The organism is Nocardia aurantiaca (assembly GCF_009708175.1).
Taxonomy (GTDB): domain Bacteria; phylum Actinomycetota; class Actinomycetes; order Mycobacteriales; family Mycobacteriaceae; genus Nocardia; species Nocardia aurantiaca.
Map to the genome: position 1 here is coordinate 111,788 of NZ_WMBB01000014.1, position 57,671 is coordinate 169,458.

Here is a 57,671-nt window from a genome sequence, read left to right on the forward strand (position 1 = left end):
CGGACGTGATCAGCTTCGGCAAGACCATGCAGGCACACCCGACCGCGCTCACCGCCTCCCTCACCCCAGGTCTAACCGCCACCGATATCGCCGACCTCGCCCTGATCGCGGGATCGGCCACGCCCGAACGCATTTCGCAGGGCATCGCCATCGACGCGGGCGGCCTGGTGCCCGATCTGGCGCACACCAACAGCTGGGTGCAGACAGTCGGCGAAGTCGACCCCACCGAACTCCTCGAAGTGCAGCTGTGCAACTCCGTCGCGCCATTCATCCTCATCTCGCGCCTGCGCCCCGCCATGGCCGCCGCACCGGCCCGGCGCAAGTACGTCGTGAACGTCTCGGCCATGGAAGGCGTCTTCGCACGCGGCTACAAGGGCGCGGGCCATCCGCACACCAATATGGCCAAGGCCGCGCTGAACATGCTGACCCGCACCAGCTCCCGCGAGATGTTCGAAGCCGACCAGATCCTCATGACCGCCGTCGATACCGGATGGATCACCGACGAGCGCCCGCACTACACCAAGGTCCGCTTGGCCGAGGAAGGCTTCCACGCACCCCTCGACCTGGTCGACGGCGCGGCCCGGGTGTACGACCCGATCGTCCGCGGCGAAGCCGGCGACGACCTCTTCGGCTGCTTCCTCAAGGACTACGAGCCCTCCAACTGGTGAACCGGCTCACCCCGACGAGCCCTGGCCCCTTCGCCTCTTGGCAGGTTTCGAGGTGATGGGGCTGGTTCAGGACCTTTTCGGACGATCGAAGACACATGTTTAGATGCGCATATTTCCGTATAGGTATTATTTGTTAGGTCGTGGATCAGGTTGCGGATCGCCTACCCGACTCAGTGATGAGAAACGCCGGCCGCTCACTCAACCCGACGCCCCTCCACACCGACATCCCTTGCTACCCACCTGCGGTGCCAACGGATGCCTGGCCCCTCCCCCACGATCGAAGGCGGCGCCGCGCAAGGAGTATCCGGTCGAGCTCAGCGCGGGCCGTGCGAATGCAGTCGCGCAGAAACGCCCCGAACTCCGCGCGTCATCCGACCGGTTCCAGTTTCCATGCCAATCAAAGCTCGAAACGCATTTCACATATTGATAACTGGACGATTCTTGCTGAACCGCTCCCAGACAGAGCACCAATTCAATGTGATGAATAGATTAATTCCATGCGAATGATGTGGCCGCGGCCACCAGGCGATCAGCCTGCCACCGCTCGCACCAACGGGACTTCGGAATAATCTCGATCCTTGGGAACATCGACACGGCAGGTGTCGACGAGTTGCCGCACGGCGGGCGACAACTCGCGCACGACCAGCGACGTCTGCACCACTACTTCCGGATCGGTGAGCCGGCGGAAGGCGACGCGCCGGGTGGGCAGGGCGGTGGCGGCCTCCTCGTAGAGCACCGTCCACGACGGCTGTCCGGATCCCAACAGCGCCAACGTGTTCTGCACGGTGGTGAACGCGCCCCCGATCTGCGGGGTGAACCCCGCCGAGCCGCACGCCCGCAACACCGTGTCCACGAAGGTGCGATTGGATTCGCGCTTGGACAGCCGCAGTGGAATCGCCGAGAGCCGCCGGAAGGGCAGCGTCGACTCACCGGCCAGGGGATGCTCAGCCGGCAGCGCCGCGACCAGGCGATCCGACCACAGCGGTATGGCCCGCAGCCCGGAAATCGGTCGCAGCATCCGGATGAACGCGGCGTCGAGCTGCCCGTCGGCTACCCGCGCCAGCCGCTCGGAGGCGGGCAGGCTCTCCAGCACGATCTGGGTCGTCGGCGCTTGGTCGTGCAGCGCGGCCAGAATGTGCTCGAGCCGAGTGGTCATCCCGTCGGCGGTGCCGATACGCAATTGCGCCTGCATGTTCTCGCGACGGGCGAGGTCCTCGGCGAGGCCGGCGAACTGGTCGGCGGCGCCCAGGACGACCCGCGCCTGCTCGAGCAGGCGATGCCCGGCCGCAGTGAGGCCCACCCCGCCCGCGGTGCGATCGAACAGCCGCAGACCGAATTCGTTTTCCAGCGCCTTGATGCGTTGACTGACGGCCGGCTGAACAATGTGCAGTCGCCGGGCGGCACGCCCGAAGTGCAATTCCTCGGCGACCGTGACAAAGCTCGCGAGATGCCTGAGTTCCATACACGCCCCCCGTTTGTGCGCAACTGGTTTCGCGGCAAATCCTACCACCGGCGAATGAGAGCGGCTGGTTTGTAGGTTCAAGAAAGATACCTGCCGGTCTCTCAATTGCCGTCGGAGTCCCGCTATTCCCCATCGGTTTGGTGATCTCGATCACATCGACAGGGCGATAATTTTCCGTGATTGCCCGATTAAAAGCCGTTCCTTCTCAGTTTCGACGACCGATGGAAGTATTCGAAGTGATCACCTGAGCGCGGAAGAGAGGCAACGAATGCGAGCTGTAATCAATAATCCGAACGGTGATTCGCCGGTCTCTTTCGGAGACGTCGGGGAACCGGTCCCCGCGCCGAACGAGGCGCTGATCGCGGTCCGTGCGTTCTCGGTCAACCGTGGCGAATTGGCGCTGCTGGGCATCCGCCCCGAAGGCTGGCGACCAGGACAGGATGTGGCCGGCGTCGTGATCGAGAGCGCGGCCGACGGATCCGGACCTCAGCCGGGAAGCCGCGTGGTGGGCATGGTCGAGCAGGCCGGCTGGTCCGAGCGCGCGGCGGTGTCCACCTCGCGCCTGACCGTGCTGAGCGACGAGCTCACCATGGAACAGGCCGCCGCATTGCCCATGGCGGGCCTGACCGCCCTGCGCACCCTGCGCATCGGCGGCAATGTCCTGGGCCGGAGGGTCCTGATCACCGGCGCGAACGGCGGTGTCGGCCGATTCCAGGTGCAGCTCGCCGCGCTGTCGGGCGCGATCGTCACCGCGGTCACCACGCAGGCGGACCAGGTCGCCGAGGAGTTGACCGGGCTGGGCGCCGCCGAGGTGGTGGCCGATGTCGATAGTGCCACCGGGCCTTTCGATCTGGTGCTGGAGTCAGTGGGCGGCGCGGCCCTCACCGGCGCACTCGCCAAGCTCGTCCCAGGCGGCACCGTCGTCGTGCTGGGCAGCAGCTCCGGCGAGAAGGCGCCGATCGACGTGTACAACTTCATCGGCCATGAGGGCGCCCGGCTGCAGAACTACATCTCTTACGCCGCAACCGATCCCGACGATGTCGACCTGGCGATCCTGGTGTCGCTGGTCGCGGCGGGACGACTGGTGGCGACGCCGGGCCACGTATCCGGCTGGGGCGACCTGGGCAAGGTCGTCGAGCGCATGCGGCAACGGGAGTTGCCCGGCGGCAAGGTCGTCCTCGCCGTCGACTGAGGTTTCACGGCCGGGCGGGCGTCACCGGCGTCGCCCGCCCGGCCCCTGTCATAACCGTTGCCCGGGGAGGGGCGCAGAATTGAATACACGGGAAAATCCAGTTGACGCCGGCCTCGATTCCACCGCGGTGGACGAGCGCATGATCGCAATTATCGGAATGGCGTGTCACGTACCGGGGGCACATGGCATCGACGAATTCTGGCAGCTGCTGCTGGATGGGATAGATGCGATCACCGAAATTCCAATCACGCGATTTCCGATCGACCAGTTCTATCAGCCGGGCGGCCCCGCCGCCGGGAAAATCATCACCACCGCGGGCGGTTTTCTCGACAATATCGACGGCTTCGACGCCGACTTCTTCGGCGTGTCGCCGCGCGAGGCGGAGGCCATGGATCCCCAGCAGCGGTTGTTGCTGGAGTGCGCCTGGGAGGCGATCGAGGACGCGGGCCTGACCCGCGAGCAGCTGGCCGGAAGCCGGACCGGCGTGTTCGTCGGCACCGACAGCTCGAACTACTGGGAACTGCAGAATCGCGGGAAGCCCACCATCTACGGGGTCATGGGCGGCGGCGCGCGCTCGGCTATCGCTGGTCGGCTGTCGTTCGCCTTCGATCTGAACGGGCCCGCGCTGGCCGTCGACGCCGCGTGCGCGTCCTCGCTGTCGGCACTGAACGTGGCAGTGCAGAGCCTGCGCAGCGGTGAGTCCTCGATGGCCATCGCCGCCGGGGCGCACCTGGTGCTGAGCCCGTGGGAGAGCGTTGCGTTCTCCTCGGCGGGCATGCTCTCGCCGGAGGGCCGGTGCAAATTCGGCGACCGGGACGCCGACGGTTTCGTCCGCAGCGAAGGTATCGCCGCGGTCATCCTCAAGCCCCTGCCCGCGGCGCTGGCGGACGGCGATCCGATTCACGCGGTGATCCGCGGCGTGGGCAGCAGCAATGACGGCATGGGCAGCGGACTGTTCATGGCCCCGGCCGTCTCCGGTCAGGTCGACATGCTGCGCAATGCCTACGCCGACGCCGGAATCGATCCCGCCACAGTGGATTTCGTGGAGGCACACGGCACCGGCACCCAGGCCGGGGATCCGGTCGAGCTCAAGGCGATCGGCACCGTGCTCGGCGCGGGCCGCACCCGGCGGCTGCTGGTCGGTTCGCACAAGACCAATATCGGGCACAGCGAGGCGGCGGCGGGCTTGATCGGGGTGATCAAAGCCGTGCTGTGCCTGCGGCATCGGACCGTGCCCGGCAATCTGCACCTGCGCACGCCCAATCCGGCCATCCCGTGGGAGGAGCTACCGCTGACGCTGCCGTCCATGGCGACGCCGCTGGACGATGACAAGCGCCTCGTGGCTGGGGTGAGCGGATTCGGTGTCTCCGGCACCAATGTGCACGTGGTGCTGACCGAGGTGGATCCGGCCGTCGCAACCCGGGTCCGGCACGCCGACGCGGCCCTGGCCGAGACCGGGGATGCCCAGCTGCTCACGCTGTCGGCCCAATCCCATGAGGCGCTGCGGGATCTGGTGCGCTTCCATCTGACGTATCTGGGTCCGCGCGGGGCGGGCCGCCACGAGGACATCCGCGATATCGCCTATACGGCCGCCGCCCGCCGCACCCATCACGACCGCCGGCTCGCGGTGGTCGGGGCGACCCACGACGAGCTCATCGAACAGCTGCGCGCGGTGCTGCACGGCGACACGGAATTCGTGGCCCACGACCGGCCCCGGGTGGCGTTCGTCTTCCCCGGGCAAGGTTCCCAGTGGCCGGGCATGTGCCGTGAGCTGCTGGAGGTTTCGCCCGCCTTCCGGCACGCCATGGTGCGCTGTGATGCCGCCATCCGGGCCGAGAGCGGATGGTCGGTGCTGGAGTTGCTGCGGGACGGCGCCGAACTCACCGGCATCGACGTGGTGCAGCCGACGCTGTGGGCGGTGGAGATCGCCCTGGCCGAGACCTGGCGGGCCTGGGGCGTGGAACCGGACCTCGTGATCGGGCACAGCATGGGCGAGGCCGCCGCGGCGCACATCGCCGGTGCGCTGAGCCTCGAGGATGCCGCCGCGGTCATCTGCCGGCGCAGTGCGCTCATGCGCCGCGTCGCCGGTCAGGGCGCGATGGCGGTGGTGGGCCTGTCCATCGACTCCGCCCGCGAGCTCATTGCCGAGGTGTCGACGAAGGTGTCGGTGGCGGTCAGCAACAGCCCGAAAACGACTGTGCTGTCCGGTGATCCGCAGGTGCTGGCCGAGTTGAAGACGACCCTGGAAGCCCGGGACGTGTTCTGCCAGATGGTGAAGGTCGATGTGGCCTCGCACAGCGTGCAGATGGATCCGGTACTCGACGAGCTGGTCGAGGCGCTCGGCGCGATCACACCGCTGGCCGGACGGATCCCCGTGCACTCCACGGTGCTCGGCCAACCCGTCGCGGGAATCGACCTCGACGCCGCCTACTGGGCCCGGAATCTCAGGGAGCCGGTGCAATTCAGCGCGGTGGTGCGTGCGGCCGCGGCCGAGCGACCCACCGTCTTCGTGGAGATCAGCCCGCATCCCATGCTGGTGCAGGCCATTCGCGAGAACATCGCCGATCTCGGGGTGACGGGCGAGGCCGTCGGCTCGCAGCGGCGCGGCCAGCCCGAGCGCGCCACCCTGCTGGCCGGGCTGGCCACCCTCTACGCGCGCAATGCGCCGATGTCCCTGTCCCGCTTGTACTCCGGCGGCCGGTGCGTCCCCCTGCCGCACTATCCGTGGCAGCGGGAGCGGTTTTGGCTGTCCGAGGCGGACACGACGGTCACCTCGACTGTGCTCGGCCGCGACATCACCCTCGACACCACGGCCGCGCCGTATCTGCTCGAACATGTGGTCAACGGCGTGCGGCTGGTGCCTGGCACGGTGTTCCTGGATCGGGTACGGCAATTCGGCCGGGAGGCAGCGGGTGGGCTGCCGGTCGCGCTCTCCGATGTCGAATTCGTCGCCGCGCTGGTCCTCACACCGGGCGAGATCCGTTCGCTGCGAGTCGAATTGATGCCCACGGAGTTCGGCGTCTGGCGGTTCACCGTCACCGCGCCCGAGAGCCCCGGCGGCCCCGTGGTCGAGCACTGCCGCGGGACGGTACGCACGGGTTCCATTCCGCCGCAGGCGCATCGGCCGCTGGACGAGATCCGGGCCCGGCTCGACGGGCAGTGCACCGGAGCCGGGTTCTATGCGCGGGCCGAGGAGGGCGGCACCGCCTGGGGGCCATCCTTCCTGGCGCTGACCGAGCTGTGGCACGGCCCGGGCGAGGCGCTGGCCCGCTTCGAACTGCCGACCGCGCTCGTCGCGGATCCCGAAGCGGCACAAGCTCATCCGGCGCTGTTGGAGGCGTGTGCCGCGCCGGTGCTGGCGCTGTTCGACGAGCCGGTGTGGATGATCGCCGATCAGCTCGAGCTGGCCCGGTTCGGCGAGGCGCCGATCCGGCAGGGGTGGACCCACGTCAAGGTCACCTCGTCCCCCACACCTTCCACGGTGATCGCCGATGTCACCGTCTTCGATGATCAGGAGTTGATCGTGGCCGAGCTGACCGGTCTGCGCGTCCGTCCTACCGTCACCCACCTACCCGAGATCCCCTCGCCAACAGAACTATCCGCGCAGCCTGCGACCGCGAGCCGGCCCGAGCCGGGTGCGGCGGCCGGCGGCGGCCTGTCCGTCGAGGTGCGCGGCGAACTGCGCATCCGCGACGCCGCCAGCCGGACCGTGCTGGAGCTGTCCGGTAGTCTGGCCTTCCACCCGGACGGCATGTCGTTCGGTACGGCACCGACGGAACTCACTGCGGCACTTCCGAATTCGCTCACTTCCGCACCCATCACAGCGGGCGCTCCGGCGGCCCGGGTCACCGTGCCGACGGCCCCCGCCCCGGCATCTGCGCCGGTGCCAGTGCGGCAATCGGCGAACGGCCGCCCCGTCGTCGGCGCGCCGGACGCCGGGTCCGCCACGAAGACCCTCACCACCCCGGCGGTAACGGCCCCCAACGACATCGCACCCATTGCGGCATCACGGCAGCCCGACAGCAGCCCTGAAGCCGTGCTCGAGAGCCTGATCGGCCAGATCGCGGCCGTCACCCGCCGGCCCGCGGCCAAGATCGACGCACGTAGGACCGCCACCGAGATCGGCATGGACTCGCTCATGTCCCTCGAAGTGAAGTCCCACCTCCAGCAGGCTTTCGGTGTCACCATCCCGGCCAAGCTGCTGCTGGAAGCGGATTCGCTGCGTGCGGCCGCCGAGCAGATCGCCGCGCTGGCCGCACCGGACGGATCGAACGCGCCGTGACCGCCACCCTCGCGCCGACCGGAGCCCGCCGGGCCCAGCTGGTCATGGCGGTCCTGATCGGCGCCCAGTTCATGATCTCGATGGACGCCACGATCGTGAATGTGGCGCTGCCCTCCATCCGGGAGCAGCTGGGTTTCAGCGATGTCACCCTGAGCTGGGTGGTCAACGGGTACGCGCTGCCCTTCGGCGGTCTGCTGCTGCTGGGCGCGCGGCTCGGTGACCGGCTCGGCGCACAGCGCGTCTTCCGCTCGGGCACCGTGCTTTTCGCGGCGGCTTCGCTGTGGTGCGGGCTGGCGGGCGGACCGATGGAGCTGGTCCTTGCGCGGGCCGCGCAGGGTGTCGGCGCGGCGGTGATGTCACCGGTGGCGATGACGCTGCTGGTCGCGCAGTTCGACGGCCCGGCCCGGCATCGGGCGCTGGGCTGGTGGGGCGCCATGTCGGGGCTGGCGGGCGGGATCGGCATGCTGCTGGGCGGCGCGCTGACCACGGCGTCCTGGCGCTGGAACTTCTTCATCAACGTGCCGATCGCCGTGGTCATCCTGCTGCTGTCGCGGCGGTACACCGGCGACCGCCGGATTCCCGCGGTCGGCCGTCCGGATGTGCTCGGCGCGCTGCTGAGCACCACCGGACTGCTGCTGGTGGCCTATGCCGTGATCAGCACCGAGCGGCTGGGGTGGACGACCTGGTCCACCTCCGGCCTGCTCGGGGCGGCCCTGCTCCTGCTGGCCTGCTTCACCCTATGGGAGGCGCGGGTGCGGGATCCGCTGGTTCCGTTGCGCGTCTTCACGTTTCGCAGCGTGTCGGCGGGCAATACCGTCATCGCGCTGGTCGGAGCGATCGGGCAGATCACCTATTTCACGGTGACGCTGTACCTGCAGCAAGTGCTGGGTTACACGCCGCTGCAATCGGGTGCGGTGTTCCTGCCGATCAGCGTGACGCTGTTCGTGGTCTCCACCGCCGTGCCCCGCCTCATCGACCGGCTCGGCCTGGCCGGTGCGCTGGGCGGCGGCCTGGTCATCGCGGCCGGTGGTCTGGTCTGGCTGGCCGCGCATCCGCCGCAGGGCTCGTATGCGCGAGATGTGCTGGGCCCCACCGTGATCTGGGCGGTGGGCTGGGGCATCGCACAGGCGGCGTCGTTCGTGGCGGGCGCGCACGGGGTGGAGTCGGATCTGGCGGGGGTCGCCTCCGGCCTCATCGCGACGACCTACCGGCTCGGCGGCGCGATCGGCCTGGCCGCCATGATCACCCTCGCCGCCGCGCGCACCGAGCATCTGGGGGCCGCCGAGTCCCAGACCCGGGCGCTGGCCGGTGGCATCACCTACGCGTGGTGGGCGGGGGCGGGTTGCGGGCTGGTCGCCGCCGCCGTGGCCGTCCTGCTGCGCCGCCCCGCGCCCGCGCCGGCGGAATCCACGTCCGCGCCCTGACCTTGCCACCCCATCGACTTTCCACCCCGATCTAGGCCGCCGCGGCCGCGATCAGCGCTCGACCGAGAAGGTATGAAAGACAATGGAATTCACGCTGACCGATGAGATGATCACCTGGCGCGCCAAGGCCCGCTCCTTCGCCGACACCGTCGTGCGGCCCGTCGCCGCGCAGCTCGACGCCCACACCGACCCCGAGCTGGCGTGGTCCTGGGAACTGGTCGAGGCCGCCAACGAGCACGGTCTGCGCCAGGCCCCGCTGCCGGTCGAATTCGGGGGCGCGGCCACCGACTATGTCACCAACTGCATGATCCTCGAGGAGATCGCGGCCGCCGATCTGGGCATCGCGGTCGTGCTGGCCCAGCACTGGAAGTTCGCGCAGATGCTCAACGAACTGGGCACCGAGTATCAGCGCAAGAACCATCTTGCCCGCAATGCCGACAACCCGCGCGGCCTGTTCGCCGCCTCGTTCACCGAGCCGTCCGCCGGATCGGACAACCTGTTGCCCTACACCGGCCGCGGCGGCGGCATGCAGACCTTCGCCGAGAAGGTCGAGGGCGGGTATCGGATCAACGGCATGAAGCACTACATCTCCAATGCCAACCGCGCCGACACCGTGCTGTGTTTCGCCCGCACCGACAAGGACGGCCCGCTGACCGAGAGCGTGACCGCGTTCGTCGTGCCCGCCGACGCCGAAGGCTTCCGCATCGGCCGCGTGCACGACAAGAATGGTGAACGCATCGCCAACAACGCGGAGATCTTCTATGAGAACGTCTTCGTGCCCGACGAGGACGTGCTCGGCGAGCCCGGCACCGCATTGCGCAGCGTCGGCCGGCTGCTGCGGGCCAGCAACTCCTATGCTGCGTCCTGCGCGCTGGGGGTGGGACGCGAATGCTTCGATCGGACCCTGCGGTGGTGCCGCGAGCGGGTGCAGGGCGGCGTGCCGATCATCGAGCACCAAGCGGTCGGCTCATACCTGGCCGACATGTATCTCAACGTGGATGTCAGCCGCACCTACATCTGGCGCGCGGCCTGGCAGGCGCGCACCCCCGAGACCTTCGACCCGGCGCTCGCGGTCGCACCCAAACTCATCACCTCCGAACGCGTCTTCGACTCCGCGCGGCGCGCCATGGAGCTGTGGGGTGGGCACGGGGTGATGAAGGAGAACGGCATCGAGAAGCTGCTGCGCGACGCCTCCATCTGGCTGCACTCCGACGGCACCAACATCATCCTGCGCCAGCGCATGGCGAACCTGCTGCGCGACGGCGACCCGGACGCGGTGATCTGGGACGCGGTCCCGGCTGGCGCGGCGATGGTCGGGATCATCTGATGCGGCTACGCGGGAAGGTCGTGATCGTCACCGGCGGCACCCGCGGGCTGGGCCGCTCGATCGCCGAATCCGCGCTCGCCGAGGGCGCGAAGGTGGTGTGTGCGGCCCGGTCCGCGGGCGAGCTGGCGCTGGTCCGCGAATTCGGCGGCGACCGTGTGCATTTCGAGCCGACCGACGTGCGGGATCTGGCGTCGGTCGAGAACCTGATGACGGCGACGGTGCGCCACTTCGGCCGGCTGGACGTGTTGGTGTGCAACGCGGGGATGAGCAATGACGGCATGATCGCCACCATCGATCCCGAGCGCTGGACCGAGGTCATCCAGACGAACCTCATCGGCACCTACTACTGCGTGCGCTCGGCCGTCCCGTACCTGCGGGGCAGCGGTGGCGGGCGGATCATCGCCATCTCGTCGGCGCTGTCCACCCGGGTCTCGCCCGGCGCGAGCGCGTACTGCGCGTCCAAGGCGGCGATCGAGATGTTCGTGCGGTCCTGCGCCGCCGAGCTGGCCGGTGACGGCATCACCGTCAACGCGGTCGCGCCCGGTTTCGTCGACACCGGGCTCGGGGCGCGACTGTCGGAGAACGACCTGGTGTGGGAGCAGGTCGCCGGGCGGCTGCTGTCCGGGCGCAGCGGCACCGGCGACGAGGTGGGCAGGTCGGTGGTGTTCCTCGCCAGCGACGATGCGTCGTACGTGAATTCGCACATTCTGGAAGTGAACGGGGGTCTGCTGTGGAGCTGATCGAGGGACAGACGCTCAATGACGCCATCGCGGCCGGCTCGTCCTGCTGGGCGTGCGGGCCGGTCCGCACCGACGGGCTGCTGCTGCGCTATCTGCCGGAGGGGCCGGGCGTCGGGGCGGCCTGGTTCGCCGATCCGCAGTATCACGGCGCGCCGGGGCGGCTGCACAACGGGCTGGTGGCGGCGCTGCTGGAGGAGGTGGCGGGCTGGGCGGCCTACCGGATGCTCACTGAGAAGGGAATCTCGTTGGCGGGCTTGGCCATTGCCGATCTCGCCGTGGAGTACCGGCGGCCGCTGCCGACCGAGGTGTGGGTGTCGTTGTACGGGGAGGCCGGGTCCGTCTCCGATGGTCTGGTGCGCACCCGCGCGGAACTGCGCGTGGACGATGCGGTGTTCGCGACCGCGACATGCACGCTGCGTACCGGGCAGGAGTAGGGATGCGCACGAGAGAGCCGGTCGCGGTGATGGCCGCGACCCGCTGGCTGCCCGCGCACCGGCAGCAGCCCGACGAGGTGGAGGAGGCACTGCGCCCGGCGGATCCGGGCTACGCGGCGCTGGCGGTGTCGGAGTCGCTGTCGGGGCCGGAATTGGCGGTGCTGGCCGGGCGGGACGCGCTGGCCGGGGCCGGGTGGGACGGCGCGGACCTCGGGCTGCTGTTCTACGCGTGGAGTCACTATCAGGGTCACGACTTCTGGTCCCCGGCCCACTATGTGGCCGACCGGCTCGGCGCGAATACCGCTCTGCCGCTGGGCATTCAGCAAATGTGCAACGGCGGCGCGGCCGCGGTGCAGACCGCGGCCGCCTATCTGCGCGGCGATCCCGGCTGCCGACGCGCCTTGATCGGCACCGGTGACCGCTTCGCCGAGCCCGGATTCCGGCGCTGGACCGGCGATTACGGTGTCGCCTACGGCGATGCCGGGACCGCGGTGCTGTTGTCCACCGAGGCCGAGGCCCGGCCGAGGCTGTGGCTGCACACCATCGCCACCGTCGCCACCCCCGAGTTGGAGGCCATGACCCGCGGCGACGATCCGGCCTCCCCCGCGCCGCGCTGGCTGCGCGGCACCATCGACATCCGCGCCACCAAGAAGGCATTTCTGCGCCGCCTCCCGCGCGATCACTACGCGACCATCGAGCGGCGCAAGGTGACCGAGGTGATCACCACGGCGCTGGCCGACGCGCACCTCACCGGCGACGAGCCGCGCCTGACCCGGATCGTGCTGCCGCGCTTCCATTCCGACACCCTCGAGTCCGCCTACCGGCCGCTGGTGGCCGAACTGACCACGGCCGCTCCGGTCGACTTCGGGCGCGACACCGGGCATCTGGGGGCGGGCGATCTGGCCGCCGGGCTGGCCGACCTGCTCGGCGAATCCCTGCTGGCGCCCGGGGAATTCGCGCTGGTGCTCAGCGCGGGCGTCGGCTTCACCTGGTCCTGCGCGGTGGTCTCGCGCCCCGAACGAACGGAGTGATCCGTGATCGACATGACCTGTGACTCGGCCGCGAGCGCGCGCCCCGGAACGGCCGATCTCGCCCCGGCCGAGGAGCTTCCGTCGCGCGCGGCGGCCGAGGCCTACATCGGAGGTGTGTGCTTCAAGCAGGGGCCGCCCACCCTCATCGGAGCCGAACTCGAATGGCTCACAGCCGAAATGCCGAAGTCCGCGCCCACCGGGGCCGCCGGGCCGCGGCCGGCGCCGACCGCGCTGGCCGCCGCCCTGGGGCCGTACGCTCCGCGCTCGATCGCACCGCACTCTCCCGCGCTGCCCCTTCCGGCCGGCAGCCGAGTCACGGTGGAGCCCGGCGGCCAGATCGAATTGTCCAGCGCCCCTTTCGAAGACGCCGACGACCTGTGTGAGCGGCTCGGCGCGGACGTGGACTTCCTGGATCGCCTGCTCGAATCGCGGTCCATCCGGCGGCTTTCCGGCGCCGCCGACCCCAAGCGGCGACCGCACCGGGTGCTGTGCTCGCCGCGCTACCGCGCCATGGAGCGTGTCTTCGACGGCATCGGGCCCTTCGGCAAGCTCATGATGTGCAGTACGGCCGCCACCCAGGTCAGCGTGGACGCCGGGGGCGACGCCCGTGAGGTGGCGGCCCGCTGGCGCGCCCTCTACACCATCGGACCCGCGCTGGTGGCGGCCTTCGCGTGCTCGCCGACGCTGCGCGGCGCACCGGCCGGGGACTGGGCGTCCCAGCGCATGCGCGCCTGGCTGCGCCTCGACCGCACCCGGACCCAGCCGCCGGTGTGCGACTGGACCGATCCGGTTTCCGGGTACTCGCGCTGGGCCCTCGACGTACCGCTGCTGTGTGTGCGCCGTCCCGGCGCCGACGCCGAGTGGACCGCGCCGTCCGGGGCCACATTCGGCGAATGGCTTTCCGGCGCATTGGATGAGGATCTGGGCCGCCGCCCCGGCATCGATGACCTCGACTATCACCTGACCACGCTGTTTCCGCCGGTTCGTCCGGTCGGTCACCTCGAGATCCGCTATCTGGACGCCCAGCCCGGCCCTGACTGGCGGGTGCCGGTGTGGACGATCGAGGCGCTGCTGTCCGCGCCCCGGGTGATCGAGGAGGCGACCGCGGTGGCGACTCCGGTGGCCGGTCGGTGGCGGGACGCCGCCCGCGATGGTCTGGCCGATCCCGGCCTCCGCGGCGCCGCCGTGGAACTGCTGGCGCTCGCCGAAGCGCATGCCCGGACGCCGGACGCCGCACGGGATCTCGCCCGCACGGTGCGGCGATGCCGCGACGCGCGCACACCGGATTGCGCCGTCGCGACCGCGCACCGGACCGCCGCCGTACGCGCGGCCCGATGACCATCGCCCGTCGGCCACCCGGGCCTGTCTGCCATGCCGGGCCGATCACCCGCACCACATCTCCCAGGTCTTCTTCGGCCGCGTTGACAAGGTAGTGCGCGGCCGCGGTTTCGGCGCCGATTCGGTGGCCCGCCGCGGCACTCGGCAACCGGGATCACCCGATCCGTCACCAGATCTTCGCCGGCATCCGGCCGGCCCTCGACCCGCACCCCGACGAATCCGAAAGGACGCTCCCATGACCGAGCCGAAGCTGGACATCCACCTGACCGACGCCGACCTCACCGCCGCGCTGCGCGCCGACGTCCTGCGCGGGCTCACCGCGGACTCGAAATGGCTGCCCCCCAAGTGGTTATACGATGCCCGCGGAAGCGAGTTGTTCGAGGAGATCACCAACCTGCCCGAGTACTTCCCCAACCGCACCGAGCGGACGCTGCTCGAGCGCGCCGTCGACGAGATCGCCGCGCTCGCGCAGGCCGAGGTGTTGGTGGAGTTGGGCGCGGGCTCCGCCGCCAAGACGCGGCTGCTGCTGTCGGCGCTGTCTGCCGGCGGTCCGCTGAAAGCGTATGTCCCCCAGGATGTCTCGTTGTCCGCGCTGCGCGGTGCGGCGGCGCAGGCGGCCGCCGAGTTCGCGGGCCTGTCCGTGCACGGGGTGGTCAGCGACTTCACCGACACGTTGCGCACGCTGCCCGGCGGTGGCCGTCGCCTGGTCGCCTTCCTGGGTGGCACGCTCGGCAACCTCGTTCCCACCGAACGCGCCGTCTTCCTGAGCGATCTGCGCGAGGTGCTGAACCCCGGTGAGCAGCTGCTGCTCGGCGCGGGTCTGGTGACCGACCCGGACGTTCTGATCCCGGCGTACGACGACGCCGCAGGGATCACGGCCGAGTTCAATCGAAACGTCCTGCGGGTCCTCAACTATCGTCTGCGCGCCGACTTCGTGCCCGACCGCTTCGCCCACGTCGCCATCTGGGACCCGGACGCCGAGTGGATCGAAATGCGCCTGCGGGCCACCCGCGACATGCGCGTCGACATCCGTGACCTCGACATGACCGTGCACTTCGCCCGTGGCGAGGATCTACGCACCGAGATCTCCGCCAAGTTTCGCCCCGAAACCCTCCGCGCCGAGCTCGCCACCGCCGGTTTCACCGTCACCCGCGCCTGGACCGACCCGCGCGCCCGCTATGCCCTGTTCCTCTCCGAACGCGACTGACCGCCTCTACCCGTCATGAGAGAGCAGGGCCATAATCGACCCGATCCCCCACGACCCCGATCCCCCACGACCCCGATCCCCTACGACGAGGACAAGGAATCCCATGGGTGGTAAGTCGTTGGCCGCGACTGTGCGCGATCGGCTGCCGTTCCTGCGCTGGTCGGTCATTCGCTTCGCGCTGGGCGGACGGACTTTTCTGCGGACCGGGCAGGTGGGTGACGGCCGGGAGCGGGCGGCGCGGGAGTTCGTGCTCGCCCATTCGGCCGCCGGGGATCCCGACGGCGTACTCGCGGCGTTCGACGACTTCGCCCGCAATCACAGCCTGCTGGTGAATATCGGCGACGAGAAGGGCCTCATCCTCGATGCCGCGTTGCGGAAAACCGCGCCGCGGTTACTGCTCGAGCTGGGCGGCTATTGCGGGTACAGCGCGATCCGCACGGCGCGGCTGCTCGGCGGCGACGCCCGGCTGGTATCCGTCGAGATGAATCCCGACAATGCGGATATCGCGAGGTCCCTGCTGGCCCACGCCGGACTCGCGGACCGGGTCAACGTGGTCGTCGGGACCATCGGGGACGGCGGGGCGACCGTGAAGCGGCTCGCCGACGAGCACGGATTGAGTTCCGGCGCACTCGATTTCGTGTTCATCGACCACGACAAGAGCGCCTACTTGCCGGATCTGAGGGCCATTCTGGACGCCGGCTGGTTGCACCCCGGCAGCGTGGTGGTGGCCGACAATGTCGGCATTCCCGGCGCTCCGGACTATCGCCGGTACATGCGCGAATCCGAGGGCGCGACCTGGCGCACCACCGAGCACCACACCCACACCGAATACCAGTCGCTGCTCGAGGATCTCGTCCTGGAATCGGAGTACCTGGGCTGATCGCTCCTATTCTGGTGTCATGGGCTACCGGCTCCTCGCCGATGCGACAGCGGTCGCGCATTTCGCGTTCGTCGTTTACGTCGTGGTGGGCGGGTTCATCGCCTGGCGCTGGCCGCGCACCATCTGGTTGCACATCCTGGCCTTCATCTGGGGCTTCTCCACGGTGCTGTTCAAGGTCGAATGCCCGCTGACGAATCTGGAGAACTGGGCGCGGCATCGGGCGGGCGAGGCGGGGCTGCCGCCGAGCGGGTTCATCGACCACTACATCACCGGGGTCCTCTATCCCCGCAGCGCGCTGGAGGAGGTGCGGGTGGTCGTGGTGATCTGTGTCGTCGTGTCCTGGGTCGGTCTGTACCTGCTGTCCCGCCGCCGCACCGTCAGGCACTGCCTCGACGGCGCGGATCGGCACGGTCAGGGCCGCCGCGACCACCGCGAACAACCACCGCGAGACTCCGCACCGCAAGGGAATCCACCGTTGTACCCGGCGGGTAGGACCCGAACAGCGCCCAGCACTCGTACAGGGCGACCGCCGCGCCGACCAGTGCCGCCGCGACCACGGTCGTCGCGACCGCGATGCGGGGCAGATCGGGACGACCCGCGGAAGCCTCCCGGCTGACCTCGAAGATCCCGTTCGGGTCGTTGTCGCGGATCGCCATGCCCACGCGGCGAGGATCATCGCCACCGCGGCGACCAGCGGGCCGGTGTTCTTCACACGCTGCTGCAACCCATCCCGCCAGTCGGACACTCCAGCAACCCAATCTCCGAGGGCTGAGCGACTTCTCAGCCCGGCGAGGGTTCACCGACGCCGCGGCGGCCAGATCGTGTTCGCGTCACGTCGAGCATCCCCTCCCGGTTCACACGTGCGGCGTTGGGCCTTCATCGGGGCAAATCAACGGCTCCATTCGAGCGGTCGGGCAGCGTTCCGGCCAGCGTGCTGGTGATCAAACCGGCTATCGCCGAGAGGTTTTCAGGGAGATCCAGGTAGAAGTGGCCGCCCTCGAAGGTGGCCAGGTCGAAGTCCGCGGCCGTGTAGTCGCGCCACTGCCCCGCCTGCGCAACCGATGTCGTCGGGTCGGCAGAGCTGATCAGTGCGGTGATCGGCGCGCGCAGGGGCGCGCCGGGAGCGTACCTGTAGGTCTCCACGGCGCGGTAGTCGTTGCGGACGGCCGGGAGTACCAGTTCGGCCAGCCCCGGCTCCTCGCGCAGTATGCGCACTGACGCCGGATCGTTCGACAGGCGTTCCAGGTCGGCGATGAGGCCCTCGTCAGGGCCGGCGTGCAGGCGCGCGGTCTCCTCGAAAGCCGGTGCGGGACGGCCGGAGACGAACAGGTGGCTCAGCTCGCGCCCGTCCGCCTCGATGCGGTGCGCGGCCTCGTAGGCGACGGTCGCGCCCATGCTGTGCCCGAAGATTGCCAGGCGCACGGCCTTCGGCCAGGCCAGCAAGTCCGCGGCGGCCAGTGCGGCGAGCTCGGTCAGGACCGGCACCGGCGCGTCGCCGAGGCGGTCCTGCCGTCCCGGGTACTGCACGCCGAACACCGCGGTGCCGGAGCCGAAGCGCTGAGCCAGCGCCCGATACGCGGTGGCCGAGCCGCCGCCGGGCGGGAAGCAGACCAGTACGGTCGCGGGGTCTGGGTCGGATTTCAGTTCGCGCAGCCAGGCGGTTCCGGAGAGTCGTTGGGCACTCATCCGACCGAGTATGCCGTGAGATGTGCCACCGTGGTCGGGCCCAGGCCCGGCTATAGGGTCGAATCGTGGCTACCTATGATGCGCTGGTTCGCGACTACGAGACCGGAATCGGCGTCACCGGCTCTCCATTGCCCGCGGTCGATCCGGGCGCGTATCTGGCTGCGACACTGCCGGTCTGGGCGCTGGCGGGCGGCGCGGTCGCGGCCTTCGCCGCCGCGGCGGATCGCTGGCGCGCGACCTGCGGGTTACCGCCGCTGCGCAGCGTCGTCCACCCGGCCCGGGTCGCGGCGGCGTTCTCGAGTGAGCGGCTGTTCCGTCTCGACGGCGAAAAACCGGACGTCTTCGCGGAGTTATCGGGATTCTTCAGGGCCGCGGACGCGCGGGTGCGCACGCACGCCAACTATCCGCATCATCGCGCGCGGCTGCTCGCGGCTGTGGAGTTGCCGGCCGAGGCCACCCGAGACGAGTTCGTGCGCCGCTTCTCCGAGCTGACCGCGGCCGACATCGAACAGCGGGCCGTGGCGCACGGCGCGATCGCGGTGCGGGTCCGCACCGAACAGGAGTGGAGCGACAGTCCGCAGGGCAAGGCGGCAGCGTCCGGTCCGCTCGTCGCCATCGAGGCGCGCGACGATCGTGGCGAGTTCGAGTTACCTTCTGCCGCAACACAACTACTGCCGCTGCGCGGTCTCCGTGTTCTCGATCTGACCCGGGTGATCGCCGGGCCGGTGGCTTCGCGGGCATTGGCCCTGCTCGGAGCCGATGTGCTGAGGATCGATCCGCCCGCATTGCCGGAAATCGGCTGGCAGTTCTCGGACACGTGCCAGGGGAAGCGATCAACTGTAGTCGATCTGCGTACTGACCTTCCCGTTCTCCGCGAATTGATCAGCAATGCGGACATAATCATCTCCGGTTACCGACCGGGCAGCTTGGAACGACTGGGAGTGCGGCCCGGGGAAATTCGACCGGGAATTGTGCACGGCCGAGTTTCGGCCTGGGGCGAACTCGGCCCATGGGGTGATCGACGCGGTTTCGACAGCATCGTGCAAGCCGCATCGGGAATTTCGCTTATCGAAGGCACACAAGATAATTCGCATGGCGAACCATCTGCGGGCGCACTCCCCGCGCAGGCGCTGGACCACGCCAGCGGATATCTGCTCGCGGCGGGCGTGCTCGACGCACTGCGTGCCCGCCGCGCCGAAGGTCGGGGTCACGATGTCCGGGTCGCCCTGGCGCGCACCGGGTCCTGGCTGCTCACGGCGCCGGGTCGGACACCCGTTCACGCCTCCGCCCAGGCTCCGGATCCGCGCTATGCGGTCACCCACGGCCCGGTGACCACCGCGATCCCGGCGCTGGGCGAGTATTCGGACCACCCGTGGCCCGCTCCGACCTACGGTTCGAGTGCTCCCGCCTGGAAAGCCCGACCGGACGGTTCGTGACCCTCGCAAATGTATACAACGGGCTGCACACACACCCGTAAGTGCATCAGCGAATTAGGCGATTTACGTTGCAATACAGGGCTTTCAACTCGCCTACTCATCTCTCGTTCGGCGGTAATAAATGGGATCCTGAAACCGACATCAAAATTGTCGACCCGTCTGTCGACATGCGGATGGAGGACGTCATCGTGGATACACCTGCTCCCTTGCTCACCGCCGCCGGCGCCACCTCGGTGGGGAGACGGGAATGGGCCGGATTGGCGGTACTCGCGCTGGCCTGCCTGGTGTACTCGATGGACCTCACCGTCCTGCACCTCGCGGTCCCCCAGATCAGCGAGGTTCTCCGCCCGACCAGCTCCCAATTGCTCTGGATCATCGACGTTTACGGATTCATGGTGGCGGGGTTGCTGCTCACCATGGGCACCATCGGCGACCGCATCGGCAGACGGCGCCTGCTGATGGTCGGCGCCGCCGCCTTCGCCGCGGTCTCGGTGATCGCGGCCTTCGCCCCCTCAGCGCCGATACTGATCGGATGCCGCGCCCTGCTGGGCGTGGCCGGGGCCACCCTAGCGCCCTCCACACTCTCGTTGATATTCACCATGTTTCACGACGCGAGCCAGCGATCCATCGCGGTCGGGGTCTGGGTGGGCTCCTACTCGGTCGGCGGATCCATCGGACCGCTGGCGGGCGGGATCATGCTCGAACACTTCTGGTGGGGTTCGGTATTCCTGCTCGCCGTGCCGGTCATGGTGTTGCTGATCGTTCTCGCGCCGCGCGTACTGCCCGAGTTCCGCGATCCCGATGCCGGACGCCTGGACCTCGTCAGCGCCGGACTGTGCACGACCGCGGTGCTGCTGGTGGTCTTCGGCATGAAGAAGGCGGCCCAGGACGGTCCCGGCGCGGCCGCGGTGTCGGCGCTGACTGCGGGGATCGCGATCGGCGCGCTTTTCGTTCGGCGCCAGCTCAATACGTCCGAGCCGATGCTGGATCTGCGTCTGTTCCGACTGGGCAGCTTCCGCACCGCGCTCACCATCAATATGGTCTCGATCTTCGTGGCCTTCGGTTACGCGCTGTTCGTCGGGCAGTATTTCCAACTGGTGCTGGGCATGTCGCCGTTACGAGCCGGCATCGCCACCATCCCGGCGGGCCTCGGGTTCATGATCGGCTCGCAGCTGGGCCCGCGCATCATGAAGGTGCTACGGCCCGCCTACATGATCAGTGGCGGTATGGCCATGGCGGCCTGCGGGCTGCTGCTGCTCACCCGGATCACCGCGACCGGCGGCGTGGAGCTCACCATCGCCGCTTCGCTACTGGTGTCCTTCGGTCTGGCACCGGTTTTCGGAATCACCACCGAACTCATCGTCGGCACCGCGCCGCCCGAGCAGGCGGGCGCTGCCTCCGGACTCTCGGAGACCGGCGCCGAATTCGGCGGCGCGCTGGGCATTTCCATTCTCGGCAGCATCAGCGTCGCCATCTACCGAAACCAGCTCGATACCGCCCTGCCCCTCGGCTTGCGGGAGCCCGATGCCCGCGCGGCCCGCGACACGCTCGGTGCGGCACTCGACGTCGCCCGCACCATGCCGGGCACGGTGGGCAGCGCGGTGGCCGACGCGGCCAAGCACGCCTTCCTCTCCGGTATGCACCTCACCGCCGCCATCGCGGCCGGCGCGGCGCTGCTGTTGGCCGTCCTCGCCATGACCCGGCTGCGGCATGTCCCGCCGGGCTAGCCGTATGAGGCCATGACGTTGGTGACACCTTGATGGAGCCGAGTCGCTGGCGGCTGATTTCTGGCCGCGCTGTGTGGCCGGTGATAGTTGTAGTGGATGTTCCACACGCCGAGGGCCTTTGACCGCTTTTGTTCAGAGCGCCATTCACGGGCGTAGAGGAACTCTTCGGCAAGGATCCGGTTGTAGCGCTCGACCCCTTTCCGTTGTGCCGTGGGGTGTATGGCATGATTCGCAGGTGCCGTGCTCCGAGGAGTGCTCTGGCGAAATCTTTGCCGCGGTAGCAGGCGCCGTTGTCGGTGACGATCCGCTGGATATGCGTGATTCCGTGCGCGTCGAAGAAGGCCCGCGCACGGTGCATGAACCCAATTGCTGTGACCGCCTTCTCGTCTGCGAGCGCCTCGGTGTAGGCGACGCGTGAGAATCCGTCGATTGCTGAGTGCAGGTAGACGTAGCCGCCGCGGGCACCGGCGGTCCTGGCCCGTTCGACTGCCTCGCTTGCGCTGATCCTTTGCCGTGGGAGCGGCAGCCCTCGGCAGCGACATGAGCAATGGGGCGATGCTGACAACGCGCGACGAGCCTCCGGCGCCCTTCGACGGACAGCGGTGAATTACGGTGGGTCACAGCACGGGTCTCTTACCGGTCTGCGCGACAAGCGGTGTCATCTCGGTGATCGTCAAGCAACATCATCGTGTGACCGTGTCCGTCGGCGAGTACGAGTGGGACTTGATCGAGTGAACCGACGAAGAGTGTGGTCGGAGCGAGTGGTTCGACGATCGTCCGTGCGGTCTCGACGATGCCGCGGCCTTCGAAGCTGATCCAGCGGGCACGCGTCCGTCTGATGGCTTCGACTGTCGCGGCGCGATCGTCGGGGCTCAGATAGCCGAGCGTGGCGGAGTGGACGATCACAGGAGTGGTATCGGGGGGCGCGTCGGCCACGAGTGCCTCGATCTGGGCTGAGTCTCTGACATCGCCCCGGGTGATGTGCACGGCCGATCGTGCTGCGAGGTGCAGGGCGGTCTCGAGGCGTTGGCGTCGCTGTTCGTGTTCGGGCCAGGTAAGGGCGGTCAGCCACGCACACGTGTCGGAGTCTGCCGGATCGAGCGGGTTGAGGTCGATGCCGGCCCTCCACTCGATCTGTGGTGGCGTGAGCTTCGGTGGCAGGTGTCCTGCCGTGATATCGCACTCGATCAGCAGGTCGCTACGTCCTGTCGGCGGGACGACCATCGTTCCGTCGGAGTAGTGGTAGTTGTATAGATCGGGAATCATGCACAGTCCGGCCGAGGCTCCGAGCTCGATCAACGCAATCGGCCCACCAATGCGGTGTAGCAGTGGCAGTAGAACGGCGCATCGCGCCGCTTCGTTCGTCTGGGTTGATCGCAGCAGGATGGTCTGCTCGACATCGCGCCAGATCTCGAGCAGTCCGTTGCGCAAGGAGGTTTCGTCGCCCGGTGTGGCACCGTGCCAGCGGAGGGCCGCGAACACCAGGTTCGGCTGTCGCTTGTGCGCAGGAAGAGTTGCCAACTGTCGCTGAAGGATCGGGTCATCGGCCACGAGGTGGGCCCATGCTTCCAACGTTGGCGAACTGCCGTGAGCCTGCTGTTCAGCGAACTGTCGATACCGTTGGCCAATCTGAGTGTGCTCGTCCATCTCGTCAGACTCGGCCAGTCCTGGTCAGGGCCGGGCATTGACTCGATCAACGTCTCCACCCCGTGGACGTCAGGGGTGGCTCGTGAGTGCTCGCATGCGTAGCCGCAGCCGGTGTGGATACTCCTCGATTGCGTGTGCTGCGAGGCCGATCGTTCGAGCGAGGGTGAACAGCACCTCGCCGCAGTTGGGATCCGCATCGGCTGCCACGGTCAGGGCCGCCAGCGCCAGGTCGACGTTGGGATACCGGCTCTGCCTCCTCACCACTTCGATACACAGTCCTTCCACACGCCGGACAAGTTCGGCATCGAGGTGGGCGACTTCGGTGATCAGCAGCTCGTATCGAGGGTCCGGCCCGACGTAGACGCGATGCCCGAACCCCGGCAGTGGGTTGTCCCAGTCCAGCACTGTTCCGTCCAGCCAACGGCGAAGCACGTCGCCCGCCAGCTGGATCGCCCCGGCTTGGCGCGGACCGCTCATGGCGCACTGGCCAGCGAGAATCGCCATCCAAGGGTCGGCCTGGACGCTGGCTGCCGTACGTGTGGCCAGGGTCGACGCGGTGAGTTCGTGGTCGATCAGCAGTGTCAGCGCCACGTCGAAACAGCGGACGAGGGCTGGTGTGGTCGCCGACCTTGCGAGCGCACTGCTCAGCCGAGCGGCGACCGATCCGGATTCCAAGGTGAGTCCGGTGATTGCGACGCAGCCAGCTTCGACGGCTGTCATGGCCACGGACACGCAATGGATGGCGCTGGTGTTGCCGCGGTCGGGATCGGTCGCTGCGGCCGTGAGCACAGCTGCGCGGATGGCATCACTGCGGCGACTTGCTGTTTCCACCGGCAGAGGGTCCGACGCTTCGGGGATCAGTGCAGGCTGTGGCTGGTACCTGTCGGTTTGAAGTACCAGTGCCGCCGCATCCTCGAATGATCCACGATCGACAAGGTCGGCAATGGAATGACCGCGAAAGGCCAGCCGTCCCTCGGGATCCAGTGCGGACACATCGGACTCGATCAGCACCGTGAGGACTCCGGCACGGGCACGCGACCGCTCGGCGGCGAGCGCGACAATGTGCGATCGGTCGAACCTTGATACCCGGCGCCCATCGTTGTCATGGGCCACGTCCCGAGGAACAAGTCCTCGTGAGACATATGCGTAGAGCGTCTGCTTCCGAACGCCAAGCGCAGCTGATGCTTCGTCTGCCGTCATCCAGTGACGATCGATGCTCATCCTGAGATCGTCCACCAGAAGGAACGAGTAGATCCATCTGCACCCGTGTACGCAAAGCGGTCGAGGTCCTCCATGCAGGCGTCTACAACGTCATGATCCGCAACAACTAGCCAGCACCGCGGTGAGTTCACTTGCCCCGGATAGCCTCCACGGCGGTGAGCAGCGAATCGCCGTCCAGCAGTTCGACGGTCGGCGCGATCACCTTCTGGATGGCGAGTCCTTGGAAGAGCAGGAACAGGAGCTTTCCGACCGCGGCGGCCTGATCCTTACTCAGGTCCGGATGTGCCGCATGGATGGCCTCGGCGATACCGCGGTGCGCGACCGCGCTCGCCTCGGCCATGTAGACCTGCTGTGCTGGATCCCGCGCGATCTGGATGCCGTTCTCGGTGCTCAACAGCAGACCGTCGCGGTTGCGCTGCGCGACGTCGATGAAGCCGTTCCAGATCGCGGCCAGGGACTCCCACAGCGAGCGCCCCTCTCCCGCGTCGCGAATGGCCGCCTCCATGCCGTCACCGATCTCGGTGCCGATACCCACGGTGATGGCCTCGGTGACCAATTGATCCTTGGAACCGAAGTGATAACCGATCGCGGCCAGGCTCACGCCGGCGGCCTTGGCGATATCCCGGGCGGTCACTTTGGCGAGGCCGCGTTCCAGGACGGCCTGGCGCGCGCCTGCCAAGAGATCTTCTCGATTTCCCATAACTCCACCCTACCAACGTCTAAGACAAGCGTTCTAGACGGCCGTTTCACGGCGTGCGCTGGTACCCGTCCATCGGTGTGAGCATCCCCACGGCGGTCGTCGCCAATGCGCATCCCGGCGACTGTGCCGGACACCGGCACCGTTCCGGTTACCCTCGAACCCGTGCGGCAGAAGATCCTCATGGACAACGACACCGGCATCGACGACTCCCTGGGCCTGCTCTACCTACTGGCCTCCCCCGAGGCGGAGATCGTCGGAATCGCCTCCACCGCGGGCAATGTGCCCGCGCCGCAGGTAGCCGCGAACAATCTCGCGCTCCTCGATCTGGTGCGGGCCCCCGAACTCGAGGTGGCCCAGGGCGCGCTGACGCCGCTCGCGATACCGCTGCGCACCACCGAGGACACCCACGGACCGCGGGGCGTGGGATACGCCGAGCTGCCGCCCACCACCCGGCCCCTGTCCGACCGGTCGGCCGCGCAGTTGTGGGTCGATCTGGCGCGTGAGCATCCGGGCGAGATCGTCGGGCTGTGCACCGGGCCGCTCACCAATCTCGCGCTCGCGCTGCGCATGGAACCGCGCCTGCCACAACTGCTCCGGCGCCTGGTCATCATGGGTGGCGCGTTCAACCACCCGGGCAACACCACCCCGACCAACGAGTGGAACGTGCACGTGGATCCGGAAGCGGCCAAGGAGGTCTTCGACGCCTTCTCCACCGCGCCCGCGGACCGGCGGCCCGTCGTATGCGCGCTCGACATCACCGAGACCATCGAGATGAAGCCCAAGCACCTGACGCTGCTGGCCGAACGGGCCGGGAGCACGCCGGTGGAGCACGTCAGCGAGAACGATCCGCCGCAGGCGCGGTCGGCGGCCAGCAATCCGCTGGTGCGGTACCTGACCGATGCGATCCGCTTCTACTTCGACTTCCACAAGCTCTACGACCAAGGCTATCTGGCGCACATGCACGACCCATTCGCGGCGGCCGTCGCACTGGACCCGAGTCTGGCCGTCACCAAGCCCGCGACCGTGGACGTCGAGCTGGCCGGAACCCTCACGCGCGCCGCCACGGTCGCCGACTGGGCGGGCATGTGGGGGCGAGAACCCAACGCCGACATCGTGATCGGGACCGATCCGGAGCTGTTCTTCGAGCGGCTCGTCGAACGCGTCGGGGAGTACGCGCGAACAGTGTTCGCGGAAGGAGATTCGAGCCGTTGACCGGCGAGCAGGACATCGAGTACGTCGCCGGGTTCCGCACGCGGCTGGGGCTGCCCGCCATCATCGACATCCACACTCATTTCATGCCCGAGCAGGTGCTGCGCAAGGTGTGGGGCTACTTCGACTCGGCGGGACCGCTGGTCGGCAACCGCCCCTGGCCGATCACCTATCGGGACGAGGAGCAGGTGCGGTTGAAGACGCTGCGCGGCTTCGGCGTTCGCGCCTTCACATCCATGGTCTACCCGCACAAGCCGGACATGGCGGCATGGCTCAACGACTGGTCGGCCGATTTCGCCGCCCGCACGCCGGACTGCCTGCACACGTCGACGTTCTATCCGGAGCCGCACGCGGCCGACTATGTGCGTGCCGCGATCGAGGCTGGGACGCGAATCTTCAAGCTGCACATCCAGGTCGGGCACTACCATCCGGCCGATCCGCTGCTGGACGAGGTGTGGGGCCTGATCCAGGACGCGGGCATCCCGGTGGTCATCCATTGCGGATCCGGGCCCGCCGCAGGGGAATTCACCGGTCCGGAGCCGATCGCCCGATTGCTGCGGCATTTCCCGCGACTACGCCCGATCATCGCCCACATGGGCGCGCCCGAATACAGTGAGTTCCTCGATATCGCGGAAGCCTACGACGGTGTCCTGCTCGACACCACCATGAACTTCACCGACTTCTTCGAGGCCGGCGACCCCTTTCCCACCACCGAACTCCCGCGTCTGCGCGACCTCGGCGATCGCATCCTGTTCGGCAGCGACTTCCCCAATATCCCGTACCCATACGGCCACGCCCTGTTCGCATTGGAACGACTGGATCTCGGCGACGACTGGCTGCGAGCGGTCTGCTACCACAACGCCGCACACGTCTTCGCGATCGAGTAGCTCATCGGCCGAGAGGCGGTCGGCTCGTCGCGGTGAGGTCCGATGGCCGCACCGCTCGTGCGCGCATCGCAGCGGCCGACGCCCACACCCCGCAAGCTCTGATCCCGCCGATCCGGCCGGGCGGGCCGCGAAGATCTTCTTCGCGGCCCGCGCCGTGATGGCCGGACGCTACAGCGCGGCCACCGCGCGTCGCCGGATTCTGTTCGCGCAGCTGCCCGGCGCCATCACGCCGGCCGCGGTCCTACCGGCCGGACAGCGCGGTGACACGGAGGGCGATCTTGGCGTTGCGACCGGGGCGTTCGCTGGCGGCCGCGGCCTGGGCGGCCTCGTTCAGCGGGTAGGTGGCCTCGACGGCCAGATCCAACTCGCCGCGGGCGGCCAGCGTCACCAGTTCGGTGATGAGGCGGCGACGTTCGCTCGCCCCGATCTCCTCGGCACGCTTGGAACCCCAGAAGCCCTTCACCACGGCCTGTTTGAAGATGATCGGGCCCGGGTTGAGGACCAGCGGCCGGCCTGACAGCGCGCCGAAGGTGATGAGCTCGCCACGCGGACCGAGCAGCGACAGCAGATCGTTGGCCGCCGGACCGCTGACCTGGTCCACCGCCCGGGCGATGGGCTCACCGCCGGTGACCTCCGCGACCTGCTGCTGCCATTCCCCCGACTCGGTCTCGAGCACCGGTTCGAAGCCCAGCTCCCGCAACGACTTCGCGGCCACTGCGCTGCGCACAAGATTCAGCACGTGGACGCCTCGGGCCCGGGCGAGCTGGTTCACCAGACGACCGACAGCGCCATTGGCGGCATTGATCGCGATCCATTGGCCGGGTTCGACATTCAGATCCTCGAGCAGCATGAGGGCGCTCAGAGGCATGGCCAGCAACTGGCTCGCGGTTTCGTCGGATACCGAATCCGGCACCGGCACCACCGCGCCCGCCATGGCGACGAAGTACTCCGCCCACGCGCCCCGCACACCTGAAACCGTCACGCGCTGACCGATTTCCAGGCCGGTGACATCCGGGCCCAGAGCATCGACACGGCCCACGGCCTCGGTGCCGGGGATGGCCGGCAGCTCCGGCCGGTACCCGTAGGTGCCGCGGATGATGGCCAGGTCGTGATTGTGGATCGGGGCGAGCGCGGTCGCGATGCGCACCTCACCCGGCCCGGGTTCGGGGACGGGCCGCTCTCCTGTGGTCAGGACATCCTCGGGTTCGCCGAACTGCTCGATGACTACCGCACGCATGTTCGTCCTCCCTCAGTCCTCGACCACGATGACGTGGACCTCGATATTGCCGCGCGTGGCATTGGAGTACGGGCACACCTGGTGTGCCTTGTCCGCCAGCGCGCGCGCCTCGTCCAGGGGCAGGTGCGGCAGCGACACCTCGAGCGTGACAGCCAGGCCGAAGCCGCCGGCGTCGTTCGGGCCGATGCCTACCTTCGCGCCCACGGCCGAGTCGTCCACATTCGCCTTCAGCGACCGCGCCACGGTACGCAGGGCCGAGTGGAAGCAGGCCGCGTAGCCCGCGGCGAACAGTTGCTCCGGGTTGGTGCCGATCCCGCTGCCGCCCATCTCCTTCGGAATAGACAGGGCGGCTTCGATCTTGCCGTCGTCGGTACGGACCTGACCGTTGCGGCCGTCGCCGGTGGCGAGGGCTTCGGCGGTGTAGAGCACGTTCATCAGTGGGTCTCCTTCGATCGGTTGTGGGCGGTGAGCGCCTCGGTGAGTCGGCGCAGGGTTTCCCGCAGGTGGACCAGTTCCTTACCGGGCAGGCCGGTGATCGCGGCCGATTGCGCCGGGATCTGGCATGCGGCCGAACGCAATTCACGTCCACGGTCGGTCAGCGTGATCTCCACGCGACGTTCGTCGGCGGTCGAGCGGCGGCGTTCCACGAAGCCCGCCGCCTCGAGCCGCTTCAGCAGTGGCGACAGGGTGCCCGAGTCCAGTTCCAGGGCCGAGCACAGGTCGCCGACGCCGCGTCCGTCGCGTTGCCAGAGCGCGAGCAGGACCAGGTATTGCGGATAGGTGATGCCGAGGACGTCCAGCTTGGGCCGGTACATGGCGGTCATGGCCCGGGACGCCGCGTAGAGCGCGAAACACAGCTGGTTCTCCAGCGCCAGCTCATCGGTCATGTCCAATACGGTAGCCAACAATTAGATTGTGCACAATTAATTCTACCGTCTCCTCGGTCACACCCGGCGGGCTCGATAGCACGGGGCGACCGAGACCCGCAGGGCAGGTTCCGATGAACGGGAATTTCACTCGCCGACAACCGGATTGCCGGACACCACCGCTAGAACGCGTTCTAATAGGGGCACACCGAATCAGTGGGGAGATGCGATGACGCACGAGGTAGTGAACCGAGTCGCGGAGTTGTCGGGGCAATTGGCGGCGACCGCCGAGGAGACAGAGCGGATCGGCAAGCTCTCCGATGAGAGCGTGAAACTGATCCGCCGCGCCGGGGTGATGCGGATGCTGCAGCCCACCGATTTCGGCGGGTACGCCGCGCATCCGCGCGATTTCGCCGAGGCGGTCATGGCGGTGGCCCGGCACTGCGGGTCCACCGGCTGGGTGTGCGGCGTCGGCGGCGTGCATCCGTGGGAGATGGCGCTCATGGACCGGCGGCTGCAGACCGAGGTGTGGGGCGCGAACCCGGACACCTGGATCGCGTCGCCCTACGCCGCGCAGGGCGTGGCGACGCCGGCCGACGGTGGATATACGTTACGGGGGCGGTGGAACTTCTCCTCCGGCACCGACCACTGCGAGTGGATCTTCCTGGGCGCGCTGCTCGGCGACGCCGAGGGCACACCGATCATGCCGCCGACGGTGCTGCACGTAGTGCTGCCGCGCAAGGACTACACCATCGTCGACGACTCCTGGGATGTCATCGGCCTGCAGGGCACCGGCAGCAAGGATGTCATCGTCGACGGCGCCTTCATTCCGGCCTACCGGACCATCGAAGCCGAGGCGGTCGCGGCCGGGGAGAACGCGGCCGAGCGGGCGGGCCGCACCGAAACCGTCTACAAGCTGCCGTTCTGGGCCATGTTCCCGCTGGGCATCACCTCGGCGGTCATCGGCATCGCCGAGGGCGCGCTCGCGGCACACCTGGACTATCAGCGGGACCGGGTGACGGCCATGGGCACCAGGATCAAGGATGACCCGTACGTGCTGTCGGCCATCTCCGAGGCGGCGGCCGATATCGCGGCCTCCCGCACGCAGTTGCTGGACGGTGTCAGCCGCCTGTACGACAAGGCGGAGGCGGGTGAGACCATCACCTTCGAGGACCGTTCCCTGGTGCGCCGCAATCAAGTTCGCTGCGCGTGGCGGGCGGTGTCGGCGGTGGACCAGATCTTCGCGCGGTCCGGCGGCAATGCGGTGCGGCGGCAGAACATCATGCAGCGGTTCTGGCGGGACGCACACGTGGGGTTGCAGCACGCGATCCACACACCCGGATCGCTGTATCACTCAACGGCATTGACCATCATGGGCCTCGAGCCGGAGGGCCCGCTGCGCGCCATGATCTGAGATACCGCCGCGTTGGCCCAGCACCGTTTCCGCGCCCAGCGGCCCTGCATCCGGGCCGCCGCATCAGGTGGTCTCGACCGTGCTCGAATCCACCGCGGCCCGGCCACGGGAGTTTCAGCAGGAGTCGGGAATCGTATTTCCGGAGCTCACCCTTGCGCCGTCGCCTGCTATCTGGCCGGAATGACCGGATCCGACGAGAGAGTGCTGTCACTGCCGGTACCCGCCCACCAGACGGCGATTCGGCGGTCCGGCTCGCATGGTGTGATGCCGGTCTGGCACAGCACATCATGGGATCGACCGGTTGCATGCGTTGACGTGATGCCCACGTGGGCGATGCGCCGGTCGGCCGTGGGCAGCGTGGCGACCGCTTCCGCGTCGGACTCGTTATCGGGTCGGATCCGGTTGTCCATGGGCTCAGGATCGTTCGTCGAAGGCCCGGAGGATCGCTTCGGCGGCGAGGGCCGGAGTGAGGGATCCGTCCCGGACCTGCTTCTCCACCTGGGTCCGCAGGGCCTTCACGTTCGGGTTCTCGGCGAGGCGGCGCAGCAGGTTGTCATGGACCATGGTCCAGGTCCAGTCGACCTGCTGGCGGCGGCGCTTCTCAGCGAACTCGCCGGCCTCGGTGAGCACGCGGCGGTGGGTCAGTACCGTGTCCCAGAACGTGTCCAGCCCGATGCCGTTCAAGCCGGACATGGTGAGAACCGGTGGACGCCAGAGGGATTCGCGCGGGTGGATGAGCCGCATGGCTCCCTGCAGCTCACGGGCGGCGGCCTTGGCTTCCAGCTCGTGCTTGCCGTCGGCCTTGTTCACGGCGACCAGGTCGGCGAGTTCGAGGACGCCCTTCTTGATGCCCTGCAGCTGGTCGCCGGTGCGGGCCAGCGTGAGGAAGCAGAAGACGTCGACCATATTGGCGACGGTGACCTCGGACTGGCCGACGCCGACGGTCTCCACGAGGATGACGTCGTAGCCCGCCGCCTCCAGCAGCACGATGGTCTCGCGGGTCGCTTTCGCCACGCCGCCAAGGGTTCCGGCCGTCGGCGACGGGCGGATGAAAGCGTCCCGTTCCACCGACAGCCGCGCCATGCGCGTCTTGTCGCCGAGGATCGAGCCGCCGGTGCGGGTCGAGGACGGGTCCACGGCGAGCACCGCCACCCGGTGGCCCTGGCCGATGAGGTACATGCCGAGCGCGTCGATGAACGTCGACTTGCCGACACCCGGAACACCGGTGATGCCAACGCGATTGGACACCACCTTGCCCGGCTCGGGAGTCAGCTTCAGCAGGAGCTGCTGAGCCAGTTCCCGATGGTCGGCGCGCGTCGATTCGACGAGGGTGATGGCGCGGGCCAGACCGGCCCGCTCCCCCGCCCGCACCTGCGCGGCCAGCTGGTCGACGTCGATCACTCGGCGCGTCACCGGAGAGGCGGGCTGGGCGCCGGGGCCGGCCGCATCGATTCCGGCGGGACCGGGTAGGCCGACTCCGGCGGTGGTGCCGAGCCGAGGGTGGATTCCGCCACCCTCGGTCCCGCGTGCGGCGTCGCTCATTCCGTTGCGCCGGTGCCGATCTCGTGGCCCAGCTGTGCGGCCAGTTTCTGGATCAACTCGATGGCGGCGTCGGCGATGATGGTGCCGGGGCCGAAGATACCGGCGGCACCGGCGGCGTACAGCTCGTCGTAGTCGCCGGGCGGGATGACGCCGCCGACAACGACCATGATGTCGGGGCGTCCGACATCGGCCAGTGCCTGCCGCAGGGCGGGCACCAGCGTGAGGTGACCGGCTGCCAGCGAGTTGACACCGACGACGTGCACGTCGTTGTCGGCCGCCTGCCGCGCCACCTCTTCGGGGGTCTGGAACAGCGGGCCCACGTCGACGTCCATGCCGAGATCGGCGAAGGCCGTGGCGATCACCTTCTGGCCGCGGTCGTGGCCGTCCTGGCCCATCTTCGCGACCAGGATGCGGGGGCGACGCCCCTCGGCCTCGGCAAACCGCTCGACCAGTTCGATGGCCTTGCTGATGTTGGTCACCTTGCCGGCCTCCTCGCGGTAAACGCCGGAGAGCGTGCGGATCTCGGCCTGGTGTCGGCCGTACACCTGCTCCAGCGCGTCGGAGATCTCGCCCACGGTGGCCTTGGCGCGCGCGGCGTTGATGGCCAGGGCGAGCAGGTTGTTGTCCATGCCGCCCTCGGACGAGGCCGCGGCACGGGTCAGTTCGGCCAGCGCCTTCTCGACCTCGGCCGAATCGCGCTCGGCGCGAAGCTTTTCCAGCTTGGCGTTCTGCTCGGCGCGCACCCGAGAGTTCTCGACCTTGAGCACCTCGATCGGGGTGTCTTCCTCGACCAGGTACTTGTTGACGCCGATCACCGGCTGCTGCCCGGTGTCGATGCGCGCCTGGGTGCGGGCCGCGGCCTCCTCGATGCGCAGCTTCGGGATGCCCTCCGAAATCGCCTGCGCCATACCGCCGTGCGCCTCGATCTCGGCGATATGGGCGCGGGCGCGCTCGGCCAGCTGGTGGGTCAGCCACTCCACGTAGTACGAGCCGCCCCACGGGTCGGCCGGACGAGTGGTGTTGGACTCCTGCTGGATCAGCAGCTGGGTATTGCGGGCGATGCGGGCCGAGAAGTCCGTCGGCAGCGCCAGCGCCTCGTCGAGAGCGTTGGTGTGCAGTGACTGGGTGTGGCCCTGGGTGGCGGCCATGGCCTCCACGCAGGTGCGCGCGACATTGTTGAACACGTCCTGCGCGGTCAGCGACCAGCCCGAGGTCTGCGAGTGCGTACGCAGCGCCAGCGACTTGGCGTTCTTGGGCTCGAACTTGGCGACCAGCTCGCTCCAGAGCAGGCGTCCCGCACGGAGTTTGGCGACCTCCATGAAGAAGTTCATGCCGATGGCCCAGAAGAACGACAGCCGCGGCGCGAACTTGTCGACCTCCATGCCCGCGTCCAGACCGGCCTTGATGTATTCCACGCCGTCGGCGAGGGTGTAGGCCAGCTCCAGGTCGGCGGTGGCTCCGGCCTCCTGGATGTGATAGCCGGAGATGGAGATCGAGTTGAACTTCGGCATCTTCGCGGAGGTGTAGGCGAAGATGTCGGAGATGATCCGCATCGAGGGCTTGGGCGGATAGATGTAGGTGTTGCGGACCATGAACTCCTTCAGAATGTCGTTCTGAATGGTTCCGGCCAGCTGCTCGGGCTTGACGCCCTGCTCCTCGGCGGCGACGACGTACAGCGCCAGGATCGGCAGCACCGCGCCGTTCATGGTCATCGATACCGAAACCTGGTCCAGCGGAATGTGATCGAACAACTCCCGCATATCCAGAATGGAGTCGATGGCGACACCGGCCATGCCGACATCACCGGTCACGCGCGGGTGATCGGAGTCGTAGCCGCGGTGCGTCGCCAGGTCGAAGGCGACCGAGAGGCCCTTCTGGCCCGCCTGCAGGTTGCGGCGATAGAAGGCATTCGAGTCGGCGGCGGTGGAGAAGCCCGCGTACTGGCGGATCGTCCACGGCTGATTCACGTACATGGTCGGGTACGGGCCACGCACGAACGGCGCCACACCCGGCACGCTGTCGAGCGGGTAGCCCTGCGCCACGATGGCGTCCCGGTCGGCCTTGGTGAACACCGGCGGCACGTCGATGCCCTCGGGGGTCGACCAGGTGAGATGTTCGGGCGCATAGTGATTGGCGGTCGCGGCCTGCTCGATGAAGGCGTCCACCTGCGCTCTGCTGACCTCGGCGGGCGCGGTGTCGCCCTCGGCCAGCGGTACTTCGGCGAAATTGCCGATCCGGTGCTTGATATCGCTCATTCTCTACGCTCCCAGCTTCTCCAGCAGGCCGGACAGAGCCGCCACCGCATCCATGCGCGCGGTCACGAAACCGTCGGGGCGCTGCGCACCGGTCAGGTCCGCGACCGCCTTCTCGGGTCCGGCCAACAGCACGGTGGTTACACCGGCAGCCCGCAATTCCTCCACGGCCGCGGCCGCGTCGGTGCCGTAGCGGGTGTCGGAGCCACACAGCACGGCGATCGACGGACCGGCCTCGGCGACCGCTTCGATGCCGCCGGAGGCCAGCAGGTTGGTGGTGAAGGTGACACGAACATTATTCTCGGCCACCGGGCCCAGCGGAACCAGGCGTACCCGCGGGCGGGCGCCGTTGGCGGCCAGGTAGGCGTCGGAGCGGTTGCGCAGCGCCTCGAAGGCTGCGCCGTAGCGGGCCGGGGTGGTCTTGGCCCGCGCGGCCTCCGACAGCGGTTTCTCGCCCAGGTTCGGGAACTCGTTGACGCCGGTGACGGCCGTCTTGCGGTGCGCCACATCGGAATCGCGCTCGGCCTTGGTCTCGGCGATGCGCTCGGCGAGCAGGCCCGCCTGCAGCGCGGCCAGGTAGCCGCCGACGGCCTCGATCTCCTGCATGAACTCCCACGCCTTGGCGGCGAGTTCATCGGTGAGCGACTCCACGTACCAGGAGCCCGCGCTCGGGTCCTGCACGTGGCCCAGGTGGGACTCCTCGAGCAGCAGCAACTGGGTGTTGCGGGCCATGCGCTCGGAGAACGCCTTGGAGACCTCGAGCTCCCCGGCGGGCAGGGCGTCGTCGAAGGGCAGAACCGTGACGATGTCCGCGCCACCCACGCCCGCGCCGAAGGCGGCGAGAGTGGTGCGCAGCATGTTCACCCACGGGTCGCGCTGGCTCATCATGGCCGCGGACGTGATCGCCTGCTGAGGCGCGTTGCCGAAGGCCGGCGCCCCGCACACGTGCGCCACGCGCGCCCAGAGTCGCCGGGCGGCACGGAATTTGGCGATGGTCTCGAACTGGTCATCGGTGGCCGCGAACCGGAATTCCAACTGGCCCAGCGCATCCACGATATCGGCACCGGCATCGGTGAGGGCGCGCAGGTACTCGATACCCGCAGCCACGGCCGCGCCGAGCTCCTGGGCGTCCGAGGCACCCGAGTTATGGAAGGCCACGCCACACACGGTGATCGCGCGGACGGTCTCGGACCGCGACACCGCCTGCTCGGCCAGCGCGACCGCGCCGTCCAGGTCGATGGCCTCCGAGCCCGCGAACAGGCTCGTCAGCGGAGTCGCACCCAGCGAGACGCGAATGTCCTTGCGGTTGTGGATCTCATAGCCGTCGAGCACCGAGAACAGCTGGGCGGCAGCCTCGTTGGCGGCCGGTCCGGCGTCCAGGGTGAGCGGCGCCAGCTCGAAGAGCAGGCCCCGCAGCGCGGTGGCCAGCCCGTCGACCGGCACGCCGCGCTCGGCGACGCCCAGCCATACGGCGCCGACGCCGTTCTCGAGCGCGAAGAGGATGTCCTCGTTGACGGCCTCGGCATCGGGGCCGCCGAAACGCTGGCCGACGAACCAGCCACGGTGCACGTCGCGGGTGGCGTCGCCGCCGCGCACGTAGGGGAACTGCCCGGGCAGCGGCTGCTCGGGCAGTTCGTCGCGGCGTGTGTAGAGCGGGTTGACGGTCAGTCCGTCGTAGGTCGTGACCGCGAGCAGCTTCTCCGGCTCATCCGGCAAGTCGCTCGCATCCACCCTGCGGGCCTTCGCCAGCACCCCGGCGACACCCTTGCGCCAGGCGGCATACTCGGGCACCGGATCGGTGTCCGGGTCGGAAGCAATCGGCATAGCTGCTGTTCCTTCTTCCACTCCCTGACCGGATGGCCGTTGCACCGGCATTCACCCAGTTCAACGGCCACTTTGGTTAACGAGCATTCATCGTCTTTCCCCTGATGCTAGCGGCAGCCTCGAGATAACGGTCTCCGGAGTCTCACTACCAGCGGGTAACCTGGCGCGGTGCCAACAACCGTGCGCGTACCGCTCGAGCGAGTATCCGCGCTGCTCAGCCTCCTCCGTCAGCCGCGAAACCTGGCCTTGCTGATCGGCTGCGCACTACTTTTCGCGCTGGCGGCTTTCGCACCGCATCCGGCGCCCCAGCAGATCCGGCAGTGGGCCGATTCGGTCGGGCCGCTGCTGCCGCTGGTGTTCTTCGCGGTCCACACGCTGGTCTGCATCGCGCCCTTCCCGCGCACCATCTTCACCCTCAGCGCGGGCCTGCTGTTCGGCTCGGCGGAGGGGCTGACGCTGGCCATCACCGCCACCACATTGAGTGCGGTGCTGGCGCTGTGGCTGGTGCGCGCACTCGATCACGAGCGGGTGCGGGCGCGACTCACGCATCCGACCGTGCAGGCTGTCGACACCCGGCTGGCCCGCCGGGGCTGGCTGGCGATCGGGTCGCTGCGGCTCATCGCCCTGGCGCCGTTCTCGATCGTGAACTATTGCGCGGCACTGTCTTCCATCCGGTTCACGCCGTATTTGATCGCGACGTTCCTCGGCATCATCCCGGGCACCGTCGGCACGGTGCTGCTCGGCGACGCCCTCACCGACCGCACCTCCCCCGCCCAGGTGATCGTCACGGCAGCCTGTCTGGCAGTGGGTGTGATCGGCTTGGTGGTGGATGCGCGGATGGCCGTGTCGAAACTGGCGGTTCAGCCCGAACCGGTCGCCTGATCGGGCGGCGACGGCGGCCACCGATCGAAGCCGGGTAGCGAATCCAGCGGCGTCGCGGGTTCGTTCAGCTCGTTCGATCGCGCGGGCACGTCATCCCGGTGCGTCTCGGCGTATCTCAGGGTGTTGTCGAGATCGTGTGCCTCGACCAGCCGGCCGATGGCTTGACGGACCACCTCGCGACGCGCAGGACCGGGCCGATCCGGCCACCGTACCGGGCCCCGGCGGCGGCACCGCGCTGCGCGGCTGCGGGCATCTGCCACCGCCGGATCGGACGGTGCCGCGGACGCTGGAATCGGTCCAGATGGACGGCTCCGCACCGCGTGTCGCGCACGATCCGGATGCGCTGCAGCTCACCGCCGGCTGACTTTCGTGCGGGCGCCGGTGTCCTGACATCGAATCCGATCGCCGTGACGGCAAATCTGTTCGCCGCGCGCGCCCGCTGTCATGCTGGATGTCCGCACTGGCGCACCGTGGCCGACCGGCTGCTCAGGGCATCCCGCACCGACATCCACCCGCGCTCAGCAACTCGGCCGGCTCCGTTCGCACTGCCCCGTTCGAGAGACCACGACGACGCCGACTACCTACGGCCGCGCCGCGAGATCGTCACCCTGCTCGGTGAGCCGGGCCGGGCTGTCGCATGAGAAAGGACAACCCATGACCGTCGCCGACCGGAAGCTCGGTGTGTTCGATTCAGTAGCCGACGCGATCGGCTATACGCCGCTGATCCGCCTGAACCGGGTGACGGAGGGCATCGCCGCCACCGTGTACCTGAAGGCGGAGTATCTGAATCCTTTGGGCAGCGTGAAGGATCGGGCCGCGCGCGCGATGATCGACGCCGCCGAGGCGGCGGGTGAGCTGCGCCCGGGCGGGACCGTCGTCGAGTCCACCTCGGGCAATACCGGAATAGCGCTGGCCGCCATCGCCGCATCGCGCGGCTACCGCACGATCGTGGTGGTGCCGGACAAATCCAGTGCCGAGAAACTGGCACTGTTGCGCGCCTACGGCGTCGAGGTCCATGTGACGGTCGGCGGCCTGCCACGCCAGCATCCGGAGTTCCTGAAGAATGTGGCGCTGCGGCTGGCCGCAGACATTCCGGGCGCCTGGTACTCCGGTCAGTACGACAATCCCGCCAATCCGGCCGCTCACCGGGAGACCACCGGACCCGAGATCTGGTCCCAAACCGCCGGTCGTGTAACGCATTTCGTCGCCGGAATCGGCACCGGCGGTACGATCACCGGCACGGGGGAATACCTCAAATCCGTCTCCGACGGGCAGGTGCGGGTGATCGGCGCCGATCCCGAGTCGTCGGTGTACAGCGGCGGCGACGGCCACGCCTGGTATGTGGAATCGATCGGGCACTATCTGCATCCGCGCACCGATTCCGACGAATGGCCGCAGTCCTATCATCCCGAGGTCGTCGACCGGATCGAACGGGTCCCCGATGCCGAGGCGTTCGGGGTACTGCGGCGGCTCGCCCGCGAGGAGGGGCTGCTGGTCGGCGGTTCCACCGGCACCGCCGTCGCCGCCGCCCTGCGAGTTGCGCGCACCCTGGGCCCCGGCGATGTGGTGGTGGCCATCGCACCGGACTCCGGGCGCAACTATCTGTCCAAGTACTTCGACCCGCAGTGGCTGGGGCGCTTGGGTTTCGACATCGCATCCGCTGAGCCTGGACCGCTCGTGGGCGACCGGGTCGCGGTCGCGACGGACGTGGACGCACCGGTGATCGTACCCTCGGATGTGACCGTGGAGCGGGCCCGTGAGCTGCTCGGCGCCCATACCGTGCTGCCGGTGCGCTTGGCGCGTGAGGGGGCCGAATACGTGGTGGTCGCGGAAATCCTGGGTGCGGTGTCGGCATCGCGGCTGGCCGGTGCGCCCGGCGCCGATCCGGTGACCGACCATCTGGATCCGCCTCTGCCGGTGATCGGGGTGCTCGAACCGGTTGCCGTGGCCGCACAGCGACTTTCCGGCGTTTCGGGCCCGGTTGTGCTGGCACGGGACGGATATGCGATTGCGCTGGTGGATGCCGCGGTCCTCGATGATGCCCGCCCGGCGAGCGAGGACGTGGTGGAGCCCGCACGATGAACCGCGCCACCGCGATCCGATCGCGCGTCCTGCGGTCGCGATGACCGCCGTACTGGCCGGAACCGCTCCCGCCCGCGACACCTATGATCCGCCTGCCACGCAGAATTCGCCCCGCGCCGGCCCGAGAACCGAAAGCCGTATCCGGCATCTCGTCATTCACAGAACCCCGTAGTAGAACGAGGCAAGTTTCGGACCGGCGCCGCCGTCGAATCGGACGGTGACTTTCCAATTTCCCGGCGCCGGAACGATGAGCTGATCGCTGCGCCACACCAGCGATCCGCGCTCCACCACGGGACGGCCCAATGACACCGGCAACCGGGCCACATTCGCCGATTCCGACGAGAGGTCGACACTCACCGTCGCGGAATCCGGTGCCGCGGCCGTGTTCGCCGGTGCGTAGTCGACCGTGAGCCGCTGCGGGCCGTGCCGGATCGAATCGATGCCGATATGCAGCACTTGCGCCGCCCCGAAGTCGAGCGTGGTCGCGATATCGGTGGTGTAGGTGTCCTTCGCCGGAGCCAGCGTCGTCAGCACCGAGGTCACCGCCAGCACCACCACCGCCATTGCCGTCTCCAGCACGAGGGTCCGAGGCCGGCCGACGATCGCACCGGTGCGGCGAAACCACCGCAGGCTCAGATAGCCGAGCATCACAACACCCAGTGCCACAACGACTTTGGCCACCAGTACCAGGCCGTAGGCGGTGTGAACGAGAGCGCCCAGCGGCTGCACCCGCAAGACCGCGAGCACGATCCCACCGGCCACGGCCGCCACCACGTGCCCGACCGCGACGGCATGCCATCGAGCCTGATCCGGCGCACCGCGCAGGACGAAGGCGACCACGACGACACCACCCAGCCACACGGTGATGCCGTAGACGTGCAGCAGAGTGCCGGCGAACGACCACGGCCACCCCTGCACCGAGCCACCGTGACCGTCCAGCGTCACCGCGAGAATCGCGGCAGCGGCCTGCGCTACGCCGACCGCCACGGCCGGTGGGCCGGCACGGGTGGCGACGGCGAAGGCGAGGATCGAGGTCAGCGCCGCGATCGCGGTCACCATTCCGTGCGGAGTGTCGAGGACAGCGCATGCGCTCGCGGCCGAGATTTCGGATAAACCGCCGGACTGCTGGGCGATCAGAACGAGGAAACGGGAGAGGAACCCGACGACGAGAATCCCGATTCCCACCCGATAGAGCACCCGGAAACGCCGCCTGCGGACCACCCACGGCCATACCCAGCGCGCCACGGCGTGCAACCCGGCCGACATTATCAGCCCGAGATAGGTGATGCCCCGCGTCGGATAATTCAGATATTGCTCGATGCCGGTCGACGAATGTTCGGCGAACCGTCCCTGCGCGGTCACCGCACCCACGGTGAACTCGATCGACAACGACACCACGTGGGTATCGGCCGAAACGACGCGCGCGGTGGCCAGATAGGCCCCGTCCGGAACGGCCTCGGCCGGTATCAGCACGACCCGGCGCTGCCCATCGTCGAGCCGCGTGTCCGACAGCGCGAATCTCTTTCCGCCGCTGTCGATCAGCTGTGCGGACCCCTCGACCAGCGTGACCGGCTCATCGAGTTGCAGACGCAGCTCAGCCGGCGACGTGTCGACATGGGTTCCGGATTCCGGTGCCGTCGACACCAGCACGGCATGGGCCGATGCGGCGCCGGCCGCCCACATCGGCGCCACGATCGCGACGAGCAGGGCGAACCAGCATCGCCGGGCGACCCTAGGACCGAGGCTCACGATCGCGCCGCAATGCCAGTGTCGCCGCCGCACCCGCCGCGACCGCGAATAGCAGCGCCACCACCGACAGCACCTGCCACCATCCGCTCGGTGATGATTCGCCTCCGCCGTGCAGAGCGGCGTCGTCGTGTTGATCCGGCGACGTGTTCGCCGCCGATTCGGCATGACCGCCGTCGTCGGAATGTCCGGCGGCGGTCTTGGTCACCGGGACGACCGGCGCCGGATGCTCGGGCTCGCTGGCCTTGTCGACAGCGATCTCGTTCCACGACACCACCGAACCGTCGGAATACCGTTGCTCGGACGGTAGCGCGACCGAATCAACATTCTTCGGCCACGGCCCGCCCGAGAACGAGAATTCGCGGTACTGCGTGTTGCCGAAGCCGTCGCCCGGAGTATTCGCGTTCCACACGATCTTCGTCGCCCGCCCGGCGGCCTGATCGAGTTCGACCGACGCCGTCCAGCCCGGGATAGGCTGTGTCCGTGCCGATTTCAGGTTGACACCGGCGGGGATGGTCACGGTGAGCCCCACCGTATTCGCCGTGGCGGACTCACCGGGCACGATCAGGTGGACGACTCCGTAACCGCCCTTGGTCACCGGTGTGCCGTCTGATTGGACGTGCGCCGCGGCCGGGGCCGCGAATACCGCCAGCGGCACTGCGGCCGTGATCGCCACCGCACTCCAACGCTGTACGAAGTGCGGCCGCACGGGCGCACGCCGCTCGCGAATGTCGCTGTCTGCCATTGTCTTCCTTCTCTGTATGGATTTCGGCCCGGCACTATCGGACGACGTCATTTGGCGCCCGCGGCGGCCACGGCGATATCCGCGCCCCGGTATTTCGTCGCCAGGAACTGGGCCAGCCGAGGGCTCTCCAGTGCGTGGGTCAATTCCAGCACCCGCTGGTCGCCCGCCAGTCGAGACGGCGCGACAAGAACGTGCGCATAAGGGTTTTCGGGCCCCGGCTCGGTCGCGAGTGCGTCCTTCGCCGGTTGCAGGCCCAGCGATGCCGCCTGCTCGGGACTGAGGACCACCGCGTCGTAGCTCTGGAAGATGGATTTCAGATCCTGGTCGAAACTCAACGGCAGCAGCGACAGATGCCGCGCGGAGTCGCGCACGTTCGCCTGGCCGATCGTCAGATCCGCCGCCGAGGTGCCGCCGAACGGACGATCCAGTGTCACCAGCCCCGCGCTCTGCAGCAGGTAGAGCCCACGCGCGAAACCTGTGGGCGTCGAGGGCAGGGCCACCTGGGCACCGTGCGGCAGACTCACCCCGGTGACCTGGTCCCGCACCAATCCGACATGCACCCAGTCGTTGGTGTCCTTCAGATCCCGCCACTTCGAGGAGTACAACCCGTATGGCACCACGTTCACCTTCGACACGATGCTCAGATTCTTGTAGGAGTTCTTCTGGTTGTCGGCCTCGAATGCCGGGATGTGCTGGAAGTAGGAAAGATCGCCCTTGCCGGCGGCGATGCGGGCATTGGCGTCGTCGGTGGCGTCGACCGGTTTCACCTTCACCGAATCCGACAGCAGGTTATGAATCGCGTAATCCAGGATTTCCCGATCGTCGCCGGGGTCGACGTACACGACCAAGGCATTCTTGTCGTCCGCGGCAGGTTCATAGCTGACCTTCGGTGCCGACCCACATCCGGCCGCCGCGGTCGAGACGAGAATAATCAACGCGACGAATGTCATGATTTTGCGCCGAACCGAAACCCGCATCGCTGCGGGCAGTCGGCGCCGATCTTTCCTGTGCATCCGAATACTTTCCGCGCTATTTGCTCGTCAATCCCCGCTGCCAGGAGCTAACTCGCCACTCGACGACGGCCAGAATTGCGTTGACAATGATTCCGACCAGACCGAGCGCGAAAATTCCGGCATACATCTGCGGGGTCTGATATCGCAAAGAGGCGGTGTTTATATAGATGCCGATACCCTGCGCACCGCCGACGAGTTCGGCCGCGACAAGGGCGGTGAACGCGTTGGCCGCGGCCAGCCGGATCCCGGGGAAGATCGCCGGGAACGCTGCCGGCAGCACGACTCGGGTGAAGATGTAGAACTGTCCGGCGCCGAGTGTCCGCGCCGCGTTCACCAGCAGCCGCTCGACACCGCTCACCGCACTCACCGCATTGACGAAGATCGGCCAGAAGCAGGCCCACACCACGATCGCGATCTTCGACTCCTCGCCGATGCCGAAGAACAGGACGAACACCGGGAGCAACGCCAGCAGCGACAGGTTGCGGAAGAACAGCAGTACCGGCTCGGCGAGCTTCTGGAAGATCCGGAACGATCCCACCAGGATGCCCAGGGCGACGCCCAGCACCAGCGCGATCACGAATCCGATCACCGCGCGCTGCACACTGGGCCAGATCTGGCTGCCCAGGGTGCCGTCGCTCAATCCGCCGACGAATGCCTTGAAGGTGTCCTGCGGTGTGGACAGGTACTGATCGCTGACCTCGCCGCTGGCGACCACCCACCACCACAGCAGCAGGAACACTCCGAGGCCGATCACGCCGTAGATGAGGCGGTCGAATTTCGCGAGCCACGGATTGCGGGCCTTGGGCGGGGTGAGGTCATGGTCATGCGGCGTATCCGCATCGTGCAGGGGCTCACTGATCGTCGTTGCCAATTCGCACCTCCTCCTCGAGGATCCGCGCGACGCGCGAGCGGATGTGCACGAAATCTTCGGAACTGCGGACCTCGGCGTCGCGCGGACGCGGCAGATCGACATCCAGCACCGCCTTCACGCGACCCGGCGCCCGAGTCATGACCGCGATCCGGTCGGAGAGGAAGATCGCCTCGTCGATCGAGTGGGTGACGAACAGGACCGTCTTCTTCGTCGCTCCGGCCTCCCAGATGCGCAGCAGTTCGCTCTGCAGGAATTCGCGGGTCTGCGCGTCCAGGGCCGCGAACGGCTCGTCGAAGACCAGCACCTCCGGTTCGTAGGCCAGCACGCGCGCGATCGCGACGCGCTGGCGCATACCGCCGGAAAGCTGATGAGGCAGCCGATGCGCGGCCGATTCCAGTCCCATCGTCCGCAGCAGATGCGCGGCCCGCTCCCGGCGCTCCGCCTTCGGGACACCGCGGACCGCGAGGCCGACCTCGACGTTCTTCTGCGCCGACAGCCAGGGGAACAGCGCATACCCCTGGAATACGACACCCACGTTCTTGTTGACGCCCTCGACCCGCCTACCGTCGACGAAAACCGCGCCGCCATTGTAGGTTTCGAGGCCCGCGAGGATGTTCAGGAAGGTCGACTTCCCGCATCCGCTGGGACCGAGCAGCGAGACGAACTCCCCACTCCGGATCCCCAGATCGAATCCGTCCAGGACGGCGGTCGCCTCCTTGGCGCGCCGGTCGGTGCGCGGGTAGAGCTTGCTGACGCGCTTGGCCTCGATCTTCCAGTCCATGGCCGCGGGCCGCGGCGGATCCTTTTCCACTTGCTCGACGAGCACTTGCTGACTCATGACATTCGACTTCCCTGTGGGACGAATAATGGGACTGAGCAACGTCGCCGGGCCTTCCTGGCTATGGCCGGGGCCCGGCGACGTTCACTGTTCGATGACACTCCGTGCGGCGCGTCCGATCACTTCTCGGCGCCGGCGATATGCACGAGGTCGGTTTCGAGGACCTTGCTGTTCTGCTCGGCCTCGAGAATCGTGGTGTTCTGATCCTGGGATTCGAGCAGATCAGCCGACTTCGCGTAGGGGTTGAAGGCGTTGGTCGCGATGTTCTCGGGCTTCAGCTTCTCCGAGCCCGGCAGCGGCTCGCCCACATCCCGGACGAGGTCCCACCACAACTGCAGGCTCGCCTTGTCGAGCAGGGCGTTGGGCGCGTAGTGCCAGTTGGTGGTCTGCTCCACCGGGTATCCGGTGGTCTTACCGGCGATCTCCGAGGACTCCCTGGGATGAGCGTTGGCCCAATTGGCGGTTTTGGCGATGATGCCGACGAACTCCCGGGCCGCGGCCGGATTCTTCTGCAGCCACGCGTTGCTCGCGACGTACGGCGCCTGGCCGCCCTGCGGACCCCAGTCGTCGAAGGAGGTGAACGCCTCGGTGAACTTGTCCGGCTTGCTCAGCAGGACACCGACCAGCGGCGGATGGAACACGCCGAGATCGACCTCACCCTTTTCGATGGCCGGCGGAATCAGTTCCTCCTTGAGCTGGAGGAATTTGACCTTGCTCAGATCCACGCCATTGTTCTTCAGATACTGCTTGATCACCAGATCGACACAGCTGTTGGTCGCCGAGATGCCGACCGTCCTGCCCTCGAGTGCCTTCAGGTTGTTCTTGGTGACATCCGAGCCGGCCTTGGTGAAATAGGCCATATGCGGTTCGTTCGGCAGGTCGAGCATGCTGGACGCGATGGCAGTGAACTTGAAGTCCTTCACCTTCCCGTCGATATCACCGTTGAACATGCCGGTCGCTATATCGATCTTGTTCTGATCGAGCAACTGCACCGCGGGCACGGCGGTGGCCGGCCCGACATATTTCGGCTTCACCCCGGCGTGCTCCCAGTAGCCCAGCTCGTCGGCGATCCTGACCAGCGACAAGGCGGTGGGCGAGTTGGCGAAGCGGAAATACACCACGCCGTTGTCTTTACCGAGACCGCACCCGGCCAGCAGCGCTGGAACGGCGATAAACGCCACCGACAGTACGGACAGTTGTTTGATCAGGCGCCTCGCGCCGATGTCCTTCACGATCGCACCTCGCGATGCGTTGTTCTGCCGCTCACGACATTTCCCTCTCCAGCAATGGTTCTGGCCACCGTCCTCATCCGGTTCGCCACTCCCGGGAATTGATGTGATTCAGAACGTATGTCTCCCCCAGGGTTCAATCTACGAAAAAACTCACCATGAGCGAAGCTATGGTGGCGAGAAGTATGAAGTATCCCTTAACGAAAAGTCAGGGAATCTCTCAGTTGAGATTGCGGAATCCGCGGACGCGCAATTCTCGAATCTCGCGGAATTTTGTCCGGCAGTATCGATCCGTTCCAGGTCGGCCCGGCCGACGGTCGCGGATCGGCTCGCGCGGGCGCACCACGACCATCGGCCGGGCCGACAATTTCGCTCTACGGATGCCGATCGCCGCCGCCCGGCGGCTGCGTCCTCGGGAGAGATAGGAACGGACGCAGTGACAGCCGCGAAGACAGACCCCGACCATCCGAGCTGGATATTCGACGTCACCATGTCATGGGTCAGCGGCTGGGGCCTCAATTCGGCGCTGACCGTCGCCGCGGTGGAGAAGGACACCGAAACCGTCGTCACGGGCCCTCGTCCCGGTGGACGAGCACCCGCACAGCGCCACCCCCGCTGGAACACGGCGCGGTCGCCGGGAGTCGCACAGCGGGGGTGGCGCTCGGCGACATCTTCGTGCGCTGCGCGCCGAAAACCCCGGCATTGAGGATGTTCACGTTCAGACGAACCTGGCCTCACGCCATGGCTACTCCTTCTCGCTTCGCGGCCCGGCGCCCGCGCCACCACCTCGATGCGAGACGAATTTCATTGCTCGGCAATCACATCCCTGACACCCGCGTCGACAGCTCTCAGTATCGGCAAGCCTGTGACGCCAACAAGGCAGCTGAACTGTCGGAACGTTTCAGTTCTCCTGAGAGTTCACGACGCCAGCCGCAGCGGCTGGGCGATCGAGCGCAGCGCACGGATGGCCGCGGCCACGGCCGGCCGCTCCAGCGAGGCTTGCCGATACGTCACACCGACGTGCCTGATGCCGTTGTCGATCGAGCACACGACCAGTCCCGTATGCCGGTCGGTGACCGAGATCTCGGGCACGATCGTCACTCCGAGCCCGTGCTCGACCATCTCGGCCATGCTCTCGAAGCTCCCACTGCGATGTTCGATCCGCGGCGCGAATCCCGCCTCCCGGCAGGCGAAATGCACGGACGCCACCGACGGCTCCCCGTCCGGGGCGGTGATCCAGTCGGCGTCGCGCAGACTGCCCAAACCGTGCTCGCGGACTCGCTCACGCCATTCCGGCGGGGCGAGCAGGACCAGCGGATCACTGAACAGATATTCCGAGGCCAAGCCCAGCGGCAGATCCCGGGACCGGAACGAATACGAATAGGTGATCGCCAAGTCCACATCCTGCTGGCGCACCGCCGGAACGGAATCCACCGGCCGCAGATCCACCAGCCGCACGCGCAGCCCGGGATGTTCCGCGCGCAACCGCACAGTAACCGGTAGCGCCAACCGCATCTGAGCGGTGCGGAAGGTGGCGACGGTCAGTACCCCGGTCACCGCTTCCAAGGTGGCGCTGACCGCGGATTCCGCCTCCTCCAGCGCTGCCAGGATCCGCGACGTGTGGTCCACCAGGACGCGCCCGGTCTGCGTCAGCCGAAGTACCCGGCCCTCGCGGCGGGTCAGCACGACGCCGACCTCGTCCTCGAGGATGCGCAGCTGCTGCGATACCGCCGAGGTGGTGATGCCGTGCAGTTCGGACACCGCGGTCATCGTCGTATGTTCGGCCAGATCCCGCAGGAGGATCAGCCGTCGAATGTCGTACATGGTCCCTCGCTTCGACTGCGGGACATCCGGTTTTCATCATTGCCAGCCGGCAACCGGGGAGGAAATCCTTACGATCAGAACGATTCTGTGCAGCTGTCGTTTCACGCCGGCACCGGCAGCCGTACCCGCCCACCCGGCACCGCGGCCGGCAGGGTGCGGGTGCACTCCTCCTCCGGTGCCTCGAATACTGAAGCCACCGAACCTTTTTCGACCAGCCGACCGTTCCGCATCACGGTCACGTCGTCGGCGATCAGCCGCACCACACCCAGATCGTGCGTGATGAACAGATGAGTCAGGCCGTGCTCGGCCTGCAGATCGGTCAGCAGCTGCAGAATCTGTGCCCAGCGGCGCGTCGAATCGATCACCGAAACATCCAGCAGGGCATCGAATTACGCGAATCCTGCGCTTCGCGATCGGATATCACCGCTACCTGCGCCCCGTCCAGGGCCGCGCCGACAATGTGGTGATGGGTGACGGCAACGGAACGTTCGTCGCCGCGGTCGTCGACAATGCCCCCGCCCGGGAAGAATACGGCCTTCCATTTCAGGAGCGCTCGCAGAATTTCCGCGACACCGTAATGGCCGAAACGGCATCGGCTGGTGAATTGGGTACTGCGGCTTCTATTGTCATCACACCGACCACCTGATCGGTGCGATGTTGGATGTCCGGCCCAGACTATGCCCGCCGCGTCGATCCGACCCGGTTTGCAATCGGAAAGATTATCTACACGGTTACTACAGTTGGCCTTCACCGCCGGCACCGGCAATGCGGATTCCCATAAACGTTCGGCCGCAGCAGATCACGCTTTAGATTTGCGCGGACCGTAACTCGTGTGCGCCCCGGTCCCCGGCTCTACATTGTCGAACGCGGTGGGCGGTGGTCCGTCGCCGCGACCGTGTGGCGCATCGGGTGTCACGTGAACCTCCCGGTGTGCCGACGGCCGCCGCATCGCGCGGCGGCACGAGTCGCGCGGCTATCCGCCGGGCCGAGTGAAATGGGTTGTCCTGTGGTCGAATCGAATACATCTGTCGATATTCACGCGACGCGTGTGCTGCGCCGTTTCGGTCCCGATCCGGCGAACTGGGTGCGATCCACAGCGGCCGATCACGATGTCGTAGTGGTGGGCGGAGGCCAAGCCGGTCTGGGAATCGGATTCGCCCTGCGCCGAGCGGGTATCGCCCGGGTATCGGTCATCGACGCCGCAGCGCCGGGCGAGACGGGAGTGTGGACCACCACCGCACGCATGGTCACTCTGCGCACCCCCAAGCAGTGGCCCGAGCCCGAATTCGGTATTTCCGAACTCGGTTTCCAGGCCTGGTACGAATCGGTGCACGGAGAGCACGCCTACGAGAGCCTGCAGCGTATTCCCCGGTTGACCTGGGCGCGCTATATCGAGTGGATCGGAACCCACCTCGGCGTCCCGGTGCGCCACCACACCCGTTTGACCGACATCGCACCGGGACCGGACGGCCTCACACTCACACTCACCCTGCGCCGGCCCGATGGCACCGAAACCACGATCCAGGAGACCACCCGAAAGCTGGTGCTGGCCAACGGTGTCGAGGGAACGGGCGGCCCCTACCTACCTCCCGAACTCGAAAAACTGCCGGCGAGTCTGCTCGCCCACACCGGCCACGACATCGATTTCACCCGGCTCACCGGGAAAACGGCCGGAGTGCTCGGCGCCGCGGCCTCGGCCTTCGACGCCGCGGCGACCGCACTCGAGGCAGGCGCCACCGAGGTGCACCTGTTCACCCGCAGGCCTGATCTGATCGTGCAGGACGCGGTCGGTCCGTCCGTCAATCTCGGCGCCCGCAACAACTATCACCGGCGCGGTGACGAGGCGCGCTGGCGGCAGCGCGTCCTCGCCGCCCGGGCAGGCCGCAGCGTGCCGCTCGAATCGGTCACGCGCGCCACGGCATTCGCCGGTTTCCGCATCCACCTGGACGCGCCCTGGCTGGCCGCAAAGCAGGTCGGCAACCAGGTGGTCGTCGACGCGGCCGACGGCAGGCACACCTTCGACTTCGTGATCGCCGGGACGGGATACCAGTACGATCCCCACACCCGCGCCGAACTCCGCGGCATCGCAGGAGAAATCGCGCTGTGGGGCGACCGGTGCCGCCCCGATCTCGCGGACTCGGCCCTGGCGCAGACCCCCTATCTGGGCAAGGGATTCCAGCTGATCGAGAAGCAGCCCGGCCGGGCGCCGTGGATCGGCCGGATCCACGTCTTCTCCGCGGCAGCGCATCTCAGTTTCGGATATCCCATCGGCGACACCCAGAGCCTGGCGCACCACATCCCACGGCTGGTCGACGCACTGGGACGTGATCTCTACTTCGAGGACCAGCAATCAGCCCCGGCGCCCACTCCCGCAGCGCCACCCGCATCGTTACGGCACCACTATCGCCACGCTATCTGGTCGCCACAACTCGCGCCGAGCAAGACCTCGGCGGCGCTCCCGTAGACGCGGCCGGCCGCCGCCGAAACCCTCACCCGACGGGCGGGCGTGCTGGACTCAACGGCCGTTCCAGACCGGGGCGCGCTTCTCGGTGAAGGCGCGCACACCTTCGGCCGCATCCTCGGAGAACAGTGCGGTGGACGCGATGTCGTACTGCTTGGCGAAGGCTTCGGCCGTGGTCCAGTCGGAGGTCTCCTCGACAATGCGTTTGCTGCCCTCCAGGCTGAGCGGCGCGTTGGCGGCGATGCGTTCGGCCAATTCGAGAGCCGCTGTGAGAGCCCGGCCCGGTTCAGCGAGGACATTGATCAGGCCGAGTTCGGCCAGTCGGGTCGCCTGCATGGGGTCGCCGGTGAGCGCCAGTTGCATGGCGATATTGCGAGGCAGGCGCTCCCGCAAACGCATGACGCCGCCGGCGGCGGCGATCAGGCCGCGTTTGGGCTCCGGTATGCCGAATTGCGAATCACTCGCCGCGACAATCAGATCCGCGGCCAAGGCCAGTTCACAGCCGCCCGCGAGGGCCGGGCCTTCGACGGCGGCGATCAATGGTTTGCGCGGCGGTCTACCGGCGAGCCCCAGGGCGCCGCGGTTCTCGGTGAGCGGGGCTTCTCCCCGGGCCATCGCCTTCAAATCCATGCCGGAGCTGAAGTAGCCGCCTGCACCGGTGAGGACGGCGACGCGGGCGTTCGGATCGGCTTCGAACGCGTCACATGCCCTTTCGAGTCCGACGGCCATGGCGTGATTGACCGCGTTGCGGACCTCGGGGCGGTTCATCGTGATGATCATGATGGGGCCGCGGCGCTCCACCAGCACGGGCGGCGGTGGGGGCGCGGGCAACTGGTGGCGTTGTGTGCCGTCGAACGTGATCTCGCCATCATGGACTGTTACGGACCGCCCCAGCCCGTCGCCGTCGCGCAGTTCGGCAACGAGGTCGGAACTGTTGCTGCGCAAGAGGACTCGCGCGCCATCCGGCATGATCAGACTGACGATGGCCGCCTCCGGCTCGCCGTCACGGCCGTAGGGCAGCGTATAGGCCTCGACCACCGCCGGACCCTGGTACTCGGTCCGGACCGGACGGGCGGGCGGATTGTCGACGATCGGCCGCAGATGGGCATAGGGCCGCTGCGGCGGTGTGGCGGAATAGATGCCCAGTGCGTGCTTGGTGACGTACCAGCCGAGCGACGTGCTCAGGCCGAAGGCATCGGGATCGTCGCGCAATTGCTGAACCATGGTGGCGATCGCGTGGGTGCCGTAATTGTTGCCCGGCCCGCCGCCGAAGGTCAGTCCGCCCGTGACCGAGAGCGAACGGCCGGGATCGTCTGGCGCGATACCGAGTTCACGGGCCGCGATCTGCACCGCCACCGGGAAGCAGGAGTACAGATCCACGGGACCGATCTGATCGATGGTCAAGCCGGCATGCTGCAGCGCTGCCGCGCCGACGGCCCGGATCGCCGGGGAGGCAGCCAGTTCCGCGCGTTCGGAGACGAACCATTCATCGTGCGCACTGGCTCCGGCGTGTACGAAAACCCACTTGTCCTGCGGGATTCCGGCCGCCTCGGCAGCGGCGGCGCTACACAGCACCAGTCCGGCGGCCATATCCACCTGCAGGTTGGCGCACAGCAGTTTGGTGTACGGGGCCGACACGGTCCTGTTCTCCGCGGTCGGTGTGGTCAACTCCGGCGCGCTGAACCGCTGCGGCAGCCAGGCATTCGGATTGTCCGCGCCCACCGCCGACAACCGCGACCACAGCTCACCGATCGCCTGTAGATGCTCCTTCGGATCGCGGCCGAGCCGATGCCGGTTGGCCGATTCCATGAGCGCGTACATATAGATGGGCGCACCCAGCCCGACAGCCGTTTCGGCGGCGTTGTTGGCCTCTTTGTCGATCCCGGCGATACGAGTCGGCTCCACCTCGGGCCCCTGTTCCGGCCACACCACCTCGGTCCCCGCGCGCTGCGCGGCGGCCATGGTGGCGCCCGCCTCCGCGCCGGTCACCAGCACGATCTCGTAGGTGCCGTCGGAGATGGCCTGCGCCGCTTCATTGACCAGCAACTGGCCACCATCGCCACCGTAGGTCGAGGACTGCACGGTGTCGGCCCCGGGCGCGCCGACAGACCGCGCCACCAGGGCGCCGAGGTCTCGATACTGCCAGGAGGCGCTGGCGACCGCGAATACCGCGTCGGCGGCCGACAGCAGCGACTGTCCCGCCCCGGTATCCTCCGCGGCCTGCCGTAGCGCCCGCACCGCCAGCGCCGCCGGGTCCTCAGCGGTATTCGGATGATGCTGTACGAGCTGTCCGACACCGACCAAAACCGGCGTATTGGGCGCAATCGTGCGACCGGATGCCGTGTGCAGCACCGGCTTCCGTACCGACTTCGCCCCGGCGAAGGGACCCGCCGCAGCGATACGGTCCGGCACTCCATCCAGTGATTGCCGCAATGCCTCCGACAGGCTTCGCACCAGCGACGCACCCAACGGCCCTTCGACGGGTTGTCCCGATAGTCCGGCGTCGAAGTAGGCGGTCGCTCCGTTCGCGTCGGCACGCACGGTCAACCAGAATCCGAGGGTCAGCCCCATCGGCCCGGTGCCGCGCAGCACCAGCGCGGTCTCGTCCACCGCGATCACGGTCCAGGCGACCTCGGCGGGGATACCCATGAACTTCACCTGCTGAGCGAACTCCGATCCGGGGTACGCACCGTTGGGCGCGTCACCGCGGAAGGCCGCGTGCATGGTCAGCCACTCGGCGAAGCGGCCCGGATCGGTCAGATAGGCCGCGACCTCGGCCACCGGATGGTCGAGATGCTTGCTCGCATGGGCTCTTTTGTCGAATTCCGCGATGCCGTCCGGCGGAGTGTAGTCCTCGGATACGGCCGGGCCGACGGCCGATGCGGCGGGCTTGCCCAGCACTCCCCCGACCACGTCGCGCAGAATCGCAGGATCACTTTTCACGGCATCGGCCAAGGCACGTACCGCACGCACTCGAGCACGCGCCTGCCGCAATACCCCGGGAAGTCGACCCACGTCAGCCACTACCTTGCCTTTCGATTGGCGGAACTATTATCGGCGAGATAGTTCCGTGGAACTATTAGACGGATAGTGGTCCCACATGTCAATATGGGCCGGTGACCAGACCCGGTGCGCCGCTGTCCAGCCTGCTAAGCCGCGCGATGACCCTTCTGCCTCAGTCGGCGCCCAGCGACGATGCGACGGACGCGCGGATCCTCGACGCCGCGTTGCGGGTCCTGGCGCGCCGCGGAACCCGCGAGGCGACCATGGACGACATCGCAGCCGAGGCGGGAGTCGGCCGTACGACTCTGTTCCGCCGCTACACCGGCAAGGACCAACTGTTCGAACGGGCGCTGGCGCGCGATATCGGCCGCATACTGGCCGGCCTCGCCGACCGCTTCACCGAAGTCACCGATCCCACCGAACAGGTGGTGCTCGGCTTCCTTACCGGGGTGGGGCTGGGCGACCACATCCTGTTCCGCGATGCCGACCCGCTCCGCCGAGCCGAGCTCATCCAGGCCCTCGGACAGGGCGACCCGTCACCGATCACATTGGCCTTCAACGCGATTCGTGCGAATATCGGCAAAGCGCAAGCCGACGGCAAGATTCCGGCCCGTGACCCCGATGCCCAAGCCGACGCCCTGGTTCACCTGATAATCGGCTACCTGGCCACACCCAGCCGTGCCATCGATCTGACCGACCCCGCGGCCGCCGAACGCGTCGCCCGCGCCGCCGTCGCGCCGATCCTGACCGGAACCATCGACTGATCGACGCCCGTCCGGGAGTCCCGCGACGACATCCGAATACCGCCCCGATCTTCGCCGCGCGGCGTATCCCGCGGTGGCGACAGGCGCTACCCCAGCGCGCGAATGCGCCACGCGCGTCCGATCCCGCACATCTCAGGAGTGATCATGACAGTCGCTTACACCGATCCCTACCGCACGCCCGAACGTGTCGCTCTACGGGAGGCGGTGGGCGAATTCGTCCGCCGCGAGATCGCGCCGAATCTCGACCGCTGGGAACGCGAGGGCGCCCTGCCACGCGAATTGCACCGCGCCGCGGCGAAATCCGGGCTGTACGGCATCGGCACGCCCGAGGCGTACGGCGGTGACGGCGGGGACCTCGTCGATATGACCATCGCCACCGAGGCCTTCATCGAGGCCGGCGGTTCGTCGGGCTGTCATTCGGCCCTGTTCACACACGGGATCGCGCTACCACACATCGTCTCCAGCGGCGACTCCGCCCTGATCGACCGGTACGTGCGCCCCACCCTCTCCGGGGACCTGATCGGCTCGCTCGGAGTGACCGAGCCGGAGGCGGGCTCCGACGTCGGAGCCCTGCGCACCACCGCGGTGCGCGACGGCGACCACTACGTCGTCAATGGTGCGAAGCTGTTCATCACCTCCGGCACCCGCGCGGATTTCGTGACCACCGCGGTGCGCACCGGAGGACCGGGTGCGAGTGGCATCAGCTTGCTCGTGATAGACACGGACACTCCGGGTTTCAGCGTGTCGCGGAAGCTGGAGAAGATGGGTTGGCTGTGCTCGGACACCGCCGAGCTGACCTTCACCGACTGCCGGGTACCGGCCGCCAATCTGGTCGGTGCGGAGAACAGTGGGTTCGCGCTCCTCGGCGCGGCTTTCGTCACGGAGCGGGTCAACATCGCGGTGCACGCGTATGCCATCGCACAGCGCTGCCTGGAGTTGACCCTCGAACACGTCCGGCTGCGTGAGAGCTTCGGCAAGCCACTGATCGCCCGGCAGGTGGTGCGGCACAAGCTGGTCGAAATGCGCCGGCACATCGAACTGGCCCGCACCTACACTCGCCAGGTCGCCTTGCGCGCCACGGCCGGCGAATTCGTCGTCGGGGAAGCCTGCCTGGCGAAGAACTCGGCCGTCGCGGCGGTCAAACACGTCGTCGACGAAGCGGTCCAGTTGCACGGCGGCATGGGTTACATGCGGGAGTCGGAGGTGGAGCGCCATTACCGCGACGCACGCATCCTCGGCATCGGCGGCGGCGCCAGCGAAGTGATGACGGATCTGGCCGCCAAGCTCTTCGGCTACGACAGCTGAGCCGGCGGTTCGATCAGCGCGGACACGTCACCGCGACCGGCCGACCCGGTCGCGGTGGCGTGACAGGGGTGACGCCCGCGGTCAGTCCATTTCCTGTAGCACCCGGCGCAGGACCTTGCCGGTGGCATTGCGTGGCAGTTCATCCAGGATGATCACATCGCGGGGAACCTTGTAGCGGGCCAGGTTCTCCTTCACGTACGCCTTGATGTCCGGGACGCTCACGGTGGCGCCGGGCGCGGGAACGATATAGGCGCGCAAGCGTTTTCCGAACTCCTCGTCGGCCACGCCGATGACCGACACCTCGTCGATGTCGGGCCGTGCCGCGAGCAGGTTCTCGATCTCCAGGGGGTAGACGTTCTCACCGCCGGACACGATCATGTCGTCGTCGCGGCCGTCGATGTGCAGCAGCCCGTGGTCGTCGATTCGGCCCATATCGCCGGTGGACATGTAACCGCCGATGAACTGCTTGTGGCGGCCGTCGGTGTAACCCTCGAACGGCGCACCACTGCGCACGAACACACGACCGGAGACGTTTCGGGCGGTCACCCTGCGGCCCTCCTCGTCGAACAACGCGATCTTGCTCGTCACCGGCGGGCGGCCGACCGTGCCCGGGGCAAGGCGCAATTCGTGCGGCTGCGCCACCGTCGCCACCGCGACCTCGGTCGAACCGTAGAGGTTGTAGAGCACGTCGCCGAAGGTATCCTGCACACGGGTCGCCAGCTCCGGGGACAACGCCGAGCCCGCCACGGCAATCGTTTTCAGCGTCGACAGGTCGTAACGCTCGATGATCTCCGGGCCCAGCGCCACCAGGCGATGCAGCATGGTCGGCACCGCGACCAGCATCTCGGCGCGGTGCTCGCTCACCGCGCGCAGCGTGGCCTCGGCATCGAAACGGCGCAACAGCACGGTCTTGTTGCCCAGGGCGGTGGCCACGGTCCACGTCCCGAACCCGGTCGAGTGGAAGATCGGCGACACGATCACCACGCAGCCCCTGCGCGGGAACGGAAGACGGTCCGCGATCATCGCACTCGCCAGCGGTGTCACCCTGGTGCGCGGTGCACCCTTGGGCAGGCCTGTGGTGCCGCTGGTGAGGATGATGAATCCACCCGGCCGCGCCGGTGCCGGTGGCATCCGGAGGTCGCCACCGTCGATCAGCTGATCCACCGTGTGCGCGCCCGCCGGTACCGCGTGCCCCTCGTCCACCCACGTGAGAATGCGCGGCAGCGTCGGCGGCAGCGCGTCGAGCAGGTCATTGAACTCGCTGTCGTGCAACATGGCTCGCACGTTCTCCCGGGCGGCCACCTCGGCGAACTGCGGTTTGGCGAATCCGGTGTTCATCATGGCCAGCCGCAGACCGGCACGCCCGGCCGCGCTGATCGCGAGCACCAGGCCGCGGTGGTCGCGCGCCAGGACACCGATTACCGAACCGGCCGTAAGGCCCTGCGCCAGTAGGGCATTGGCCAGGGCATTGGACTGCTCATCGAGTTCGCCGTAGGTCAGCACACCGCGCTCGTCGGCGATCGCGGGCCGGTGCTGATGGTGGCGGGCCCCCGCCATGATCAGCGCCGCCGGTGGACCGTAGATCCGGTTCTCCCGGGCCATTCGCGCCACGCGATCCGGGCGCGTCAGATCGATCACGCCGCGCTGGTGCAGCCGGACAACGGCTCGCAGCGTCTCGGCCGCGTCACCGAGCCCGGCCGCCAGGCTCTCGAGGTTCCGTGCCATGAATGAATTCCTCCTTGCGACAAGACGTTCCGGCGGGAACGACGGTGTGCTTCTCAGCTGCGCCCCGCACGTTCGAGATAGAGCGCTCGCTGCGACATATCGGCGTTGGACACGGTGTCGTGGCTGCCCAGCAGACGGCCGAAGCGATTGCGCAGCCCTTCCGGCATCGTGGTGAGCAGCGCGATGGCGATACCGCTGATGCGCGGGACGACTCGCAGCCCGCCCCGTCGGCGAGCCAATGCGTCGACCACCGCGGATGCGACGTCCTCGGGCTCGACGAAACCGATCACCCGGGTGAGCCGGTTCGGAGTGAGGCCGGCGATCAACTCCGTATTGACGAATGCCGGGCACAGGGTGCTCACCCGCACATCGAATTTCGCCAACTCCTGATGCAACGCCGCACCGAGGCCGACGACGCCGAACTTGGTCGCCGAATATGTCGCGATGTCGGGCGTCCCGACCAGGCCGAGCACGGAGGCCACGTTCACGATATGGCCGCGGCGGCGAGCGGCGAAACGCCGACCGGCGAGCTTCGATCCGATGATCACCCCGCGCAGATTGATATCCATCTGCCGGTCGGCCAGATCCATCGTCTCCTCGAGGAACGACCCGGTCGGCATGATGCCCGCGTTGTTGACCAGCCCGTCCAGACCTCCGAGCTCCGCTTCGGCGCGATCCAGGAATGTCTCGAACGACTTCGGATCACGCACGTCGAGCCGGACGCCGATCACCTCGGCGCCCGTAGCGGCGGTCAGTTCCGTGGCCGTCGCCGCCAGCGTGTCGTCGTCGATATCGCCGATCACGACCCGCGCTCCCGACGCGGCCAAAGCCGCCGCGGTGGCTCGCCCGATGCCCCTCGCACCGCCGGTGACCGCCACACGCATGCCTTGGAGACGCGTACCCATATCCACTCCTCATCTGTCTCGCGTATCACGAGGCTAAGAAGCGGACCCTCACCGATCCATGACCTAACCGGTCAAGACTTGTACTTTCCGGCCATTCTGTCCCAGGATGGGGGCCCATGGCGGTCCACATGAACATGCCGCGGTCCAGCACCAGTGCCGCGATCCTGGTTCAACTCGGTCTCACACATGGCCTGACCATCGCGCAATGCCTCGACGGCTCCGGCATCACCCTGTCCGTCCTGGACGACGCGAACGGCGAGGTCCGTGCCGCACAGGAATTGCGGGTCGTCCAGAACCTGGTCACGTGTCTGGGGCACATCCCCGGCCTCGGCCTGTCCGCGGGCCAGCGATATCACCTGGCCGCACACGGCATCTGGGCGTTCGCGGTGATGACGAGCCGAACCGTGCGCCAGGCGCTGCGTATCGGCATCGAGCACATGGACATCGCGTATTCCTTCGCCCGCTGGCGCATCCAGGAAACCGCCATTGGAGCTACGGTCACTCTGGACTACTCGGCGGCGCCGTCCGAGCTACGGCAATTCCTGCTCGAACGCGACCTGGCCGAACTCATCACCCTCGATCGCGAACTGCTCGGCGCGGCGGTGCCACCGACGACCGTCGAACTCGCCTGCCCAGCGCCGGCCT

Annotated in this window: 46 protein-coding genes and 2 pseudogenes (2 of these 48 running past the window's edge); 25 read left to right on the forward strand and 23 right to left on the reverse strand. The window is 67.8% G+C overall.

Going from position 1 to position 57,671, the window contains the following annotated elements; all coding sequences use genetic code 11:
* Window positions 1–668 carry the final stretch of an SDR family NAD(P)-dependent oxidoreductase gene (locus GLP40_RS26945; RefSeq protein WP_154790809.1) on the forward strand. It extends 793 nt beyond the left edge of the window, so 668 of the gene's 1,461 nt are visible here — the last part of the coding sequence; its start codon lies off the left edge, out of view; its stop codon occupies window positions 666–668.
* Window positions 669–1,197: 529 nt separating this feature from the next.
* Here the strand turns inward: GLP40_RS26945 and GLP40_RS26950 are convergent.
* Window positions 1,198–2,130: a LysR family transcriptional regulator gene (locus GLP40_RS26950; RefSeq protein ID WP_154790810.1), complete on the reverse strand. Its 933-nt coding sequence runs from the start codon at window positions 2,128–2,130 to the stop codon at window positions 1,198–1,200.
* A gap of 268 nt (window positions 2,131–2,398) precedes the next feature.
* Between GLP40_RS26950 and GLP40_RS26955 the strand changes: the two genes are divergently transcribed.
* The 11 genes and pseudogenes from GLP40_RS26955 to GLP40_RS34130 form a co-directional block, all read left to right on the forward strand.
* Window positions 2,399–3,322: a zinc-binding dehydrogenase gene (locus tag GLP40_RS26955; protein WP_154790811.1), complete on the forward strand. Its 924-nt coding sequence runs from the start codon at window positions 2,399–2,401 to the stop codon at window positions 3,320–3,322.
* 139 nt (window positions 3,323–3,461) lie between these two features.
* A complete protein-coding gene (locus GLP40_RS26960) occupies window positions 3,462–7,604 on the forward strand; it encodes a type I polyketide synthase (RefSeq protein WP_154790812.1) in 4,143 nt (1,380 codons plus the stop codon).
* Window positions 7,601–9,028 carry an MFS transporter gene (locus tag GLP40_RS26965; RefSeq protein WP_154790813.1) on the forward strand — a complete coding sequence of 476 codons (1,428 nt, stop codon included), beginning with the start codon at window positions 7,601–7,603 and terminating at the stop codon, window positions 9,026–9,028. Before GLP40_RS26960 ends, GLP40_RS26965 begins: the two co-directional genes overlap by 4 nt.
* 82 nt (window positions 9,029–9,110) lie before the next feature.
* Window positions 9,111–10,355: an acyl-CoA dehydrogenase family protein gene (locus GLP40_RS26970; protein WP_154790814.1), complete on the forward strand. Its 1,245-nt coding sequence runs from the start codon at window positions 9,111–9,113 to the stop codon at window positions 10,353–10,355.
* Window positions 10,355–11,095 carry an SDR family NAD(P)-dependent oxidoreductase gene (locus GLP40_RS26975; protein WP_154790815.1) on the forward strand — a complete coding sequence of 247 codons (741 nt, stop codon included), beginning with the start codon at window positions 10,355–10,357 and terminating at the stop codon, window positions 11,093–11,095. Before GLP40_RS26970 ends, GLP40_RS26975 begins: the two co-directional genes overlap by 1 nt.
* Window positions 11,086–11,529, forward strand: coding sequence for a PaaI family thioesterase (locus GLP40_RS26980; protein ID WP_154790816.1), 444 nt, complete (start codon window positions 11,086–11,088; stop codon window positions 11,527–11,529). The genes GLP40_RS26975 and GLP40_RS26980 overlap by 10 nt, the downstream gene beginning before the upstream one ends.
* 2 nt (window positions 11,530–11,531) lie before the next feature.
* The gene (locus tag GLP40_RS26985; RefSeq protein WP_154790817.1) at window positions 11,532–12,560 is read left to right on the forward strand and encodes a ketoacyl-ACP synthase III family protein; all 1,029 of its coding nucleotides are present in this window, start codon (window positions 11,532–11,534) and stop codon (window positions 12,558–12,560) included.
* A 12-nt stretch (window positions 12,561–12,572) separates the two neighbouring features.
* The gene (egtA, locus tag GLP40_RS26990) at window positions 12,573–13,898 is read left to right on the forward strand and encodes an ergothioneine biosynthesis glutamate--cysteine ligase EgtA (protein ID WP_154790895.1); all 1,326 of its coding nucleotides are present in this window, start codon (window positions 12,573–12,575) and stop codon (window positions 13,896–13,898) included.
* Window positions 13,899–14,133: 235 nt separating this feature from the next.
* Entirely contained in the window at window positions 14,134–15,105 is a 972-nt protein-coding gene (gene egtD / locus GLP40_RS26995) for an L-histidine N(alpha)-methyltransferase (protein ID WP_154790818.1), read from the forward strand.
* A gap of 103 nt (window positions 15,106–15,208) precedes the next feature.
* Window positions 15,209–15,985, forward strand: a complete 777-nt coding sequence (locus tag GLP40_RS27000; RefSeq protein ID WP_154790819.1) for an O-methyltransferase — start codon at window positions 15,209–15,211, stop codon at window positions 15,983–15,985.
* A 19-nt stretch (window positions 15,986–16,004) separates the two neighbouring features.
* Window positions 16,005–16,355: pseudogene (locus GLP40_RS34130) on the forward strand (DUF2784 domain-containing protein); the annotation flags it as partial.
* Between the two features lie 506 nt (window positions 16,356–16,861).
* Here GLP40_RS34130 and GLP40_RS27010 read toward each other — a convergent pair.
* The gene (locus GLP40_RS27010) at window positions 16,862–17,671 is read right to left on the reverse strand and encodes a thioesterase II family protein (RefSeq protein WP_154790821.1); all 810 of its coding nucleotides are present in this window, start codon (window positions 17,669–17,671) and stop codon (window positions 16,862–16,864) included.
* A gap of 65 nt (window positions 17,672–17,736) precedes the next feature.
* On the opposite strand from GLP40_RS27010, the gene GLP40_RS27015 reads away from it, so the two are divergent.
* Both GLP40_RS27015 and GLP40_RS27020 read left to right on the forward strand, forming a co-directional pair.
* Window positions 17,737–19,107, forward strand: a complete 1,371-nt coding sequence (locus GLP40_RS27015; protein WP_328290710.1) for a CoA transferase — start codon at window positions 17,737–17,739, stop codon at window positions 19,105–19,107.
* 188 nt (window positions 19,108–19,295) lie between these two features.
* Window positions 19,296–20,834 carry an MFS transporter gene (locus GLP40_RS27020; RefSeq protein ID WP_328290711.1) on the forward strand — a complete coding sequence of 513 codons (1,539 nt, stop codon included), beginning with the start codon at window positions 19,296–19,298 and terminating at the stop codon, window positions 20,832–20,834.
* Here GLP40_RS27020 and GLP40_RS27025 read toward each other — a convergent pair.
* The 4 genes and pseudogenes from GLP40_RS27025 to GLP40_RS27040 form a co-directional block, all read right to left on the reverse strand.
* Window positions 20,831–21,362: pseudogene (locus tag GLP40_RS27025) on the reverse strand (integrase core domain-containing protein); the annotation flags it as partial. The gene GLP40_RS27020 and the pseudogene GLP40_RS27025 sit on opposite strands and share 4 nt — an antisense overlap.
* A gap of 105 nt (window positions 21,363–21,467) precedes the next feature.
* Window positions 21,468–22,481 carry a DUF2332 domain-containing protein gene (locus GLP40_RS27030; RefSeq protein WP_154790822.1) on the reverse strand — a complete coding sequence of 338 codons (1,014 nt, stop codon included), beginning with the start codon at window positions 22,479–22,481 and terminating at the stop codon, window positions 21,468–21,470.
* 69 nt (window positions 22,482–22,550) lie between these two features.
* A complete protein-coding gene (locus GLP40_RS27035; RefSeq protein WP_230329982.1) occupies window positions 22,551–23,702 on the reverse strand; it encodes a citrate/2-methylcitrate synthase in 1,152 nt (383 codons plus the stop codon).
* A 127-nt stretch (window positions 23,703–23,829) separates the two neighbouring features.
* Window positions 23,830–24,402 (reverse strand): TetR/AcrR family transcriptional regulator, encoded by a 573-nt coding sequence (locus GLP40_RS27040; protein ID WP_154790823.1) that lies wholly within the window; start codon window positions 24,400–24,402, stop codon window positions 23,830–23,832.
* Between the two features lie 180 nt (window positions 24,403–24,582).
* Between GLP40_RS27040 and GLP40_RS27045 the strand changes: the two genes are divergently transcribed.
* The gene (locus GLP40_RS27045) at window positions 24,583–25,614 is read left to right on the forward strand and encodes a nucleoside hydrolase (protein ID WP_196054816.1); all 1,032 of its coding nucleotides are present in this window, start codon (window positions 24,583–24,585) and stop codon (window positions 25,612–25,614) included.
* Window positions 25,611–26,498, forward strand: a complete 888-nt coding sequence (locus GLP40_RS27050) for an amidohydrolase family protein (RefSeq protein ID WP_154790825.1) — start codon at window positions 25,611–25,613, stop codon at window positions 26,496–26,498. The genes GLP40_RS27045 and GLP40_RS27050 overlap by 4 nt, the downstream gene beginning before the upstream one ends.
* A 241-nt stretch (window positions 26,499–26,739) precedes the next feature.
* On the opposite strand, the gene GLP40_RS27055 is transcribed toward GLP40_RS27050, so the two are convergent.
* From GLP40_RS27055 to GLP40_RS27065, 3 genes are read right to left on the reverse strand one after another with little or no spacing between them, the layout of a single operon-like run.
* On the reverse strand, window positions 26,740–27,735 hold the full coding sequence (locus GLP40_RS27055; RefSeq protein ID WP_154790826.1) for a zinc-binding dehydrogenase: 996 nt from the start codon (window positions 27,733–27,735) through the stop codon (window positions 26,740–26,742).
* Window positions 27,736–27,747: 12 nt separating this feature from the next.
* Complete coding sequence (locus tag GLP40_RS27060; RefSeq protein ID WP_154790827.1) at window positions 27,748–28,170, reverse strand: organic hydroperoxide resistance protein; 423 nt, start codon at window positions 28,168–28,170, stop codon at window positions 27,748–27,750.
* A complete protein-coding gene (locus GLP40_RS27065; protein ID WP_154790828.1) occupies window positions 28,170–28,622 on the reverse strand; it encodes a MarR family winged helix-turn-helix transcriptional regulator in 453 nt (150 codons plus the stop codon). The genes GLP40_RS27060 and GLP40_RS27065 overlap by 1 nt, the downstream gene beginning before the upstream one ends.
* Window positions 28,623–28,830: 208 nt before the next feature.
* Here GLP40_RS27065 and GLP40_RS27070 point away from each other — a divergent pair, with 208 nt between their 5' ends.
* On the forward strand, window positions 28,831–30,015 hold the full coding sequence (locus GLP40_RS27070) for an acyl-CoA dehydrogenase family protein (protein WP_154790829.1): 1,185 nt from the start codon (window positions 28,831–28,833) through the stop codon (window positions 30,013–30,015).
* 414 nt (window positions 30,016–30,429) lie between these two features.
* On the opposite strand, the gene meaB is transcribed toward GLP40_RS27070, so the two are convergent.
* From meaB to GLP40_RS27085, 3 genes are all read right to left on the reverse strand, one after another.
* Window positions 30,430–31,428 carry a methylmalonyl Co-A mutase-associated GTPase MeaB gene (gene meaB / locus GLP40_RS27075; protein WP_328290726.1) on the reverse strand — a complete coding sequence of 333 codons (999 nt, stop codon included), beginning with the start codon at window positions 31,426–31,428 and terminating at the stop codon, window positions 30,430–30,432.
* A gap of 125 nt (window positions 31,429–31,553) precedes the next feature.
* The gene (gene scpA / locus GLP40_RS27080; RefSeq protein ID WP_154790831.1) at window positions 31,554–33,812 is read right to left on the reverse strand and encodes a methylmalonyl-CoA mutase; all 2,259 of its coding nucleotides are present in this window, start codon (window positions 33,810–33,812) and stop codon (window positions 31,554–31,556) included.
* A gap of 3 nt (window positions 33,813–33,815) precedes the next feature.
* Window positions 33,816–35,633, reverse strand: a complete 1,818-nt coding sequence (locus GLP40_RS27085; RefSeq protein ID WP_154790832.1) for a methylmalonyl-CoA mutase family protein — start codon at window positions 35,631–35,633, stop codon at window positions 33,816–33,818.
* 210 nt (window positions 35,634–35,843) lie between these two features.
* Here GLP40_RS27085 and GLP40_RS27090 point away from each other — a divergent pair, with 210 nt between their 5' ends.
* The 3 genes from GLP40_RS27090 to GLP40_RS27100 all read left to right on the forward strand — a co-directional run bounded on the left by GLP40_RS27090 (window position 35,844) and on the right by GLP40_RS27100 (window position 38,597).
* Window positions 35,844–36,515: a TVP38/TMEM64 family protein gene (locus GLP40_RS27090; protein ID WP_154790899.1), complete on the forward strand. Its 672-nt coding sequence runs from the start codon at window positions 35,844–35,846 to the stop codon at window positions 36,513–36,515.
* 136 nt (window positions 36,516–36,651) lie between these two features.
* Complete coding sequence (locus GLP40_RS27095) at window positions 36,652–36,879, forward strand: hypothetical protein (RefSeq protein ID WP_154790833.1); 228 nt, start codon at window positions 36,652–36,654, stop codon at window positions 36,877–36,879.
* Window positions 36,880–37,169: 290 nt separating this feature from the next.
* Window positions 37,170–38,597, forward strand: a complete 1,428-nt coding sequence (locus GLP40_RS27100; protein ID WP_154790834.1) for a PLP-dependent cysteine synthase family protein — start codon at window positions 37,170–37,172, stop codon at window positions 38,595–38,597.
* Window positions 38,598–38,753: 156 nt separating this feature from the next.
* On the opposite strand, the gene GLP40_RS27105 is transcribed toward GLP40_RS27100, so the two are convergent.
* From GLP40_RS27105 to GLP40_RS27140, 8 genes are all read right to left on the reverse strand, one after another.
* The gene (locus tag GLP40_RS27105; RefSeq protein WP_328290712.1) at window positions 38,754–40,346 is read right to left on the reverse strand and encodes a copper resistance CopC/CopD family protein; all 1,593 of its coding nucleotides are present in this window, start codon (window positions 40,344–40,346) and stop codon (window positions 38,754–38,756) included.
* Window positions 40,330–41,088, reverse strand: a complete 759-nt coding sequence (locus GLP40_RS27110) for a YcnI family copper-binding membrane protein (protein WP_154790835.1) — start codon at window positions 41,086–41,088, stop codon at window positions 40,330–40,332. Before GLP40_RS27110 ends, GLP40_RS27105 begins: the two co-directional genes overlap by 17 nt.
* A gap of 47 nt (window positions 41,089–41,135) precedes the next feature.
* A complete protein-coding gene (locus GLP40_RS27115; protein ID WP_230329983.1) occupies window positions 41,136–42,023 on the reverse strand; it encodes a MetQ/NlpA family ABC transporter substrate-binding protein in 888 nt (295 codons plus the stop codon).
* A 94-nt stretch (window positions 42,024–42,117) separates the two neighbouring features.
* Window positions 42,118–42,972 (reverse strand): ABC transporter permease, encoded by an 855-nt coding sequence (locus GLP40_RS27120; protein WP_196054817.1) that lies wholly within the window; start codon window positions 42,970–42,972, stop codon window positions 42,118–42,120.
* Window positions 42,953–43,753: an ABC transporter ATP-binding protein gene (locus GLP40_RS27125; RefSeq protein ID WP_154790901.1), complete on the reverse strand. Its 801-nt coding sequence runs from the start codon at window positions 43,751–43,753 to the stop codon at window positions 42,953–42,955. The genes GLP40_RS27120 and GLP40_RS27125 overlap by 20 nt, the downstream gene beginning before the upstream one ends.
* A 176-nt stretch (window positions 43,754–43,929) precedes the next feature.
* On the reverse strand, window positions 43,930–45,042 hold the full coding sequence (locus GLP40_RS27130; protein WP_328290713.1) for an ABC transporter substrate-binding protein: 1,113 nt from the start codon (window positions 45,040–45,042) through the stop codon (window positions 43,930–43,932).
* Between the two features lie 915 nt (window positions 45,043–45,957).
* The gene (locus tag GLP40_RS27135; RefSeq protein WP_154790838.1) at window positions 45,958–46,863 is read right to left on the reverse strand and encodes a LysR substrate-binding domain-containing protein; all 906 of its coding nucleotides are present in this window, start codon (window positions 46,861–46,863) and stop codon (window positions 45,958–45,960) included.
* Window positions 46,864–46,964: 101 nt separating this feature from the next.
* Entirely contained in the window at window positions 46,965–47,228 is a 264-nt protein-coding gene (locus GLP40_RS27140) for a hypothetical protein (RefSeq protein ID WP_196054811.1), read from the reverse strand.
* A gap of 101 nt (window positions 47,229–47,329) precedes the next feature.
* Here GLP40_RS27140 and GLP40_RS27145 point away from each other — a divergent pair, with 101 nt between their 5' ends.
* The gene (locus tag GLP40_RS27145; protein ID WP_154790839.1) at window positions 47,330–47,509 is read left to right on the forward strand and encodes a hypothetical protein; all 180 of its coding nucleotides are present in this window, start codon (window positions 47,330–47,332) and stop codon (window positions 47,507–47,509) included.
* A 438-nt stretch (window positions 47,510–47,947) separates the two neighbouring features.
* Window positions 47,948–49,327, forward strand: a complete 1,380-nt coding sequence (locus GLP40_RS27150) for an NAD(P)-binding domain-containing protein (RefSeq protein WP_196054812.1) — start codon at window positions 47,948–47,950, stop codon at window positions 49,325–49,327.
* A 51-nt stretch (window positions 49,328–49,378) separates the two neighbouring features.
* On the opposite strand, the gene GLP40_RS27155 is transcribed toward GLP40_RS27150, so the two are convergent.
* A complete protein-coding gene (locus GLP40_RS27155; protein WP_328290714.1) occupies window positions 49,379–52,297 on the reverse strand; it encodes a crotonase/enoyl-CoA hydratase family protein in 2,919 nt (972 codons plus the stop codon).
* Between the two features lie 143 nt (window positions 52,298–52,440).
* Here GLP40_RS27155 and GLP40_RS27160 point away from each other — a divergent pair, with 143 nt between their 5' ends.
* Window positions 52,441–53,091, forward strand: coding sequence for a TetR/AcrR family transcriptional regulator (locus tag GLP40_RS27160; protein ID WP_196054813.1), 651 nt, complete (start codon window positions 52,441–52,443; stop codon window positions 53,089–53,091).
* A 144-nt stretch (window positions 53,092–53,235) separates the two neighbouring features.
* Window positions 53,236–54,396: an acyl-CoA dehydrogenase family protein gene (locus GLP40_RS27165; RefSeq protein ID WP_154790842.1), complete on the forward strand. Its 1,161-nt coding sequence runs from the start codon at window positions 53,236–53,238 to the stop codon at window positions 54,394–54,396.
* Window positions 54,397–54,477: 81 nt separating this feature from the next.
* On the opposite strand, the gene GLP40_RS27170 is transcribed toward GLP40_RS27165, so the two are convergent.
* Both GLP40_RS27170 and GLP40_RS27175 read right to left on the reverse strand, forming a co-directional pair.
* Window positions 54,478–56,121 (reverse strand): acyl-CoA synthetase, encoded by a 1,644-nt coding sequence (locus GLP40_RS27170; RefSeq protein ID WP_154790843.1) that lies wholly within the window; start codon window positions 56,119–56,121, stop codon window positions 54,478–54,480.
* Window positions 56,122–56,174: 53 nt separating this feature from the next.
* On the reverse strand, window positions 56,175–57,026 hold the full coding sequence (locus tag GLP40_RS27175; protein WP_154790844.1) for an SDR family NAD(P)-dependent oxidoreductase: 852 nt from the start codon (window positions 57,024–57,026) through the stop codon (window positions 56,175–56,177).
* A gap of 116 nt (window positions 57,027–57,142) precedes the next feature.
* Here GLP40_RS27175 and GLP40_RS27180 point away from each other — a divergent pair, with 116 nt between their 5' ends.
* Window positions 57,143–57,671, forward strand: partial view of an AraC family transcriptional regulator gene (locus GLP40_RS27180; RefSeq protein ID WP_154790845.1) — the 5' portion only. Its footprint extends 482 nt past the window's final position; the window shows 529 of its 1,011 coding nt (coding positions 1–529); it begins with the start codon at window positions 57,143–57,145; its stop codon lies off the right edge, out of view.

What these genes read in the sequence shown, in the direction of transcription:
- GLP40_RS27125 (WP_154790901.1), bottom strand. Translation starts at nt 43,753, where the DNA reads ATGGACTGGAAGATCGAGGCCAAGCGCGTCAGCAAGCTCTACCCGCGC.
- GLP40_RS27170 (WP_154790843.1), bottom strand. Translation starts at nt 56,121, where the DNA reads ATGGCACGGAACCTCGAGAGCCTGGCGGCCGGGCTCGGTGACGCGGCC.
- GLP40_RS26950 (WP_154790810.1), bottom strand. Translation starts at nt 2,130, where the DNA reads ATGGAACTCAGGCATCTCGCGAGCTTTGTCACGGTCGCCGAGGAATTG.
- GLP40_RS27100 (WP_154790834.1), top strand. Translation starts at nt 37,170, where the DNA reads ATGACCGTCGCCGACCGGAAGCTCGGTGTGTTCGATTCAGTAGCCGAC.
- GLP40_RS27145 (WP_154790839.1), top strand. Translation starts at nt 47,330, where the DNA reads ATGGGTGACGGCAACGGAACGTTCGTCGCCGCGGTCGTCGACAATGCC.
- scpA (WP_154790831.1), bottom strand. Translation starts at nt 33,812, where the DNA reads ATGAGCGATATCAAGCACCGGATCGGCAATTTCGCCGAAGTACCGCTG.
- GLP40_RS27010 (WP_154790821.1), bottom strand. Translation starts at nt 17,671, where the DNA reads ATGAGTGCCCAACGACTCTCCGGAACCGCCTGGCTGCGCGAACTGAAA.
- GLP40_RS27030 (WP_154790822.1), bottom strand. Translation starts at nt 22,481, where the DNA reads ATGGACGAGCACACTCAGATTGGCCAACGGTATCGACAGTTCGCTGAA.
- GLP40_RS27000 (WP_154790819.1), top strand. Translation starts at nt 15,209, where the DNA reads ATGGGTGGTAAGTCGTTGGCCGCGACTGTGCGCGATCGGCTGCCGTTC.
- GLP40_RS27060 (WP_154790827.1), bottom strand. Translation starts at nt 28,170, where the DNA reads ATGAACGTGCTCTACACCGCCGAAGCCCTCGCCACCGGCGACGGCCGC.
- GLP40_RS26955 (WP_154790811.1), top strand. Translation starts at nt 2,399, where the DNA reads ATGCGAGCTGTAATCAATAATCCGAACGGTGATTCGCCGGTCTCTTTC.
- GLP40_RS27065 (WP_154790828.1), bottom strand. Translation starts at nt 28,622, where the DNA reads ATGACCGATGAGCTGGCGCTGGAGAACCAGCTGTGTTTCGCGCTCTAC.
- GLP40_RS27085 (WP_154790832.1), bottom strand. Translation starts at nt 35,633, where the DNA reads ATGCCGATTGCTTCCGACCCGGACACCGATCCGGTGCCCGAGTATGCC.
- GLP40_RS27035 (WP_230329982.1), bottom strand. Translation starts at nt 23,702, where the DNA reads ATGAGCATCGATCGTCACTGGATGACGGCAGACGAAGCATCAGCTGCG.
- egtA (WP_154790895.1), top strand. Translation starts at nt 12,573, where the DNA reads ATGACCTGTGACTCGGCCGCGAGCGCGCGCCCCGGAACGGCCGATCTC.
- GLP40_RS27110 (WP_154790835.1), bottom strand. Translation starts at nt 41,088, where the DNA reads ATGGCAGACAGCGACATTCGCGAGCGGCGTGCGCCCGTGCGGCCGCAC.
- GLP40_RS27135 (WP_154790838.1), bottom strand. Translation starts at nt 46,863, where the DNA reads ATGTACGACATTCGACGGCTGATCCTCCTGCGGGATCTGGCCGAACAT.
- GLP40_RS27040 (WP_154790823.1), bottom strand. Translation starts at nt 24,402, where the DNA reads ATGGGAAATCGAGAAGATCTCTTGGCAGGCGCGCGCCAGGCCGTCCTG.
- GLP40_RS26960 (WP_154790812.1), top strand. Translation starts at nt 3,462, where the DNA reads ATGATCGCAATTATCGGAATGGCGTGTCACGTACCGGGGGCACATGGC.
- egtD (WP_154790818.1), top strand. Translation starts at nt 14,134, where the DNA reads ATGACCGAGCCGAAGCTGGACATCCACCTGACCGACGCCGACCTCACC.
- GLP40_RS26975 (WP_154790815.1), top strand. Translation starts at nt 10,355, where the DNA reads ATGCGGCTACGCGGGAAGGTCGTGATCGTCACCGGCGGCACCCGCGGG.
- GLP40_RS26985 (WP_154790817.1), top strand. Translation starts at nt 11,532, where the DNA reads ATGCGCACGAGAGAGCCGGTCGCGGTGATGGCCGCGACCCGCTGGCTG.
- GLP40_RS27055 (WP_154790826.1), bottom strand. Translation starts at nt 27,735, where the DNA reads ATGCGTGCGGTAGTCATCGAGCAGTTCGGCGAACCCGAGGATGTCCTG.
- GLP40_RS26970 (WP_154790814.1), top strand. Translation starts at nt 9,111, where the DNA reads ATGGAATTCACGCTGACCGATGAGATGATCACCTGGCGCGCCAAGGCC.
- GLP40_RS27070 (WP_154790829.1), top strand. Translation starts at nt 28,831, where the DNA reads ATGACGCACGAGGTAGTGAACCGAGTCGCGGAGTTGTCGGGGCAATTG.
- GLP40_RS27165 (WP_154790842.1), top strand. Translation starts at nt 53,236, where the DNA reads ATGACAGTCGCTTACACCGATCCCTACCGCACGCCCGAACGTGTCGCT.
- GLP40_RS27175 (WP_154790844.1), bottom strand. Translation starts at nt 57,026, where the DNA reads ATGGGTACGCGTCTCCAAGGCATGCGTGTGGCGGTCACCGGCGGTGCG.
- GLP40_RS27045 (WP_196054816.1), top strand. Translation starts at nt 24,583, where the DNA reads ATGGACAACGACACCGGCATCGACGACTCCCTGGGCCTGCTCTACCTA.